Annotated in this window: 39 protein-coding genes; 38 read left to right on the top strand and 1 reads right to left on the bottom strand. The window is 41.1% G+C overall.

Annotation, left to right across the window (positions count from 1 at the left end; genetic code table 11):
- Positions 1-267 precede the first annotated feature (267 nt).
- Positions 268-1,536, bottom strand: coding sequence for an ATP-binding protein (locus BP07_RS08225; RefSeq protein ID WP_042688055.1), 1,269 nt, complete (start codon positions 1,534-1,536; stop codon positions 268-270).
- A 340-nt stretch (positions 1,537-1,876) separates the two neighbouring features.
- On the opposite strand from BP07_RS08225, the gene cas6 reads away from it, so the two are divergent.
- The 38 genes from cas6 (at position 1,877) to BP07_RS08040 (ending at position 40,290) form a co-directional block, all read left to right on the top strand.
- Entirely contained in the window at positions 1,877-2,599 is a 723-nt protein-coding gene (cas6, locus tag BP07_RS08220; protein ID WP_042688052.1) for a CRISPR-associated endoribonuclease Cas6, read from the top strand.
- On the top strand, positions 2,596-2,955 hold the full coding sequence (locus BP07_RS08215; RefSeq protein WP_052353381.1) for a HEPN domain-containing protein: 360 nt from the start codon (positions 2,596-2,598) through the stop codon (positions 2,953-2,955). The genes cas6 and BP07_RS08215 overlap by 4 nt, the downstream gene beginning before the upstream one ends.
- The gene (locus BP07_RS08210) at positions 2,934-3,254 is read left to right on the top strand and encodes a nucleotidyltransferase family protein (protein WP_052353380.1); all 321 of its coding nucleotides are present in this window, start codon (positions 2,934-2,936) and stop codon (positions 3,252-3,254) included. The genes BP07_RS08215 and BP07_RS08210 overlap by 22 nt, the downstream gene beginning before the upstream one ends.
- A gap of 7 nt (positions 3,255-3,261) precedes the next feature.
- Complete coding sequence (locus tag BP07_RS09170; RefSeq protein ID WP_084174198.1) at positions 3,262-3,387, top strand: CRISPR-associated endoribonuclease Cas6; 126 nt, start codon at positions 3,262-3,264, stop codon at positions 3,385-3,387.
- The gene (locus tag BP07_RS08205) at positions 3,384-5,666 is read left to right on the top strand and encodes a CRISPR-associated helicase/endonuclease Cas3 (RefSeq protein ID WP_042688049.1); all 2,283 of its coding nucleotides are present in this window, start codon (positions 3,384-3,386) and stop codon (positions 5,664-5,666) included. The genes BP07_RS09170 and BP07_RS08205 overlap by 4 nt, the downstream gene beginning before the upstream one ends.
- Complete coding sequence (locus BP07_RS08200) at positions 5,644-6,696, top strand: hypothetical protein (protein ID WP_042688046.1); 1,053 nt, start codon at positions 5,644-5,646, stop codon at positions 6,694-6,696. Before BP07_RS08205 ends, BP07_RS08200 begins: the two co-directional genes overlap by 23 nt.
- The gene (locus BP07_RS08195) at positions 6,683-7,039 is read left to right on the top strand and encodes a hypothetical protein (RefSeq protein WP_042688044.1); all 357 of its coding nucleotides are present in this window, start codon (positions 6,683-6,685) and stop codon (positions 7,037-7,039) included. Before BP07_RS08200 ends, BP07_RS08195 begins: the two co-directional genes overlap by 14 nt.
- On the top strand, positions 7,040-7,993 hold the full coding sequence (locus tag BP07_RS08190; protein ID WP_042688042.1) for a DevR family CRISPR-associated autoregulator: 954 nt from the start codon (positions 7,040-7,042) through the stop codon (positions 7,991-7,993).
- 10 nt (positions 7,994-8,003) lie between these two features.
- Positions 8,004-8,717 carry a CRISPR-associated protein Cas5 gene (gene cas5 / locus BP07_RS08185; protein ID WP_042688039.1) on the top strand — a complete coding sequence of 238 codons (714 nt, stop codon included), beginning with the start codon at positions 8,004-8,006 and terminating at the stop codon, positions 8,715-8,717.
- A gap of 266 nt (positions 8,718-8,983) precedes the next feature.
- Positions 8,984-10,531, top strand: coding sequence for a hypothetical protein (locus tag BP07_RS08180; RefSeq protein ID WP_052353379.1), 1,548 nt, complete (start codon positions 8,984-8,986; stop codon positions 10,529-10,531).
- The gene (cas7i, locus tag BP07_RS08175; RefSeq protein WP_042688036.1) at positions 10,528-11,475 is read left to right on the top strand and encodes a type I-B CRISPR-associated protein Cas7/Cst2/DevR; all 948 of its coding nucleotides are present in this window, start codon (positions 10,528-10,530) and stop codon (positions 11,473-11,475) included. Before BP07_RS08180 ends, cas7i begins: the two co-directional genes overlap by 4 nt.
- 10 nt (positions 11,476-11,485) lie before the next feature.
- Complete coding sequence (gene cas5, locus BP07_RS08170; protein WP_042688070.1) at positions 11,486-12,133, top strand: CRISPR-associated protein Cas5; 648 nt, start codon at positions 11,486-11,488, stop codon at positions 12,131-12,133.
- Positions 12,134-13,390: a type III-B CRISPR module RAMP protein Cmr1 gene (gene cmr1, locus BP07_RS08165; protein ID WP_042688034.1), complete on the top strand. Its 1,257-nt coding sequence runs from the start codon at positions 12,134-12,136 to the stop codon at positions 13,388-13,390. It begins immediately after the preceding gene.
- Complete coding sequence (gene cas10 / locus BP07_RS08160) at positions 13,387-16,281, top strand: type III-B CRISPR-associated protein Cas10/Cmr2 (protein WP_042688031.1); 2,895 nt, start codon at positions 13,387-13,389, stop codon at positions 16,279-16,281. The genes cmr1 and cas10 overlap by 4 nt, the downstream gene beginning before the upstream one ends.
- Positions 16,271-17,419, top strand: a complete 1,149-nt coding sequence (cmr3, locus tag BP07_RS08155; protein ID WP_042688030.1) for a type III-B CRISPR module-associated protein Cmr3 — start codon at positions 16,271-16,273, stop codon at positions 17,417-17,419. Before cas10 ends, cmr3 begins: the two co-directional genes overlap by 11 nt.
- Entirely contained in the window at positions 17,416-18,705 is a 1,290-nt protein-coding gene (gene csx1, locus BP07_RS08150; RefSeq protein WP_084174196.1) for a CRISPR-associated CARF protein Csx1, read from the top strand. Before cmr3 ends, csx1 begins: the two co-directional genes overlap by 4 nt.
- A gap of 2 nt (positions 18,706-18,707) precedes the next feature.
- Entirely contained in the window at positions 18,708-19,004 is a 297-nt protein-coding gene (gene crn3, locus BP07_RS08145; protein WP_042688024.1) for a CRISPR-associated ring nuclease Crn3/Csx3, read from the top strand.
- Positions 19,005-19,073: 69 nt separating this feature from the next.
- Positions 19,074-20,090 carry a type III-B CRISPR module RAMP protein Cmr4 gene (gene cmr4, locus BP07_RS08140; protein ID WP_042688021.1) on the top strand — a complete coding sequence of 339 codons (1,017 nt, stop codon included), beginning with the start codon at positions 19,074-19,076 and terminating at the stop codon, positions 20,088-20,090.
- Positions 20,087-20,479, top strand: coding sequence for a type III-B CRISPR module-associated protein Cmr5 (cmr5, locus tag BP07_RS08135; RefSeq protein ID WP_042688018.1), 393 nt, complete (start codon positions 20,087-20,089; stop codon positions 20,477-20,479). The genes cmr4 and cmr5 overlap by 4 nt, the downstream gene beginning before the upstream one ends.
- Positions 20,469-21,458 carry a type III-B CRISPR module RAMP protein Cmr6 gene (cmr6, locus tag BP07_RS08130; RefSeq protein WP_084174199.1) on the top strand — a complete coding sequence of 330 codons (990 nt, stop codon included), beginning with the start codon at positions 20,469-20,471 and terminating at the stop codon, positions 21,456-21,458. Before cmr5 ends, cmr6 begins: the two co-directional genes overlap by 11 nt.
- A complete protein-coding gene (locus tag BP07_RS08125) occupies positions 21,451-23,805 on the top strand; it encodes a CRISPR-associated helicase/endonuclease Cas3 (protein WP_052353376.1) in 2,355 nt (784 codons plus the stop codon). Before cmr6 ends, BP07_RS08125 begins: the two co-directional genes overlap by 8 nt.
- 132 nt (positions 23,806-23,937) lie before the next feature.
- Positions 23,938-24,495, top strand: coding sequence for a small multi-drug export protein (locus tag BP07_RS08120; protein ID WP_169736266.1), 558 nt, complete (start codon positions 23,938-23,940; stop codon positions 24,493-24,495).
- A gap of 426 nt (positions 24,496-24,921) precedes the next feature.
- Positions 24,922-25,899, top strand: coding sequence for a hypothetical protein (locus tag BP07_RS08115; RefSeq protein ID WP_042688014.1), 978 nt, complete (start codon positions 24,922-24,924; stop codon positions 25,897-25,899).
- A 195-nt stretch (positions 25,900-26,094) separates the two neighbouring features.
- Positions 26,095-26,253 carry a hypothetical protein gene (locus tag BP07_RS08915; RefSeq protein ID WP_157203165.1) on the top strand — a complete coding sequence of 53 codons (159 nt, stop codon included), beginning with the start codon at positions 26,095-26,097 and terminating at the stop codon, positions 26,251-26,253.
- Between the two features lie 8 nt (positions 26,254-26,261).
- Positions 26,262-26,501, top strand: coding sequence for a DUF3796 domain-containing protein (locus BP07_RS08110; protein WP_042688012.1), 240 nt, complete (start codon positions 26,262-26,264; stop codon positions 26,499-26,501).
- Between the two features lie 2 nt (positions 26,502-26,503).
- Positions 26,504-27,025, top strand: a complete 522-nt coding sequence (locus BP07_RS08105) for a hypothetical protein (RefSeq protein WP_042688009.1) — start codon at positions 26,504-26,506, stop codon at positions 27,023-27,025.
- A gap of 4 nt (positions 27,026-27,029) precedes the next feature.
- A complete protein-coding gene (locus BP07_RS08100; protein ID WP_042688006.1) occupies positions 27,030-27,404 on the top strand; it encodes a hypothetical protein in 375 nt (124 codons plus the stop codon).
- Positions 27,405-27,624: 220 nt separating this feature from the next.
- A complete protein-coding gene (locus tag BP07_RS08095; RefSeq protein ID WP_245597091.1) occupies positions 27,625-27,939 on the top strand; it encodes a nucleotidyltransferase family protein in 315 nt (104 codons plus the stop codon).
- A complete protein-coding gene (locus tag BP07_RS08090; protein ID WP_084174195.1) occupies positions 27,932-28,450 on the top strand; it encodes a HepT-like ribonuclease domain-containing protein in 519 nt (172 codons plus the stop codon). Before BP07_RS08095 ends, BP07_RS08090 begins: the two co-directional genes overlap by 8 nt.
- Complete coding sequence (locus tag BP07_RS08085) at positions 28,447-29,916, top strand: HNH endonuclease (RefSeq protein ID WP_042688003.1); 1,470 nt, start codon at positions 28,447-28,449, stop codon at positions 29,914-29,916. Before BP07_RS08090 ends, BP07_RS08085 begins: the two co-directional genes overlap by 4 nt.
- Positions 29,917-30,129: 213 nt before the next feature.
- A complete protein-coding gene (locus BP07_RS08080; RefSeq protein WP_042688001.1) occupies positions 30,130-30,372 on the top strand; it encodes a DUF3796 domain-containing protein in 243 nt (80 codons plus the stop codon).
- A 5-nt stretch (positions 30,373-30,377) separates the two neighbouring features.
- Positions 30,378-30,752: a hypothetical protein gene (locus BP07_RS08075; RefSeq protein ID WP_042687999.1), complete on the top strand. Its 375-nt coding sequence runs from the start codon at positions 30,378-30,380 to the stop codon at positions 30,750-30,752.
- 170 nt (positions 30,753-30,922) lie between these two features.
- On the top strand, positions 30,923-32,011 hold the full coding sequence (locus BP07_RS08070; RefSeq protein ID WP_042687997.1) for a hypothetical protein: 1,089 nt from the start codon (positions 30,923-30,925) through the stop codon (positions 32,009-32,011).
- A gap of 145 nt (positions 32,012-32,156) precedes the next feature.
- A complete protein-coding gene (locus BP07_RS08065; protein ID WP_042687995.1) occupies positions 32,157-34,223 on the top strand; it encodes a phytoene desaturase family protein in 2,067 nt (688 codons plus the stop codon).
- A gap of 951 nt (positions 34,224-35,174) precedes the next feature.
- Positions 35,175-37,367 (top strand): DEAD/DEAH box helicase, encoded by a 2,193-nt coding sequence (locus BP07_RS08055; RefSeq protein ID WP_052353374.1) that lies wholly within the window; start codon positions 35,175-35,177, stop codon positions 37,365-37,367.
- Positions 37,368-38,138: 771 nt separating this feature from the next.
- Positions 38,139-38,465 carry a nucleotidyltransferase domain-containing protein gene (locus BP07_RS08050; protein ID WP_042687994.1) on the top strand — a complete coding sequence of 109 codons (327 nt, stop codon included), beginning with the start codon at positions 38,139-38,141 and terminating at the stop codon, positions 38,463-38,465.
- The gene (locus tag BP07_RS08045; protein ID WP_042687993.1) at positions 38,462-38,848 is read left to right on the top strand and encodes a HEPN domain-containing protein; all 387 of its coding nucleotides are present in this window, start codon (positions 38,462-38,464) and stop codon (positions 38,846-38,848) included. Before BP07_RS08050 ends, BP07_RS08045 begins: the two co-directional genes overlap by 4 nt.
- Before the next feature lie 290 nt (positions 38,849-39,138).
- A complete protein-coding gene (locus BP07_RS08040) occupies positions 39,139-40,290 on the top strand; it encodes a formate--phosphoribosylaminoimidazolecarboxamide ligase family protein (RefSeq protein WP_042687992.1) in 1,152 nt (383 codons plus the stop codon).
- Positions 40,291-40,377 lie beyond the last annotated feature (87 nt).

Raw genomic sequence — 40,377 nt, 5'->3', positions numbered from 1 at the left:
AACCTTTCAATCCCACTTTGGTCTTATTTCAACCAAAAGCAGGCTATCCACACCTCCACATCGTTATCTTCTTTCAATCCCACTTTGGTCTTATTTCAACCACGCCCTATTTTCCCTTATTTCTCTATTTAATCTTTTCCCACACCTCCTTTCAGACCCCCTCTGTCGTCGATCCCCAATAATGTGGATGCTTATAAATATCGACTGCATTGCCTACGGAGTGGGCAACACACAGAAAAATAGCAAAGAGGATTTAACCAAGCAAACTCATACTTCCTCCGTCAACCACTTCCACAGCTGCAGTATTTTTATCTCCTTTCCATTTATTTCCAGAACTTCATCCCGATCCCACGTTATCACCACAAGATTCTTACATCCTAATTCCTTGGATGCCTTTAATAGACTGTTTATCTCCCTTTTCTCATTTTCCGGTGTTAACTCGTAGGTTACCTGAACAAGCTGCTTTACTCGATTTCCCTCCTTTACAACAAAATCCACCTCCCTCTGATGATAATCTCTCCAGTAGAATACGTCCATTAAAGGATTCAGATTTCTTTTTCTAAGCAGTTCCAGAAAAACCACATTTTCCATCAATTTTCCTTTGTCTTCGGAAGACCTGGCAATTTTTGTTAAGCCGGTATCACACAGATAGACTTTCTTTGGGTATGACTCTCTTAAATGTGGTTTTTCGGAATATTTCCTCAAAAAGAAGAAGAAGGCCGTATCCTCAAGTTTTGATAGGTAGTCATACACGGTATTTTTCGAAACCCTCACACCCATGCTTTTAAGCCTGTTAAAGATGGAGTTCACCGATATCTCTTTTGAAAAATTTCGGATTGTGGAGGTATGTAAAAATCTGGCAAGTTCGATGTTCTTTATCTGATGCCTCTCAATGAAATCCCTGAACAGAATTAAATCGGCGTATTCCCTCAAAATTTTTATTTTCTCCTCGTTCAGAACAACGTCTGGAAACCCGCCGAATTCCATGTATTCCAGCAAATAATTCCTTATTTTTGCGGACTCATCTCTGCTCACGTATTTTTCCATCATCAGTCCTTTTGACTTTAGAAACTCCTTGAAGCTGAAGGGGAGGAGAAGATAGGATAGTGTTCTCCCCCTCAGCTGCGTTGCAATTTCCTTGCTGAGAAGTTTTGAGGACGAACCCGTCAAAAACAACCTGTATTTTTTCAGATCATGAAGCTCTCTTATGATAATTTCCCAGTTTTTCATATTCTGTATCTCATCCAGAAACAGGTATTTCGGCTCTTTTCCATAAATTTCGATAAAAATTCTTATTATATCTCTCAAATCGGTGTATTCTATTCCATAAAGTCTGGAATCCTCAAAATTTAGATAAATATGATCTCCTATCTTTCTGGAAAGCTGAAACAGGTAATAGGTTTTTCCTGCCCTCCTCGGACCGATTATGGATATGACAAATTGAGATTCTAATGGTACGGATAGTTGCCTTTCTATGAGTTCGGGTTCGAAGCTCTCATATTCCTTGAGGTAGTCCACCACGTCATCTCTCTTCATGTATGCCTATTATAGGGAAGGTTCTAAAAGTATTTTTCCCTCTCAGAGGGAAAGTATATGGCTTCTTTCAATTCTACCTTAGTCTGATTTTAACAGGTGCGGGCGGGAAGCCCCTTCCGTTAGAGGGGTAGTTCACCTCCTTTCAGACCCCCTATGTCGTCGATCCCCAATGTTGCTTACTTCGTAAGCAAACTGTTGATTAATCAACACCCTTCATGCTGTTAATCGCCTGAGGTGGTGTTTATGCTAATGTGGACAGGTCCTCCCAGCATATCAAAAAATTTAGGTATTGATCATAATACCAAAAAGTTTTTTAATTATTGCATCCCCATTATTCTTAATGAGATTAAGAATTGATCTCATTTGCACTTCTAATCCTGTCATCGATATGAACAGCTCGTATCATCTCGCTTCTCTCTTTTACCGTGCCCTTCAGCGCTCCAATCCACATCTCTCGCTTGAATTACACTCAACTCCTGGATTCAAATTCTTCACGTTCAGTAAGCTGATGGTGGAGAACAGGGAGTTTGTTATTGAAGGAGACCGGATGCATCTGAAGAACAGGAATACCCATGTCTTCTTCTCATCTCCACGAAATGAAATCGCCGCGGCTGTTGTGAGCGGTTTGCTGGAGAAACCAGAGATCAGCATTGGTGGCGCGGAATTCGTGCTCTCAGGTATAAAGGTAATGCGTGAAAAGGAGATCGGGGAGAGGGAGAAGTTCGTAACGCTCTCGCCCGTGAGCGTTACAACGGTCGTTGAGGAGGGGGGGAAGAAAAAGATCTGGGACCTGTTCCCGGATGAGCCGAGGTTCTATGAGAACGTGCGGAAGAATCTGGTGAGGAAGTTCAGGTCCCTTCATGGAAGAGATCCCGAGGACGAAGAGCTCGAGATCAGGGTGCTGAACGCCAAGCCGAAGATGATTCGCATAAAGGACACCTACCACAGAGCAACCGAGATGGTGTTTGAAGCCAGTGGGAGCAGGGAGCTTCTGGAGATGGGGTACAAGGCCGGGTTTGGTGAGCGCAACAGCATGGGGTTCGGGATGGTGAAGGCTCTGTGAAAGACCCTGTCGAGATCTGGTTCAAGCTCGCACGGCGGGATTTGCAGGGTGCCAAGAAAAATTATGAGATAGGAGAGCCCCACATTGCAGCATTTTTAGCTCAGCAATCAGCTGAAAAAGCACTGAAAGCTTTGTTAATCAGCCAAACTGGAAATTTTCCAAAAATACACGATTTAACTCGGCTTGCCAGAATGGTAAATGCTCCAGAAGACATTGTGGAGCTCTGTGCTAAAATAACTCCAGCATATACAGCAACAAGATACCCGGATGTAATGGTGGAATTTAATAAGGGAGAAGTAGAAGAATTAATAGAAGACGCAGAGATGGTGATCAAATGGGTGGAACAGTCGATCTGACAGAGATTGAAAACTTTTTGGAGAAAATCAGTAAAAGATACGGAATTAAGAAAGCAATAATATTCGGATCAGCTGCGAGGGGAGAGTTTAAAGAAGACAGTGATATCGATTTAATTATTGTAAGCGGCGAATTTAAGGGAAAGAGTGCATTGAAGCGCCCAGTTCAGCTTTATCTCGAATGGGATTTGAACTATCCTGTTGACTTCATCTGCTATACAACAGAAGAATTTGAGAATCTGAAGAATAGGCCGAGTATAGTAAGGGAGGCTTTGAGAGAGGGGGTTGTGGTTGAGTTTTGAGGAGGATATGCTATCAGAATGTGTTGAAATGGGTTTTGAGACGAAGGAGAGCAGGGAGCTTCTGGAGATGGGATACAAGGCCGGGTTTGGTGAGCGCAACAGCATGGGGTTCGGGATGGTGAAGGTGGTTTGATAACAGAGGGGTTTCGTAAATTAACTGCTGTTAACCCATACGAATATCAAAAAATAGCTATGGAAAATTTGGTAGAAGGTAAATCACTTATTGTTAGAGCACCTACTGGTTCTGGAAAAACGGAAATTGCTTTAATTCCTTTTATTTATGGTGTCAACGATTTTCTACCTTCTCAGCTAATTTATTCTCTTCCAACGAGAACTTTGGTCGAAAGTATTGGTGAGAGAGCAACAAAATACGCTTCATCCAAAAAGCTTAGAACGGCTATTCATCACGGTAAAAAAGCGACGAGTAGTCTTTTTGAAGAGGATATAATCGTTACAACAATCGACCAGACTGCTGGAGCGTACTTGAGCGTTCCGTTAAGTATGCCCAAGAGATGGGGAAACATGTTCGTTGGTGGTGTTGCATCGGCCTTGGCAGTTTTTGATGAGGTACACACCCTTGACCCAGAAAAAGGCCTTCAGACGACTGCAGCAATAGCCATGCAATCTGCGAAACTTGGTTTCCCCTCAATTATAATGTCCGCCACCCTGCCAGATGTTTTTATTGAGCGTGTTAGGGAGAGGGTGGAGAGAGACGGAGGCAAAGTAGAAGTTGTAGATGTTAAGGATGAGTCAGAGATTAAATCAAGGAGAAATCGGAAAGTTGAGCTTATAAACAGAACTGATGAAGAGTTAGCGGCTGACATTGTTCTAAAAGAGGTCGAGAGCAACAGAAAACTTGTTGTGGTTGTTAACACCGTTGAACGGGCACAAAAGCTATATCTGGAACTAAAAGACAGAACAGAAGTTCCAGTACTTCTCTTACATTCCAGATATCTCGAAAAAGACCGAGCAGAAAAAGAGAAGTTTCTCGAGGAAATTTTTGGCAAGAGTAGTAGAGGCGAATGTATATTTATTTCCACACAGGTCGTGGAGGTTGGTATGGATATCTCTTCTCCAAAGATTTTGTCAGAAGCTGCTCCAGTTGATGCACTGATACAAAGGGCAGGAAGATGTGCGAGATGGGGTGGCAACGGTGAGCTTCATGTGTTTGGGCTTAGTGAAGGTTCCGGAAATCCATACGCTCCATATTCAAAAGAGCTTGTTGAGAGCACTATAACAGAGGTTAATAGTAGAGGGAAGAGCTTTGTTCTGGACTGGCAGACTGAAGTTGAACTCGTTAACCAAGTTCTTTCAAGTCATTTTGAATTTTTCATGGATTCAACATTCTTTTATCAAAGGCTTGGGGAACTTGCAAGAGCCGTTTATGAGGGTAGTAAAGCGAAAGTTGAGCAAAATGTTAGAGAAGTTTTCTCATGCGATGTTACATTGCACGAAAATCCCGAATCCTTGGAAGCTGAGAAAATCTTGGCACTGCCAAAGATACGTGTTGATGCACGTGTTTTGAGTGGCAAAATCGAGAAACTTGCGGAAATGGGGATTAAGGTATATAAATTGGAGGAGAATCCGGTAATTGGGGATTACGAAGAGAAGTACACACCAAGTCTTGTCAGAAGTAATGAAGATGTGACTCCGTTTGAGCTTTACGTTTTGAGTGGTGCCTACTACTCTCCGGATGTAGGACTTGTATTCGATAAACCTGTTCCGGGGGCTGTCAACTCTTTTGAACCCGATAAACAGAAATTTGAGGATGTTAAAAGCCACACAGAATATAAACTTGAAAGAGAAACTTGGGTTGAACATGCAAAGAATACTTTGTGGATGCTCGAATATTATCTGATTCCACGCTATCGCTATGTTATCAAAAATTTCGCTAACTACTTCGGGTATGGATATAATGAGCTCGTCAATCTTATCAGGTGCATAACTGCACTACATGATCTTGGTAAGCTGAATGTATATTGGCAGAAAAAAGTTGGCTGGGGTGAGAGAGTGCCCTTAGCTCATTCAGATGAGACCAATGTCAAAGGTCTGCCACCACACGCTACAGTTTCAGCAAGAGCCTTGCAACCTTATTTAGAAAGTTTATTCGATGATGAGGACGTGTTCAAAGCATTCTATTTGACTATTGCCCATCACCACGCACCGTGGGCGAGAGAATACAAAGGATACAGTCTAATTCCACACTTCGACAAATTCATCGATGAAGTTTGGAGTGTTCCAAAAGAGTTTATCAAAGCCCATGATTCAGCTAATAGGCTTGATTTTACGTACTTAGATGTAGTTGATGAGAATGAAGCTTACAGACTTTATGGCTTGCTTTCTAAATTGGTAAGAATCTCAGACAGACTTGCTACTGGAGGTGTAAGTTATGAATCGATATTTTCTGCCTAAAACTGGCTGGGAGTTTTTTGATGTATCAAGGGCATACGGAGTGGCGATTATTGTGCATGCACTGAGCGGGGACGCAATCGTAAGTGACATGGGTGGGTTTTATTTGATAGAATCGAAAAGAGAGTTGGATTTTGGGAGAATCGACCAGATTCATCGATTTTTAGGTGATGACCAAGCTTGGAACTGGACGTTCCTAACGATTGGAAGTGGACAAAGAGAAAAGACAAAAAAGAAAGTTGTAGAGTTCTTAAGAAATATAGAAAATATCCGAAATATATTGGATGGTCTAAAAGAGATGAAATCACCAGTTTCTATAGGAAGCGGAAAGGAGACTCTCTACCAGCCAATGGAGCTGGCAGCAACGAAGGGAATTAGGGATGAAATTCTGCTAAAAAAGCAGTATTCTGAGGGGTCGTCTGTAAAAGTATCGATAGATGATTTTAGTATGTCAGTACTGGGGCACGTCAATGCAACCATACGAAAGTTCTCAAACATGGGCATGGTTTTTGCTGTTCCAAGCCCCACTAGAACGAGAATACTCCACCTAGTTGATGAAATTAAAAAGAGAATCGACGATTCTGTAAAAGGATTACATAGGGCAGGATGGTTCCCATCAATAGCTCAAATAGCCATAAATTTAGTTTTAGAGGAGATCAGAGTTGAAGAAGGAGGCAAGTTTGCTCCAAAGTTTGGCTCTTTGATATATGGCGTGATGGTAAAAACCGGAAATCAGTGGAAACCGTTAACGGGAGGTATTTTTCCTCTTGATTTTCTACACCAGACAGCAGAATCCAATGAAGCAAAGAACGTGCTGAATAAATGGAAAAATATTTTTGAATGGACTGCCTTCAGAAAAGGATATGAAGATTTGCCAACTACTTTGGCCGAATTCATAGCAAATCCAAATTTGTCCAATTATGAAAGATACATCAGACTTCATCTAAGAAATGAGCTTGATAACGATCGCATAAGCTTCGGAAGTTACGAAGAGGGAATTTTAAAGGAGGTGATAAACTTTGTCGGAGTTTAAACTTGGAGATATTTTTGGATGTGAGGCTGTAAAGAATTTTGGATCAGCATTGAGGAAAGCACTGAGGATTGGCGAAGATTACGCGTCTCTTGTGGAATTAGAATACGTTGAGACAAAGGAACAGTTTGAAGAAGTTATTAAGAAGTTTTTGAGGAGATATGAGAGTACGGCAAGGAAAGGCTATAGGGGAAAGGAACTTAGTCGTCTTAGTGAGAAAGATTTAGAAGAACTTATGAGTCTGGTCGATAAATACGATGTAAAGCCAGTTAGAGCGGCACTTATCAGTTACGCTCTTGTTAAAAGCGAGAGAGAAGAGTCTCCTGAGTCTGAGGAGGTGGTTTAAGTGAACGAAATATATGAAATTGCTATTTTGGGTAGGGCTACATGGCAGCTACACAGCCTGAACAATGAAGGAACCGTTGGAAACGTCACAGAGCCGAGAAGTGTTAGAATAATCGACCCGAACACGAAGAAAGCAGTAACAACCGACGGAATTTCTGGAGAGATGCTAAAGCACATTCATACGGGGATCATGTGGGTCTTAGATGATAAAAGCAACTTATGCGATGCCTGCAAGGTGCTAAACCCAGAAAAATTCAATTTTGCGATAAAAACAAAAAAAGTTACGGCCAATGACGTTGAAGACGCGTTAGCGCAGGCTTTAGGGACATGCGATATATGTGACGTTCAGGGCTTCCTTCTTGAAAGGCCTACGGCTTCAAGGAAGTCAACAGTAGAATTCGGCTGGGCTCTTGGAGTACCTGAAGTCTATAGAGATATCCACACCCATGCAAGACATGCTCTTGGTGAGAAGGGTAGAGGTGATAGGGGTCAAGAAAACGAAGAAAAGGCCGAAGGTGTTTCAACACAGATGGTTTACCACCGTCCAACCCGTTCCGGTGTATATGCAGTAATCTCAGTATTCCAGTCTTGGAGAATTGGATTAAATGAAGCAAGACAGAGCAAATACACCTATGATGCGGACGATAGCGCGAGGGAAAGAAGATACAAGCTTGCATTAAAGGCGTACCAGCTTCTATTTTCCCGTCCAGAAGGAGCAATGACAACCACACGATTACCACATGTTGAAGATTTCAGTGGGGTAATAGTTTACTCGACAGAGCCAATGCCTGTACCTGTGATTTCACCGCTCAAGGATAGCTATGCCAATGAAATAAAGACCATATCAGAAAGCATAAACGATTCATTAAAAGTTGTGGAATTTGATAGTATCGCAGACTTCGCGACGAAGATGGGACAGTTGACTGACAATAAGCCGTATAAAATGGAGTTTTAGGTGAACAGAGATGCAGTGGGTAAAATTAACACTACACTTTCCATCATTTTTCTCGTACCGCATACCAGATTACTCTTCACAGTACGCTTTGAGTGTCCCGTTACCATCTCCGTCGGCGATAAAGCTTGCAGTGGTAGCAACGGCCATAAGAGCTACTGGTAATGTTGCTGAAGGTGAGCGTGTTTTTTATGCTGTGCGGGATGCTGATGTACGAATTGTCCCGCCCAAGCAAATTGCAATTAACTCGTTTTTGATTAAGCGATTAAAAAAGAAGGGGATTAAGACTAAAGCAGATAAAGAAAAATATGAGCAAGGCTCGTTACCCGCGTTTGAATCCACGTTCGGAATTAGAGAGTATGTCTTTTTCCCAAATGACGTAAACCTGTTTGTTGGTTGTGACAATGTAGATACTATAATCAAATATTTTGGTATGCTGAGATATCTTGGCTCAGGCGACTCGATGCTTTACGTCAAGCGCATGGAGCAAACAGAAGAGCCGACAGAAGATGCAATTAAAGCATTATCCGATAAAGAATTTGTGGAAGCTATTTCCAAAGAATCCTATGTGATTTATCCAGTAAAAGACATAAGTAAAAAGGCAATATTTGAACAAATAAACCCATATTCAGGCAAATCGGGCAGAAACATCTTCGAAAGAAAGTACTACCTCATCAAAGCCAAAATCAAAAAGGGCAAAAACTGGAAACTCCTCGAAATTTGTTAGTCCCACCTTCAAACAAAGAACTATAGGCGAGCCTAAGAAGTCTTAAATAGTTTATCCTTCTAACATTCGGGTGGAAAAATACGACCAGCCTGGCACCGCTCTACGGATGGAGCGGAGCGCTGGAATGAGGGGGTAGAGTGACTGCATGTTCTACTCAAACTCAAAAGCTCATGAAGAGCACATAGGGTTGCTGGATAAAGAGAGCACTACGGCGCTCAGCTCGTATCACTCGTCATCTTTGATTCCTACTTAGGTGTGGTGATGGTATGCGCAGTGCAGAAGCTTCTGTGAAAGTGTGCTCGGATTTTGAGATCACCGTTTACAAGGACCCTTGGATGGATAATGGTCTGGAGAACTTCTTCAGAATAACAGGGGATTTGGACTCCTGTGATGCAGAGCTGACAGCCACTTCTGTGAAGATTGAAATAAAGAATAAAGAAGAGTTTATCAAGGAATTGACAAGAAAGATTCTTGAAAAAAGGCAAAACTTGCTTGTGATTGAGAAAAATGATAAAACTAACGAAATTAAAGAGATCAGGAAAGACCATCTAATACTGCAAGAGGAAAAGAAGATTGGTGGAAAGGTTGCCTTTAAGGAGGACTTATATAAGCCAGAAAAGACGGCTGGAATGCTATCGAGAATATTTGACACGAAAGAAGGGAAGTTCAGGTGCATTTTATGCAGTCGCTCTTTCGACAGAGCCATTAAGAAACTTCAGCAGGCAAATTATCCTTTCGTCACTAAAATAGCAAGTTTGAGCGGTGTGAGGAGTTATAAGGATGGGAAGGCGCTATCTCTCAAAGAGTACTACGATAATCTTTGCCCGCTTTGCTATCTGATCGGGGTTCTGGAATGGACTGATGAAGCCCTGATTTACAGAACTTTTCCGGGAGACAAATCGTTTTTGTTCCTTCCCCATTTTGTCAGTTTGAGAGAGTTACATGATTTTAAGAAGTCCTGCATGTACTCGGGCATCCTGAACGAGACGGCCAGATATTCAAACATACGCGTTAACCCGAGTTCTGACGAGGTTGAAAACACTCCCGGAGAGTACTCCACACTGCTCTGCTTTTACGAGAAGTTCATTGAGAATGCAACAGAGGACATAATTGCAAATGACTGGGTTGTGCTTCACATTCCGTTTGGTGCCGTGAAAAATATAAAAGTGGATTCAATAAACGTTGAAAGAGGGATTCTGGGGATTATTAGAGATATATATGAAAATGGAGAAAAGTGCAATTTCATTTATAAAGAAATATTCAGCAAGATGTATTTCCACTCAGAAAACAAAAAGGGTGGAGACTGGGATACCACAAGGGAAATTCAGGAGAGTTTATCCAGATTCTTTCTGCTCGATGATTTCAGAGATTTCACGAGTAGCTTGCTGCCTCGAAAAGGTGGCTACGTCCTCTTCTCCTCTGAAACCAGGAGGGCTTTGGAGGAGCTGATATTTGTATGGAGGTGGAGAAGAATGGGCATTCCCAAGGAGAGGCTCGATGCCATAAAAAGTGTTGGGAACATTATCGCGAAGGCGTCCCGGAACAACGCCTCCCTGCTCTACAAGATGGACAGGGTCAGAACGGTGGACGAATTCTGGAGCGTTCTGAGGGAGATAGCAAGGAAGCTCCCCGGCATGGAGGAAAAAGACCTGAAAATGATCAGACCCACTGCCCTGGACGAGCTGATTCAGCTTGTGAAGGGCGTCGTCGAGAACAACAAAGAGGGATGGAGGGAGGTCAGGGATTTGCTGATCGTTTACTCTTCCATGTATTATGCGATAGACAGAATGTCCAAGGGAGGTGGCAGTCAATGAAGTGCGTGAGTGTTGTGTGGTTGTCTCAGACCGATTTAACCAACCTGAACTCTGGAGAGGGTGAGGCGAACTTTATTGATATCAAGAAGTACAAAAGGAACGGTACGGAGTATCCGTACGTTTCCGGACAGGCGATGAGGTACTATCTCAAAGAGGCCATCCGGAGAAGTCTTGGGGACGAGTACATGTGCGTGCCCAATGACAAGGGTGAAACCTGTGGAGACATCCAGAAGTGCATTGGATGCGATCTGTTTGGGTTCATGACAACGATAAAGAAGGGGGTAACTCTGCCAGGCCATCCAGAGGGGCACCCGGGTGGGGCGATTACACGGGTTTCACCTGTTAAGGTCTCCCCAGCAGTGGGTTTACTGCCATTTGAGGACAATGCCGTCGTGGATTTTCTCACCAGAAGGCACAGAATGTCTGAAGGGGAGATGAGTGGTGACATCGTCAACGTTGAGGTCGGTCTCAACCTGTACAAGTGCGGAATGGCTGTAGATGTCGCACGGGTCGGTGGCGAGGAGAGGGTTGACGAGAAGGAAAGGACGGTCAGGATAGAGCACTATCTGGATGGAGAGGAAAGAAAGAAAAGGGTTTCTAAGGTTCTTGAGGCCATCAGGTACCTCTCGGACTATTCAAAGCAGGCAAGGTTGCTTACGGACTTCACGCCAGATTTGATTCTGATTGCCTTCCAGAACGTGTATTCTCACAGGCTGCAGAAAGCATTCTCTGTAAATAATGGGGCTGTGGATCTGCAGAGGCTGGAGGCCGTGATCAAAGACGTTGAGGAATACAGTCCAAAGATGATCGCGGGAATTTTGCCGGGCGTTATTGAAAACGATGACGATGTGAGGGCAAAGCTGGAGGAGCTTGGTGTCGAGGTCAGGAGCACAAATGAGGCCATAACAGGGGCGTTGGAGTACCTGAATGAACAAACGCTGTAACGGTGTTAACATGCTCGGGCTGAAGCTCAGGGTCGATTGCCCGTATTTTACCACGTTCAGGGAGCCAACGTCCACCTCCCTTATTTTGAGCTACCACATTCCACCCTACACCACAATCAGGGGCATGATTTCAAACGCCCTTGGACTGCCCAGAGATGACTTGAGAGTTCAGGAATGGTTTAAAATCGGAATGAAACCGCTGAACTTTGAAAAGTGCAGGGAGATGGCGAAGGTTCTGAAGTTGAAGGGGACTGGCAGGAGCTATCAGAGAACCTTTCCCTCTTCGCCCATGTTCAGGGAGTTTCTGGTGGAGCCGAGCTACGAGATATTTCTGGTCGGAGAGGATGAGAGAATTAAAGAAGTACATTCAGCTCTTTTGAGCCCAGAAAGACCGCTGTATCTCGGTGGTTCGGACGATCTGGTGGATGTGGAAGTTTTTGAGCCGGTGGAGGTGGAGGAGGTGGAGGCAGAAGAGGTTTGGAGCGTTGTTGAGGGAGTTCATGAGGGGTGTGTTGTGGAGAAGGTGCCTTACAGGTTTGTGAGGGCTGGAAGGACGTTTGGTGTGGAGTACAGGACGGTGTCGATTCCTATTGCTTATCCTGCTAAGGGGAAAATCAAAGCAGTTGAATTCGAAAATCGATATGTTGTGGTGTTGTAAATGTACAAAGCTGAATTTGATGTTGAGGCTATAACGCCGATATTTATGAGGGGGGCGAACCCGAGGGGAGCGGAGATTAGAGCATCCTCGATTAAGGGGTTGATGAGGTGGTGGTTCAGGGCTTTGGCTGGAAACTATTTTGGAGATGATATTGAGAATTTGAGATTAGCTGAAGGAAGAATACTTGGCTCTGCTGGGAGCGGTGGGACTGGTAAGAGCAGAATAATCATAGAAGCCGAACGAGTTGAAGGCAAGTCTACTTATGAAACTAAAAACAAATATGAACCATATTTCTGGTTTTCTCAAGTTGGAAGAAATTCAAAAATTGGAAGAAATTCAAAGCCGGCTATACTTCCGGGTGAGAGATTTCACATTACTATCAAAAGCTATGAGGGGACTGCACTTAAAGCGTCGCTCCTGTCTTTATGGATGGCACTTCACTTGGGAGGATTTGGATCGAGATCGAGAAAGTTTGCGGGATCTCTCTTTCCGGTGGCAGAACCAGACATGGATGTTGAAGTTGGTATTAGATTTGTTCCTCCCCTTGAAATCTCTATCGACAATTTGAAGGAATACTATTCCGAAACTTTCAATGCTTTAATTAGGGAGACTACGGAAATTATGGGTAAGTTGGACTTTAAAAGGGGTGTCGTCAAAGACATTAGATATCCCATATTCTCCCAAGAAACTTCGTGGGTGTTCATAGGAACTCCAGCCAATGGTCTAAGCGACGCGATTGAGGAGGTTGGAAAATGGTATCTCGGAGATTTGGATCGTAGAGGAAAGTTTAACGGTGGATTCAGATTCAGGCATGCGGATAGAAAGATAGCTCATAGAATATACCGTAAATATTTAAATGGCGAAACTCACATTAGGAATATTCCAGCCAACGACGAAAGACGTCCGTATGTTGGACTTCCAATTCAGTTCTATAAAAAATTTGATAGCGAGTTTGTTAAATTCACGGTCGATCACTGGAATGCCAACAGACGTGCGTCGAGTTTGATAATGACTGTAAACAAAGTTGACAATAAGTGCTATCCTGTTATAACGGTGTTCAAATATCTCTTTATGCCAGATTACAGAGGCCCGGTTAAATATTCTGGAGGGGTTTATAGAGGGAAAACTAGAGTCGCTTCAGCCAATGGTAAGTTATTCATCCTCAGAAAAGGTGAGGATTCAAAAATAGCATACGACCGGTTCTACGACAAACTCATAGAGGATTTAAGGTCATCCTTCGTGGAGGTGTTTCCATGACTTCCAAAATGCGGGTAGAAAAAACGATAGCGTTCTTACACGACCCGCCAGATAAGGTTTTGAAGATAATAAAGCACGAGGATAGAGCAAAAGATTTGCTAAAAAATATAAGTTTAAATTGGAATAAGATAGAGGCAGACATAATTTCATCATCTCTTCAAAGGTTAGTGTTTCAAGCTAAAGGAAAAATACCCTCGGTTGATTTTTACGGAAAATCAAGTGGGAATTATATTCACGTAGGTTATCCCGTTTTTAAGCATCCTGTAACAGCATGCAAAAAGAGGTATGAGTGTCTAAGTCGTTTTTGCGATCACATTAGGGGTGTATATAGTTACTCAAAACTTGACGAATTCGTTGAAGACGTTTTAGACGTTGAGAAAAACGTCTTGAAAAGTTTTTGGGAAAACAATCCAAAAGGAGATTACTTCAGAATCTGGAACTACTATGTACAGTGCCTTAAAAATGAAATTGCAAATATGCTGAGAAAAAAGTGGCTAGAAGTCATCGAAGTTGTTTTTAGAGATAACACGAATAAAATCGTTGATATTTTAGCAGAAGAACTTATGAATCTACCTGCAGAAACAAGATGTCCCGATCACAGCATCTGGGATCATCTCGATGCTACTTCAGCCATTCACGGTGCTTTAATTAAAGGCAAACCCGCCCTGTTGATGTTCAAAATCAGTCCCGTCCAAGATTTCATAAAGAATGCAAGGAAAGAAAAAGATTTGTGGGCAGGTAGTCACCTTTTGAGCTTTTTGACCTTTAAAGCTATAGAGGTAGTAGTTGATGAATTCGGACCCGATGCGATAATCTTTCCCCACCTGAGAGGTCAGCCGTTTTTTGATAAAGAGTATGGAAAATACTTCGGTGGATTTATCGGTCAAGGACAAAAGGAAAATCTCAAAATAGCAAATATTCCGAACAAGTTTTTGGCTATAATCGGATGTGCGGACGATTACGAAGAAGCTCTTGAGACGATAAAGCTTAAAATCGAAAACAAAATCCATGAGATATTAAATAATATACTTAACGATGCTTTGGAAATTCTTGAAATAAAAGAAAGTTTTGAGGATACAATTAGAAACTACTTTAAAGTAACTGTTGAAATCGTCCCAGCTAATATTAACAAGCTCTGTAATATTTTAGAAGAACTACCGGAGAGTGTTAAAGACAAATACAAGAAATGGATTAATCTCATGGAACATTCAGCTTACGATTTTGGTAAACCTTTTGATCTATATTCATTGATGTTTGAACTGATAGATGGGCTTGTTGCCATTTCATCAAGGAAGTTCGAAAAACGTGAGGGTGAAAGTAAATACAAATGTACGATGTGTGGTGAACTTGAAATTGTTGGAACCGAGAAAACGTGGAAACGGATTAAGAATAAATTTAGAGAATTTAGAGAAACCGGTATTTTCAAAGAAAACGAGGAGCTATGTCCAATTTGTTTGATAAAGAGGTATTACCCTCTTTGGATTAAGAGTAAATTGGACATCGATGCGGGATTTGAGTCGGTTTCTGAGGTTGCTTTGAGAAAGAATGATTGGTTGTCGAAAGTTGAAAATTTTGAAAATTCTGAACACTACAGAGAGCTAATTAATGCTCTCAAAGGTAATGAAAAACTCAAAAAACTCGTTAAAAATAGGGATGGGTTTGATGAACTTATTGACTCAGAGTTGTTGTATATAGAAAATTGGAATTTGAAATATCTTAAAGATAACTTCTACGTTGAAGTTTCAGAAGCTGAACTTGAGGAGCCGAAAAAGATCGTCGAAAAAATATACGACCAGCACGAGAAACCGGAAAAATACTACGCCATCCTGATAATGGACGGCGACAATATGGGTAAAATGCTCGTCGGCGACGAAATGAAACCCGTTAAGGATTACTTACATCCAGCAGTTTTGGAGTATCTGCTCCAAGATGCAAAAGAAAAGGTCGAAAAAACCAAGAGGTTGATTACCCCAGCAACCCACGCAGCGATAAGCCGTGCTTTAGCTTACTTCTCAGTCAATAAAGTTTCAGAAATCGTCAAAAACCGTAGAGGTGAACTCATTTACGCCGGAGGAGACGACGTTTTAGCTTTGTTGCCGATAGATTCCGCTTTGCGTTGTGCTTACGACATCCAAGGAGAGTTTGGAAAGGATTGGGACGGCTGGGAATTACTACCCTCCAAAACCATGAGTGCTGGCATACTGATAGTGCATTACAAACATCCCCTATACGATGCCCTTGATAAAGCCCGTATGCTGGAGAAGAAAGCCAAGAATTTCGGTAGAGATGCCGTTGCCGTTGGACATCTCACGAGAAGGGGGAGTTACAGCGAAGCAGTCTTTAACTGGGATATAGTTCCGGAACTCGATTATCTCGTGTGGCTGATAAGGAACTCGAAAGAAAACGAGAAGCCGAACGTATCTCGTAGAATAATTTATCACGTGGTTGAAGAGATCAATAAAGTTCCGAACGATGAGGGAGCTATAACGAGCTTTTTGAAATACGGGCTATTGAGACACTACGACGGCGACAGCAAGGAAGAAATCGTCGGGAACTTGCTCGAAAGGATAATGAATATTGCGAGAAAGCTTAGAGTCGAAGTTCGGCTGGTTGGCGTTGACACAAGGGAGTACGGATTATGTGACGAAGATAAGAAAGTTCTGGAAGAGAAACTGAATGCCAGCATTCAAAAGCTCGTGAAGAATTGTGAATTGTCTCTTGGAAAGCTGTACGACGTTGCAAGGATAGACGGGGTTGAAGACTGTAAATTCTACGAAAAGCTTTACGGTTTAATTCTGAAAAAGCAAGTCAGATCTCTGTTCATACTTTTGAAGATTCTGGTTGATTGTGATGCCGAACTGGGTGGTGGTAAATGTGAGAATGCTGATTAAACCGAACGATGTTCTGCTTTTCAGGGAATCAAAAAATTTCACTGCTGGGGAAGCTCATGTGGCGAGGTCGCAGTTACCTTTGCCTCAAACTATAGCCGGAGCGATAAGAAGCAAGATTTTGGTGAATAGTGAGTTTTCTGGAGAAGCTTTGAAGCTTGCAGGTCTTGAAAGGCGAGATAATGGCAGATACAAATCAGTTGATCCCGAATTCGAGATAATTGGGCAGTTCTTTTGTAAACGTAAATCTAACAAAGTTCGCGAATACTTTAAAGCACCAATGGACATTGTAAAATCAAAGGGTGTAGATGGTTGTTTTTACGTGAGACCTATTAACGTTTTGAGTAATTACGTTTTTGGAGGTAGGGATATACATTTCGAGAGCGTTAACGGGTACATCGAGGGCAACAACTTAGTTAAGTACTTGAAAGGTGAGCTTGGCGAGAAAGAGCTTGAGGGGGCTGTTGTAAATGAGAACGAGCTTTTGAAGAGGGAAAGCAGGGTTGGAATAAAGCTCGACAACTCGAAAACGACGGAGGAAGGATACTTTTACAAGGTAGAATTTTTGAGATTTGAAAAGGACGCTGGCGTATCTGTGTGGTTCGGTAAAGATGCGGATATTGTTAAGAAGCATTTGGATAACGGAAATCGACTTTTAAAGCTCGGCGGAGAGAACAGGTTCGTCACATTTGAGTTTGATGACGGGGACCCCATTGAGGATTACAGGGATAGCTGGAAAGACATTAGAAAAAGAATTAATGAGAGTGGTAGATTCAAGCTATATGTAGCGACGCCGATTTTGAATTGTATCAGGCGGGACGAGGGAGGAAAGAAGTGTGAGTGTTATTCATGGAATATAGCGAAGGCTAAAATCACTTTGAATGGCGATAATCATTCAGGCAGGAGTTTGAAGGAAATGATTGAAATAGATGGAGTTTATCCGCTCATAGGAAAGCCCATAGCAATCAGCGGGTGGGATTATGCGTTAAACAGACCAAAGGGCAACCGCTACGCAATTCCACCGAGTAGTGTTTATTTTGTGGAATTCAATGGAGAATTTAAGCTGAATGAGCCGTATCTGAAGCTTGGAGAACTCACAAAGTTGGGTTACGGCTTGTGTTTTATGGGGGTTTGGGAATGAAGAAAGTTTTGGTGGTACCGTGGGGTAATCCATTCGGGTGGAATGAAGCAACATACGTTTATGGAAGTGTCGAAAAACGAAGCTTTAGCACATTACCTGTTTTGAGAGAAGCAATAAAACCCGACAAAATAATCGTAGTAGTTCTCGATACATTAGCTAACATAGTTAGTAGGGCTGGTGAACCTCCCATCTCCCAATGTGATTTTTCAAGCTACGACGAGATTAGAGAGGACGTTAAAGAACGTGTAAGGTATTTTGTTGAAGAAAAACTTGAGGAGAAGTTCGATGGAATTGAACTCGTAATTGCTGCCGGTGTGGGAGTTTTCGGGAATATACGGGTTGAAGGTGATATGCTCGACTACTACCATTACACAACCTACGAACTCGCTAAGCGTCTTCCGGATGAAGATATGACTGTTTATCTTGACCTGACTCACGGCATTAACTTCATGCCCGTCCTGACGTACAGAGCGTTATCGAGTCTCTTGGGCTTGGCTTCGTATCTTAAAGATGTGCAGTTTAAAGTATTAAATTCCGAGCCATATCCTTTAGGAGTTCCACAAGAAGAAATCCGCAAACTCAGGCTAAACGTGAGGGTTGTTGAGGATCGAGAGGTAAAACCAAAACCCATCCTGAGTCTTCTGGAGGATGAAAACTTCAACCGCTGGAATGCGTTCATAAGCTCAGTTGCCAACGGTTTTCCGCTTGTTTTTGCGACATTGTGTCCCAAGATGGTTGAAATCGAAAAAGAAATCGAAAGCAGGCTGAAATCCTTTTACCGTGATATAACCGTTGATGGTCGATCCGTGATAAGAAGTTCGACACTCGACTCAAATTTCAAAACTCTTTCAAAGTTGTATTATTTGCTAAGAGTACTCAACACAGAATTTAGGAATTTACCGAAGAAGGAAGTTACGCTCAACGAATTGAAAACAATATCAGAAACTTTGTTCAACAAACTGCCGAGGATTGGCGTAATAGTCGAAGAGCAGATAAAGGACTTAGAGAACAGGCTTACCACCAGCGGAAAACCGAAGAGCTCCCTACGTGGAAAGGGTTGGAAGCCTTTGGCTGAATACTTATCCTCAAGCGGTATCAGTAGTAGCGATACAACCGACGAAAATAAGGTAGTTAGAAACTTCATAGCTCACTCTGGATTTGAATACAATGTCACGATGGTTGAGGAAAATTTTGGAACTATCACGTTCAAATATAAATCTAAGGATGAGCAGGTAATACCCTATTCTATCAAATCTCTGCAATTCAGACTAAAGAGGGGTGATTGAGAGTGGGGTTCGTAATAAAAGAGTTAGCAGATTTCACTTTACTCCACTTTGAACTTGAAGAACCGTTAAAGCCATCCGATTTAAAAGACATTGAAATCCCAAAGATCGACACTCGAAAGGGTGTCATTCTGTCGGGTCGAGGTCCGATATGGCTCCACTGCTTTTTGGCTCATAAGTTCCATCATACACCATTTGTAGCGATTTATGACCCAAGACTTGGTGCGGTGGTGGTGCAATCTCACACCGCTCTGGAAGAAGGTGAGGTTTTAGACATCGTTGTTGAGGAGGTACTGGAATGAAAGTCATTGTTGATGTTCCCCAAGGATTAGTGGGGAGGAGATTGGGATGCTCATTTGGGAGGTGGAATAATGTTTGAAAAAGCTTTGGTTTTGGGCTTGTACAGCATAACGCCCGTGCACGCCGGGAGTGGAGCGGAGCTTAGCGTTATAGATTTGCCGATACAAAGGGAAAGGCACACGCAGTTTCCGGTGGTATGGGGGCAGAGTTTGAAGGGTGTTTTGAGGAGAGCGTATCATTCGGTCGAATTGGCTGAGATAAACGAAAGAAGAGAAAAAAACGGGGAAGGAAGTCTTGACGATACTATAAAAGAACTTGAGGAAAAAGTTAAAACTGTGAATGGCAAAGAAAAAGAGGAAGGAGAATCTAAATTAAGGGAACTTAGAGAGCTTATACGAAATCCACCAAAGACAAAAATTATTTTCGGACCAATAACTGAAAAAGCGTCGGACCATGCCGGAGCTATAAGCGTCGGCGATGCCAAGATTTTGCTGTTTCCGGTTAGGAGCTTGAAGGGCGTCTTTGCCTACGTAACCTGCCCGTTGGTTTTGGAGAGATTTAAGAGAGATTTGGAGATTGCAGGAATGAAAAATGATTTTGAAATACCGTCGGTAAATTATGATGAAGTAATAATATCGACGAATTCTTCCTTAGTGGATGGCGATAAAGTTGTTCTCGAGGATGTTATACTTAAAGATAGAAGGGAAGACATCGGTAACTTGGCTAATCAGGTATCCGTGCTATCATCAGTAAACGTGGACGAAAACAGAATAGCTATAATAAATAATGATTTATTCAGAGATCTCGTAAAGACTGCTACCGAAATCGTTGCAAGAGTTAAAATCGACTCTATGAAAGGAACTGTGCAAAGTGGCGCTTTGTGGTATGAAGAGTATTTACCGAGTGATTGCTTGCTTTATTCGGTGATTGCCATTGGAAAACCGAAAAAAGAGGTAAATGGGCTTAAAACTTCAGATGACGTTAAAGAGGAGTTACCGAATTTTAACAATAAGTTCGTTCAAATCGGTGGCAATGAAACCGTAGGCAAGGGTTTTGTTAAGATTAAAATTTGGGAGGGTAGTGAATGAGAACCCTTGAGCAGATAAGGGCAGAGTTCGCCTACAAAAAGATCAACGAAGTTAAAGGTAAACCGTTTGAATCCGAATACGCAAGATATGTGAAGAATGCATCGGCTATGATACTCATAAATGGTCTTGGCAACACTCTGGCTTTTTATCTATCTAAATCTAAGAAAAAAGATGATGAATCCGAAGAAGAAAATGCATATAGCACACTTTACAAACATATCAATGAATGGCTCAATGAAAGGTGTTTTTGCAGTGGTGATGCAATAGAATGGATAATAGAGACAGACTCAACAAAAGTCTTTCAAGTAACTCAAGACGTTTTAGCTTTACTTAACTGGATGAAGAAGTTTGCAAAGGCTACGCTCAAGGAGGATGAAGATGGGAGATAGAATCGTGTTTTATCTTCCAAAAGATTTGCGGGGTATAATCAAGGAAACATTTGTTAAAGGGAAGTGCAACAATGTTTTTGATAACTTGAGTCTTGTAATTACGAAATATTGTCCTTTTTCGGAGAAGGATGGTAAACGTGAGAAACCAAAGTACGATAAATTTGGTTATGAGATCAAATTACCCGAAAATGCTTTGAATAAATATAATGTTTTTTGCAAGTGTCAAATAGACTTGTGGAATTCGTTGAGCGCTGAAATTCTTAAATTAACAACAAAATCCCGCTTAGTCGTTGGCTTGGGGGATGAAAGCGTTTACGAAACGAGCATTCGTTTACACCGCAACTACGGCGTCCCCTACATTCCGGGATCGGCTTTGAAGGGCGTTACAAAGCATTATGCAATTTTGGAGTTAACTGAGAAGCTAAAAGACATCAAAGAATTTAAAGATGTGGATTTCTTTAATCTTGCAAAAAAAGTTCAGGATGCACTGGAAAACCCTGCAAAAGACGAAAATAGTGAGGAGGATGTAAAGAAAGCAATAAAAGAGAAACTTGGGGGTGTATCAGAAAGAACGCCTGATGCCGTGTTTTGGGAGATGCAGATTTTGAGAAAGATGTTTGGAACTCAAAATCAGGAAGGATCGATCATCTTTTTCGACGCATTCCCAAATCCGAAAAGTATCAAAGACAAGCCCATATTGGAACTTGACATTATGAGCCCACACTATCAGCCCTATTATCGGGAAGGTAAGGAACCGGGAGATTGGTACGATCCAAAACCAATCTTCTTCCTTGCGGTGCCAAGAGGTATTGAATTCCACTTTGCCCTTGCTTACAGGGAAATGAGCCGGGAACAACTTGAAAAAGCTCAGAACCAAAAATTGCTTGAGAATGCAAGGGCTCTCCTGTGTGAGGCTTTGAAGGAACACGGAGTTGGAGCTAAAACAGCTTTAGGCTATGGTCGGATGATTGATGAATGAAACCTTAGCTAAACTTGAGCTCAAAAACGGAGAAAAGTACTTCCAGACACTCAAAGGTCACACAACAGACGCACTTAAGATACTCAGAGCATACGTACAGCGGAACTCCGACGTGATCTCGCAGTTCTGTGAAAGATGGGATATAAATAAAGAAAAATTTCTAAAAAACCTATTTTTGGCTGTATATCTTCACGACATTGGCAAACTGACGAAAGAATTTCAGGAAAATATAAGACATAACAGAAGATCACAAAAATATCCGCACGCCTATTACGGATTCTTTTTGCTTCACGAGTCCTTTACGGAGACGGTTATCGACATCCCCATGGAGCTTGCCGCGATTCTTGGACATCACTCGCAGCTCTACGACCAGTTATATAGCGACCACAATCAGTTTGAGAAACCCAGTTTTCTGGAAAAAGAAATCATGGAGTTCGTAGATAATGCCGTGAATGTGTACGAAGAGCTAAGATTCAACGAATTTTTTGGATTTGATGGGTTTACTGGAACGATTCCAGAATTCAGGTGGAAGAAAATCAACGGTGTTAGGAATAAGTTTATCAGGAAAATAAAGGTGTATTTAGACGAAAACGGGAACTGGGAGCGAACGAAATCGATATTCTCCTATTTCTTCGCAATCCTCCAGACATGCGATGATTATGCAAGTGCACACTTTTCAAGATTCGTAGAGAGTTATGGCGGCGAAGAAAGGCTATTCGACGGCGTCCTTGAAAATCCCGATGAATACGTCCCGGTGCTGAGGATTGATAATCTCACCAAGACAGTTCTTGGGGATAAAGACCCGTACGAATTTCAGAAGGATCTGCTTGATGCACCGAAATTCGTGACGCTCTTTGCTCCATGCGGAAGGGGCAAAACTGAAGCAGCCTTATTGTGGGCTTTAAACACCCTGAAAAAACACGGGAGAAACAAAATCGTTTTTGCAATGCCCACACAGGCGACGAGCAACGCAATGTATGACAGACTCAAAGCAATTTTCGGTGAGGAAAACGTCGGGCTGTACCACGGAAGAAGCTTCATCAAGCTCAGGGACGACTCAAAAAAAGAAGAGGAAGGTTTTGAGGATGAAAAGGATGTAGATGAAATAAGAAGTGAGACCTTTAAAGGAAACGTCTTTTTCAAGCCAATAACGATCACGACAGTCGATCACGTGATTTACTCGTTCGTTAAGGGATTCAGTCAGGCGGATTTCGCTCTGGGAAATCTGCAGAATGCAGTGATCATTTTTGATGAAGTGCACTACTACGAAAAATTAACTCTGGAACACCTCTTGACTCTGTTTAAGCGGCTGATAAAAATGGACATTCCTCATTTGCTCATGTCCGGAACTCTGCCAGATTTCATGCTTAAAGAGCTGGATAACTGCTATGAGCACATTACCGATAAAGAAGGTCTTGAATTCAGACCATTCAAGTTAGAATTTCATGAGAAATCCGTATTTGATGATGAGGTTATAAATGAGATCGTGAGGGGTTATAAAAAGGGACTGAGTCAATTTGCCATTTTAAACACCGTTGAAAGGGCAAAACAACTTTACTTGAGACTGAAAGAGGAGTTAAAAGATGAAGCAAATATAATGCTCTACCATTCTCAATTTACCTACAGCGATAGAGTGAAAAAAGAAAACGAAATTTACAGCAGAATCAAAAACAAACCATTCATTCTGGTCGCAACGCAGGTAATTGAGGTCTCACTGGACATTTCGTGTGATGTCATGTATTCCGAGCTTGCCCCACCGGATGCCCTCGGGCAGAGAGCGGGAAGGCTGAACAGGAAAGGTGAAACGTGGAGCAATGGGATTGAACATGCCTTGAAGATATACATGCCAGAGAAACATTTTCCCTACGAGGAAGATTTATTCGAGAAGGTACAATCGGCTGTGGGAGACTATCAGGGGCCGATGAGTTATAAAGAGGTTAAAGAGTTCTGTGATAAGGTTTACGCAGATTACGCACCTGAGGTCCCGAGTGATCTGTTGTCTCTTTTCAAAAGATGTACGGTCTTTGGTTATAACTGGAGGGACATCACTTTTGATGGCGAGGAAGGGCGAAGGTTCAGAGTTAGAGACGACAGAATCCAGCACGTTGACGTTATACCAGAGTGTATTTACGAAGAAGAAGGGGATAGTGGACTCAAGGTGCAGAACATGGCAAAAATACCGTTATCCTATCTGATGAGAGATAGAAGAGAGGGGCTGGGGAGATTTTATCCTGTAGAGGTCCAGAAAGGTAGAAGAACAAAGACATACCGGATTTGTCGTCATCCCTACAGCTACGAAATTGGATTTGACTACGGTGCGGAAATCGATGATATGTGCATAATATAGGAGCTCTTCGAAAGAAGGGATTATCCATCAAATCACAAAAATGGCAAATGTTGATTACTCCGTAATCAACAGTTGCTTACGAAGTAAGCAACTAACTGGAAATGTTGCTTATACGAAATGATCGGTGAGAGAATGGAGATAAAAAGAGGGGATGTGCAGGTCGCCATCCTGAAGCTATTTTTGCCGTTCGTCTTCGGGGGTCTTCTCCTTGCCATAGAGGATTTCGTCTCGGGAGAAAGATGGCCCCAGGTTTACTCCCTCATGGCACTGTACTTCGTTCCGCCGTTTGGAAAGGAATCAGTCATCCCCCTCGCCATCGCCCTCGGGCTACATCCGCTGCACATCGCCCTCACGCTGGCCTCGATGGACGCCATTACATCGTTATTTGTGCTGTGGAACTTTCCCCTTTTCTCCAGGCTTCCCCTCATGAGGGGTGTGATAAGGAAGGTGGAGGACTGGAGTGAACAGTTCTTTGGACGCCATTCCTGGGCGAGAAAGCTCACGTACCTATCTCTGTTTTTGTTCGTACTCGTGCCTGCCCAGGGATCTGGCGGCGTCTCGGCCGCCATTCTCGGGTACATCCTCTCCCTCGATAGCAGGCGGGTTTGGGTGGTTATAGTGCTGGCGTCCCTCCTGAGCTGCCTGCTGCTCGCCTACTTGACGAATGGAATCCTTTCAATCCTGTCTTAGTTTGATTTCAACGCTTCCTTTGGCTTGGCGTGGTATCTCAGAAAAAGAGCTTTCAATTCTATCTTAGTTTGATTTCAATCATCACTTTTCCCCCATTTTCCTGTTTATCCCTTTTTTCTCTCTTTTTAGACACTTATGAGACTCTGGACTTTTCTTAATCAGGTCTAACTACTGTTTTCTAAGATTAAATTCGAGATACATTCAGGAGCTACTGGGGCGTAAAAGCGATAAAACGACAGGGATTTATACTCATATTTGAGTAAGATTAAAAGTACTCTGGATTTGATTGAAGGGGGTGATAAGCATTCAGAATGGGTATATATGCAACAGATATACTGCCAAATTGGAGGGATATACGCAATGCGTATATGAACGAGTTAGCAGAAATTCGGGGGCTCGCTTATAATCTAAATTGGAGGTGTGAACATGAATGAAGAAAAACTTAAAGCAGATTTGGAGGAATTTGAGAGAAAAAATAAAGGTAACATTGAAAAAGCTTGGAAAAAACACAAGGAATTTCTGAGGCAGTATCCATTTCGTGAACAACCAGAGAATATTGATTTGTTAACTTCAGATAAGATCTATAATTCAGGTGATAAAAATACTTTTCTCTACTGGATCGAATTTGGACTGAAAGAATTAGGTCATATTAGAGTTGGAAGGGCACTTTACGCAGAAAATGCAAGAAATAATCCCGAAATTTTTAAAGAGCTTCTAAGAAAAGTTGTGGATGAAACTCTATCCATTTCTCAGAAAATTGATCTACATTGGGAAGACATTAAGGGGTGGGGAGGAGATAAAATAATAGCCAAAAAGGTGGTCTTCTGCTATTATCCAGAACAAGTTTTACCCATATTTAAAACTGAAGATTTAGAACATTTCCTGAAAAATCTTAATATGGATTTCAAAAAAGAAGCACATAGTTTGTTTGGGAAATCATATGATGCATTGTCTATAGGTCAAAAGTTTGAATTGCTAAATAATTTACTTATCTCATTTAAAAATAAATCTCCAGAATTTAAGAAATTGGATAATCTTCTTTTCGCCAGATTTCTATATGAACAATTTCCTCCAGAAAGACTTCCCCAAATTATGAGAGAAACAAAGCCCCTACATTCTTTGGGAATATTATTTGAGCCTGAATATGAACAGGAGGTGGTTTATTTATTTGCTGTTTTTCATCGGGAACTTGGATTTCCATATATAATAAAAATCAGAAATGAATTTCCAGATGCTTGGGTAATGGATAAAAATAGGTTTGAAGTTAGAGCAAGTGATTTTGTTCAACACAAACATGACAAAAAAGGATGTGACTTCATTGTATGCTGGGAAAATGATTTGGAAAATAATGAAGATTTACCACCAACAATTGCTCTAAAAGATTTTGTGGAGGAATTAAAATGACGTTCGCCCCCGAACTCTTCGGCACTTCGTGCCTCACCCTCGCTACGCTCAGGTCTGCTAACAGGTGGATATGTGGCTCGCTATCGTCGCCCAAATTTGCTATCGCAAACTTCACATATCCCCGAAACGTTAAGTGAAATCGGGCTCCGCGGTGGATTGAAAAATTTATAAAGATTAAAAAGAGATAAATTGAATATGAAAAAGAAAAAACATGCAATCATAGGAGGACTTGCAGGAGGAATCGCAGGGGGTTTAGCAGGTAGTTTTGGTTTAGGAATTTTAACTGCTGTGCTGCTTGGTGTTGTATCGTTTATCATTACAGAAGGTGTGGTGTCTCTCATTCAAAAAATGTAGGGAGTAAGATGAAAAAAGGAAAGCAATTAAGAAATAAGCTCTGGATGAATGGATTTTTAGGGTTCTTGGGATTCCTTGGCTTTCAAGCGTTTAGCTTGCATAATCCGTGGTGGTTGTTTTTCTTCTGCTTTTTTGGATTCTTTGCTCATTTCAAGCATCTAAAAGAAGAACTCAAATATCTGGGTTTGTTTGGTGTGATTGGGCTAATTGTGGCGATATTCGAGGTTATGGGAGTAATGGAGGTGTGAAAATGAAAGCAATAGTAAAAGAAGAGCTGATGAGGAGTATTGGGGTATTTTTCTTTGCTCTGATTTTCACCTCCTTTTTATTGGTGAAGTTCAATCTTCCAGCCAGTTTCTTTACTGTTATAGGAATTCCCCTACTCATTACTGCTGTAACGTTTGCCTTTCAGGTTAAAAGAAGGAGCGGCAGAACTTACGAGAAGCCAAACATGAAGGATGTTGCATTACATGCTGTCATTATCGGCATCGTCTTTGCTATCTACGGGGTATTCTATACAGCTTTAACCATGAACTGGAGAGGATTCATTTACCTAACCCTTCTCCCAATCTTCCTATTATGGTACAGAAGAGTTGAGGGAAAAGCCAGTCCAAGAAAAGTTGCGAAGTATTCAGCTCAGGGTGCAACAATCTTCATCTTTCTCGGACTGGCTGGAGCAAGCCTAAAGGGGTTAAATGAATTTGCTTACGCTTGGCTTTTATGCTGGTTTGGTTTGTTGCTGGCATCGATGGTTTATTATTTTAAGAGGTGAAAGAATGGTAAAGCAGGTTGACTTGAAATACGGGATAGCATTCGGATTTGCGGGTTTTATTATAGCCCTGGCAGGCATGTTCTATGCAACGGGCATGCTCGATTTGAGATTTCCCGCTGTGATAGGAGCTGGATTTTTCGGTGGAGGAGTTCTTGGTTCACTGGTGAGACGGTTAAATAAAAAAGGAGAAGAAAGAAAAGCAGGTTTCATTTTTCTTTGTATTGTCTTAATCGCTGGCATTCCATCAATTGCTGAGTATACATATGATATTCTAACAGGAAACTGGAAAATATGGAAGCTTATTTCTATATTCGCTTTTGCATACCTGATAAGCTATGAGGTTTTCTGTGTAATAAAATCAGAAGAAGTGAAAAAATGATGCCACCGCTCCGCCCGACTCTTCGCAACTTCGTTGCTCGCCTTTTAGGTCACTTAACAGCGGGTATGCGGTTCGCACCTTCGGTGCTCACCCAAATGCTCGGTAGAGCCCTCGCACTTCGCATACCCGCCGGGCGTTGTCCGAAATTCGGCTCGGCGGCTTATGAAAAAGTTTAAGTTTAAAAACCGATATATAGAAACATAGGTGGTAAAAAATGGTCATGATGAACAATATGGATAGGGAAGACATTATTGAGCTGTTAAAGAAAAATAAAAACGAACTTAAAAAGTTCGGAGTAAAAAAAATGGGAATATTTGGGTCATTTAGTAGAGATGAGGGAAGGGAGGATAGTGATGTTGATATTTTTGTGGAATTTGAAAAAGGAAAGGCAACATTTAAGAATTTTGCTGGACTAATAGACTATTTGGAGAACTTATTTGGGAGGCCCATAGATATTTTGACACCGGCAGGTATAGAATCTATAAGAATAAAAGATGTAAAGGAGCATATAAAAAGAGAGATTGTGTATGTCTAAAAGAGGAGATAAAGAATATTTAAAAGATATTCTTATTGCGTGCGAAAATATTATTGAATATAGCGTTGGTTATGATTTCAATATGTTTATGAGTGATAGAAAAACCCAAGATGCTATACTCAGGAATATTGAAATTATAGGCGAAGCCGTAAAAAACATCTCTGATGAAATAAAGAAAAAATATCCTAAAGTTGAGTGGCGAGAAATTGCTAGAACTAGAGATAAACTTATCCATTCTTATTTTGGTGTAGATCTTGATGTGGTGTGGGATATAATTACCTTAGACATTCCGAGATTACAACAACAAATCGAAGAAATAATAAAAAAGAAGGGTGGGACAATGAATAGCAGCGTGCGGAGCTCTTTGGAAGTCTTCGGCTTCCTAGCCCTCGGTACGTTCGGGTCTGCTAACAAGCGGGTATCTGGCTCCGGCACTTCGTGCCTACACCAAAATGCCTTCGCAAGATTTATAACTGTGCAATCCATTTACAATTTGATGAGCAAAAAATGACGCATCGTGAACCAACAGAAGAAGAAAAGAGGACAATAATAGCTCAACATACTCGGGATGGAAAAGTAAGGTGCTACGTAAATGACCATCCCATCGAGGATGAGGGAGATATAGAATTTCATCATATTAAACCATTTTCTGAAGAAGGGAAGACGGAAATATCAAATTTGGCACCGGTTTGTAAAGAACATCACAGAAGAATACGCACATTATCAATTACCGAATTTAGAACTAGATTAGAAATGGAGGAATTTTTTAAATCACCAGAACCAAGGAAATTAGACGATGTATTAAAGAAAAAAATTGGTGATGGAAACTTTGGAAAAAACCTGACTTATGAAATATTAGATAAGGGCATAAAGTTATTCTTACAAGATAGATCAGAACCAATGGTTCTTTCACTTTATACATGCCCATCTACAGGCTATAAGTATTTCTATGTAACTTTGCCTGTGATGTATATTCAAAACGATACCGAGTTACAACCAAGACCTATAGAGATGAGGAGATTATGGGAATTATATAGACATCTGCTTACCCATACACAACTTTCTCCAGCTATTTGTCGTTTAAAGGACAATAAAATTTTATTGTTTGATGGACAACATAAATCTGCAGCTCAAATTTGGTGTGGCAGAAAGGAAATTGAATGTAAAGTTTATATCGAGCCAGACGTGAGAATACTTAAAGAAACAAACCTTGCTGCCCATGATAAATTAAGACAAATGCAATTCTTTACCTCGGTTCTAATAAGTAAGTGGGCAGATTTGTTCAAAGAGGAATGGGGGGAATATCTTGAGACTAAAGGAATAAAGTCAGAAAAAGGATTTGTTGAATTCCTAGAAAGGAAGGGGAAAAAGAAATCAGAGGCCCTTAATATGATTCGAAGTAATATATACGATTCCGTTTTGGACGATAAAGATAACAGAATTGTAGATTACATAGCAGAAAGAAACCGTACAAGAAAAAATCCATTGACTATTCACAGCTTAAAACAGACGATTTTTAAGCATTTTATTACCGATGCACCTTTGGATATGGATATAGAGCAATCTGACGAGCTTCGAGAATATGAAAGAAAAAATGTTATCAAATTACTAAATATTTTAGCAGAAGAAACCTTAGATGGAAAGTGGGATCCTACAAGAAATGATAGTAGTCATAAAGTAGCAGAGCGTATATACGCTGCTGGTTCATTAAAGGCTTGGACTCGCATGTTACGAGACGTTACCGCAGCAGTTTTAAGATTATATGATGAAGATGAAAGAGGAAAAATATTCTTAAGGAAAATCTCAGAGGATGATTGGAATCTTATCAGAGGACGAATAACACGGCTTTTTGAACATAAATTGTGGACTGATCCGTCTCCGGAAATTGATAGCAATTTAAGAGTTAATAATGAGAAACATGTAAAAGAATTTTTTGAAAGTAGAGGATTAAAGGTAGATTGGATTTTAGGAGGTTAAAAGAGGTGTCAAATAAAAATACCGCCTCGCAAACGCTTCGCCCCTATCGTGGCTCGCCCCTAACGGGGTCGCCTAACAAGTGGGTATCTGGCTCCGGCTATCGCCTTCGCTCAAATCGCATTCGGCGACTTCAGATACCCGCCAAACGTTAAGTGAAATCGGGCTCCGTGGTGGGTTGAAAAGAAATAATTTAAAATTTGGAGGTGATATATTATGAACATGAAAAAAAAGGAAACAAAAAACAAACTTTGGATGAATGGATTTTTAGGATTCTTGGGTTTTCTTGGCTTTCAAGCGTTTAGCACGCACAATCCTTGGCAATTGTTTTTCTTGTGTTTCTTTGCTTTCTTTGCTCATTTCAAATATCTCAAAGAAGAATTCAAATATTTGGGTTTGCTTGGCATAATTGGGTTAATCGTGGCAATACTTGGAGTTATAGGAATAATAGAGGTGTGAAAAACATGATAAAATCGATCGATCTCAAATACGGAATATTGCTTGGAGTTGTAGGCTTTACTCTAACTCTTTTTGGCATGTACTATGCAACAGGAATGCTTGATCCAAGATTTCCTGCTGTTATAGGAGTTGGACTTTTTGGTGGAGGATTTCTTGGTTCATTGTTAAGAAGGTTGCATAAGGAAGGAGAAGAAAGAAAAGCGAGCTTTATTTTTCTTACTGTTTTGTTAATTGTAGGCCTTCCTTTAATTACCGAACATACTCGGGACATTCTAACAGGAAACTGGAAAATATGGAAATTTGTCTCTATATTCGCTTTTATATATCTAATAGGCTATGCAATTTTACGTGTAATGAAATCAAAAGGTGTAAAAACATGAAGCCACCGCTCCGCCCGACTCTTCGCAACTTCGTTGCTCGCCCTATCAGGGTCACTTAACAGGTGGATATGTGGCTCTTACAGAGCCCAAATTTGCCATCGCAAACTTCACATATCCCCAGAACGTTAGGCGAAATCGGTAAATACTTTTGATTATATTTAATGATGAGTATGTCCAAAAAAAGTACTAAACTATTTGCCCAAAAAATCCTAGAAAGACTTCGGGAATTCATTGTTTCAGAAAATTTGAACATAGATAGGCTGCCAAAATGGGTTAAATCAGCTAATGTCAAACTAGCAAGATTAAATAATAGCATTATCTTTTTATTTGAAGAATCTTTTTCAGATGAGGATGAATTCATTGATTGTGGAGAAGTAAAATCTGATATTCAGTTTCTTTTGGATCTCCCTGAATTCATTCCTAAAGCTGCATGTTTTAGAGCACCTGAGAAACCTAATGGTGGATTAATTATTCTTCATGGGGAATACGGTGAAGATAAAAAAGTTATTTTTAAGGTCGTATCTGATCGCTCAGCATTATTTAATGTTGGGTATGTTAATTACCACAACCCCCTTGCGATTATTAACATCTTCATTCAACTAATTTCCTCGGATGAAGTATTAGCAACACGTTTTGTACCTTTTGCTATTTTTGTTCATGCAAACGATTTTTCTAATTTTGAAAGTTTTTGGAATAAATGCACTCCGCACATACAAGATTCATTAAAGCTTATCCACGATTCAGAAGCAGGGGATTTTTATCAATTCCAAACAGAACGTAAAAAAGTATTTCAGATAAGTAAAGAAAAATCAGTTATAGTTTTAGGGAAATATAGCAATCACGAAATGAATGAACTTCTTCAAGTTCGTGACCATTTAAGAGCAAAAGGTTACGATGCACATCTGATTATAGAGTTACCAGAATACCCTATGATGTCTAATGAGGAAAAAGTAAGGCTGTGGACAATGGCATCGAGATTTTGTGTTATGATTGACCGAAAAGCGGCGGGCCATATAGCTGAATATCAGTATCTTAAAAATCAGCGAACAATTTTAGCTTTATTAAGGCCAAAAGGAAAAGGGTCAACGTATATGATTGGTGATGAACATTTTACCGACTTTCAATATATTAATCTATTTGAGTTTGAAAAGTCGCCTCTAGAAATTATAGATATTGCTATAGATTGGGCAGAAAAATTAGTAAGAAAGCGTATGAAGAACTATGAGGCAGCCTATCCTTGGAGAAGGAAAAGGAAATAGAGTGGTGACTTCGCCTAACAGAGCGTATCTGGCTACAGTGATCGCATCTTCGCCAAAATTCCCCTTCGGAAAACTCCAGATACGCTTGGGACGTTATACGCAATTAGTTTATGACTCCAAGGAAATTTAAAGAAGGTGTAGAAAAATGGAAGGAAATATGGAAAACAATAGAAAAATACCCGGTATGCTCTATATACTTGTTTCTTTTGTTCCATGGATTGTTTACTGGGTTCTGTGCGGTATGGGGAACAGGTTGGGCGTAGTCATCCCTCTCGCAATCTCTTTACTTCTCGTAATCCCTCAAATTCATAAACGGGATTTTAATCTGATGGATCTCACATCTCTTCTCTATTTCAGCACAGCCACAGCAGTTACGTTCATTTTCAACCTGAACGTATTTGTTGAGAAAAGCGGTTTTCTCGGTTACTTTACTTTGTTTCTAATGGCATTATTTTCTCTAATCATCAAACAACCCTACACCCTTCAGGTTTCGAAAAGGGATTATCCAGAGATTTACTGGAAGGAGAAATCATTTCTGGCCATCAACAACATAATTACTGGAGTCTGGGCAGTAATCTTCATAGCAAACGCAACCATATTTTATCTCGATATGCCCTCTACCATAATCCTTTCAAACACTTTAATTGCTCTTGGTATAGCGTTTTCAATTGTTTTTCCCTTGAAAGCACCCGCTTACTTTGCTTCAAAGGAATTCAAGAAATATGATTGGAGCGTTGAGGTAACTCAAAAGCCAAAAGGAGAAAACGAGTATGATGTGATTATCGTAGGCTCTGGCATTGCTGGCTTAAGCTGCGGTGCTTTACTCTCAAAGAGAGGATACAAGGTTTTAGTTTTGGAGCAACATTATCAGGTTGGAGGCTACTGCTCATCCTTTAAAAGGATGGGTTTCGTTTTCAATACTGGCGTCTCAGATGTAAGCGGTTTATGGGAGAAAGGTCCTGTCGCCTATCTTCTCAGAGAGCTTGGGCTAAAAAGAGAAGATTTGTTTGTTAGAAATACAATAAGGTACATCTTCAAGGGCGGGGGAGTTGAAGCTCAAAACCTGGAGGAATTCATGAGAAAGCTTTCAGATATGTTTCCAGAAGAAAAGGAGAACATTTACGCATTCTTTGATGAAGCTAAAAAAGCATATGAGGAGTGCTACAAAGATCTGGTTTATGGCATTCCCTTGCCAGCTGAACTAATCGTTAAGGTTTTTGGAGATAAAAAGCTCTTGGATTATCCTAAGGAGCATCCACACTTCTACGACTGGATGAACAAAACATTCAGGCAAAAGCTCGATGAATACTTCAAAAATGAGGAGTTAAAGACTTTACTCTGTGCCTTGTTAGGCTATACAGGAACAGAAGCAGATAAAACTCCCGCAAGCAACGCGCTTACTGCTGTAGTTTCATACTACATCCATGGGGGGTACTTTCCAAGAGGGGGAGCTCAAAGATTTGCAAACAGCTTGAAGGAGGTTATTGAGAGCCACGGTGGTAAAGTCTTGCTTAGGCATAAGGTAGATAAGATACTGATCGGGAACGGAAAAGTTGAGGGTGTAAAGGTTGGAAACAAAGTTTTCAGAGCCCCGATTGTTGTGGCAAATGCAAACGCAAAAACCACTTTCTTAGAACTCGTTGGAGAGAATCATTTGGATGCGAGATTCGTTGAATACTTAAAAACCCTGAAGATGTCTCCTTCCTGCTTTGCGGTGTTCTTAGGGGTTGATGCAGACCTAACCGAATATCCAACGATTGTCGTAGATTTGGATGATGGATATTATGTTGTGATAAACTCGAATGCCGACCCAAGTTTGGCACCGAAAGGCAAGGCAAGCGTTACAATATTAATGGGCGCCAATTATTATGATTTTCCAGAAAGGGAAACAAAAGAGTATTTAGAAAAGAAGAGAGAGTTTGCTGAGATGCTAATCAAGAAGGTTGAGAAACTTATTCCAAATTTGAGTCAGCATATAATTGTTCAGGATGCGGCAACACCTAAAACATTCGAGAGATACACCTCTATGCCGGAAGGGGCAATCTATGCATTTGATCAATCGATTGACACCAGAAGACCTTACTTTAAAACTCCAGTAAGGGGCTTGTATCTGGCAAGTGCTTCAACTTTCCCGGGTGGTGGAATAGAAGCAGTAGTAATATCAGGAATGATCTGTGCAGACGATATATGTAACTGGGAGATTAAGCAATGAACGAACTCTCCACTGTCGCTCTTATCCTTACGGGTGCGTATAACAGGTGCGTATGCGGTTCGCACCTTCGGTGCTCACCCAAATTGCTCTGCTATCGCTCCGCAACTTCGTATGTCTGCAAAACGTTAAACGAAATCATGAAAATCTAAGGGGGTTAAAATATGCCAGCTTTCCACCGTACTACAGCTGATATTATAAGAAGTGCTGAAGAAACACTGAAGACAGCAGAACAAGGCTTGGAGGACATAATTAAAGGACCACCGGAAAGAAAGCTATCAGGCCTAAGAAATTTGATCGTTTTTGGTCGTGCCATTACTAATATTCTCCAAAATCTTCGTTCCATAGAACCAGATTTTGACGCTTGGTACGAGAGATACAGGAAAGAAATAACACAGCGTATGTGGCTTCGTGCCTTTGGCACTCCGCCCCAATTCCCCTTTGAGGAACTTCAGATACGCTCGGAACGTTAAGTGAAATGATTTCCATCGCCTCGAAAAGATTTAAAATTAAGGAAGTTAATTTTTTCTATTTAGAGACAAAATTAAAAGATTCGGGGTTAAAAGGAAGTCTGCTTGGATTATAAACTTACACCTATATTTGTGTATGGGGAGAAATGTAAAGACAGATTGTTCTTCTGAAGCGTTTGGAGTCCTATCTTCTTTTAAAGGAAGAGCTAAAATGATTTCGGTGTTATCTATATCTATTTCTTTCTTAATTTGTTCTTTAAGATAATTTTTTAAATCCGAAGGAATTAAGAAAAGATCTAATTTCAGCTTAAGTGTTATTGGATGCTTTACCCAAAAAATGTAAGGGAAGTAGGACTAAATAAGTGCACTTGCTTAAATTATCGAGGAACTAATACAAAGAGAACTTCCATAGCATGAAAGAAGTGTATACATGCCACTATCGATGTGGGGGAGAAGGTGTTGTTATGAATGCTATGGTGTTGTTATGAATGCTATACTCAATGAGTTTAATACCACGCTTATTGAGAAGTTTGATTTTTCACTTAGACCTTATCAGGAGTACGTGATTAGGAACATTGCTGATTCTATTGTACAGGGGAATAGGTTTGTTGTTGTTTCCATGCCCACTGGAAGCGGTAAAACATTAATTGAAATATTCACAGCATATTACAACCTTAAAACTACCAATTCACGCGTTTTGGTGCTTGAGCCGACCAGATTCTTATGTGACCAAATGTATTCTAAATTATGGAGCAAACTTTTTGATAATATCATTGGAAAGGAATATGAGGGAAATTGTCACAGTTTTTTAGATGCAAATAAAAAAATCGTCATATCAACCCCTCAAACAGCATTAAAATGTGCATCCACCATAAAGGGGGAGTTTAATGCTGTAATTATAGATGAGATCCACCATGCATTTGGAGGAAAGTATTATAGTGAACTGTTAGTAGAGTTGAATCCCAACTTTGTATTTGGTTTTACAGCATTACTCCCTAGTAAAAAAAGATATTCGTTAGATTTTAGAGTGCAATCACTATTAGGTGAGCCTACAATTTTAAATTATGATTTTAAAAAGTTGTCTGAAATAGACTCCTCATTCCAACCACCAAAAGCCATTGCAGACTTGTTTGATGCTGAAATGGACGAAATTGAAGAAAACGTGTATGAGAAACTATTTTGTGGTACTATTGATGGTGACCCAAGAACAATTAAATTTCTCGAAAATACGTTAGTCCGTTATGGTAAAAGGGCCTTTTGTGAAAGTCTAAAAAGAGCAATAGCAAAAAATAAGATTTCAGATGACCCAGAATTCACAAGGTTATGTAATTCTAACAAACCCTCCCATAAAGCCCGGATATTAAGTGAGATACTCTCTGTATATGATGTCAAAAACAATGATGAATTAAAACCTGTTATAGTGTTTACATCACGTAAGGCTACAGCTTATGAGTTTAAGGAAGTAATAGTGAGTTCTATTGGGTTATCGTCTCATAAAGTTGAAGTATTAACAAGTGACATGAGTAAAGAGGAGAGATTGGATTTAATGAGGAGGGCTAGGGAGGGGCATATTGATGTCATCATTTCCACACTTGTTGGTGAGGAGGGTGTTGACATTCCCGAGGCGGGATTGCTTATAATGAGTGATACCCCAAGAAGTCCTTTGAGATTTTATCAACGTTTGGGTCGCCTCATTAGGCTGGCAAGTCCAAGGAAAGTAAAATATCTGGTAATTTCCCTAACTCCAAAAACGAGGGAGTATGGGGACCTGGATGAAGCATTATGGAATTTGTATGGTGAGGGTGTGGATGTGAGTTATATTATATACAATTTAGATGAGAAGGGCCCAGAATCAAGAATATTGGACATACTCGACAAATTTTCAAATATTTACAATGATGTTGCTATCCCATTTACCCTCATAACCCAAGGGAGAGAACTAAGTAATCCAATAAACTATCTTTTGAATCTCGCCAAAAATGATAAAAGATTTTTGGAGGCTCTTAAAAATATGGGTTTTAATGTGGAATCTGATGAAGAACTTAGTAGGATATTTTTTATAACACTCACATTCCCGTTTTGGTTGAGATGTCATGATGATATTAAAAATACCTTAAACCAAATAGATAAAATCATAAGCAGGAGTAGTTTTAGTAAAGTATTGGACAAATCAATAAAAGAAAACCATGTATTCTATATTTATGATGTAGAAAAACTATCCGATTTTATAGCTGAAGAATTGAAAAGATTGTATGATTATTGTAAATCAGAAGGAGAAAACTACTGTGAAAATGTGTTTTTTAGGTTAGACAGAAAGTCAATATTGAGGTTGTTTATGAGGATATTTCCTTTTAAACAATTTGAGGGTGTTAAAAAGAGGATTAACGACCAAGTAGATACATTTGAAGAAACTCTTAAAAATTTCAAAGAAACCAACAATCTCCGCATATACGTAGATTATGGTAGGTATAATGACAGGAATAAATCACTTTTCCCTAAAATTATCATATCTGTAAGTGTTGGGGTATGGATACGTTTAGAGGTCCAGATAAACCATTACAACATAAGTAATGAAAACAAAGATACATATGAGAAAATTTTAGAGTTAATAGAACTTAACCTGCTTGCAATAGGATACAGAGGTGTAGAGAAATTCCTTGAACTTTATGAGGAATAACTGAGACTGGTTAGGACAAGCCAATGAATAGTCCCAGAGACTTGATTCTAAAATAGTGTCCATCGTATCTCAGAGGAGCGAATATAACAAGTCACAAGTTTTTGAGACATTAAGAATTTTGTAAGTGTTGATGAGTTTGGCTATCCGCTAGGATACAGAACATCTATGTAGGGTATTGTACATGGAACTGTTAATTGAAGGAAGTTATAAATATTTACTCTTAAAAATGGGCAAGATTATAGAGTAGTAGTGATTGTATGGGATATTGTCAGAAATAAAATTCCTGAATTGAGAGGAAAAAATCACGGAAATCCTTGTGAAATCAGAAATGGGAGAGAAAAGAGGATAACAGATAGTATGGACACTTGTTGATAATTTCTGAACAAACATTATTACCGTATGGAAGGCAGCCGGACATATTGGCGTTGGACAGTACTGGCGGGCCATTACATATGCTGCCAATTTTTCAGCATCTTGAAAGAGTTGCTTACGAAGTAAGCAACTGTTGATTACGGAGTAATCAACATTTAGGAATTCCTGATCTAGTCCTAAAGAAAAAAATTGAAGAATTTGTTGAAGAGGATATAGAGAAAATTAACCAGAAACAGATAGTAATGCCACCAGGCCGAACTCTCTGCTTCGCTTCGATGCTATCGCACTCGGACAACAGTTGGATATGCGGCCCGCTGTCGCTCACCCAAACCACGGGCTTCGTATATCCCCACTTAGGCGACATGCAGAAAAACAGATATAGGTGTTTTAAGATAATAAATGGTGGAAACCATGAAAATAAAAGAGGTGCTTGAAGAGTTTAAAAAAGAAATTGAAAAGTTATACGGTGACAAATTAAAGGAAATTATGCTCTATGGGTCATATGCGAGAGGTGATGCTACAGAAGACTCTGACATAGATTTGCTCATCGTTCTCGAGGGAAAAGTAACCCATGGAAAAGAAATTGACAGGATGATAGATATAATAACAGAAATAAACCTGAAATATGGTGTGCTAATATCAGTTTATCCGGTTTCAGAGGAGGATTATAAAAAGGTTAATAGTCCGCTACTCATAAATGTGCGAAGAGAAGGCATATCAACATGAAAGAGATAGAATCTCTGATAGAGAGAGCGGAGAAATATCTGAGGAGTGCTGAAATACTCATCAAAGAAGGTGATTATGAATCTTCGGTTTCAAGAACCTACTATGCGATGTTTTATTGTACACAAGCCATGCTACTTACAAAGAATCTATCATTTTCATCCCATAAAGGTGTGATCTCAGCTTTTGGAGAGCATTTTATAAAAACAGGTATTTTCCCAAAAGATATGGGCAGAGAGCTGAATAGAGCATTTGAAAAACGACAGCTAAGTGATTACGAATACACATTTGTTATCTCCAAGAATGAAGCTGAAGAAATGCTTAAGAATGGAAGAAAGTTTGTAAATGAGATAGCCCGTTATCTAAGGAAGAAAAAGATAATATGAGGACTGCACGTCGCCCAAGAGCGGGTATACGGTTCTACCGCTCACCCAAACCCTCACGGGCTTCGCATATCCGCCAGCCGTTGTCCGAAATCGCCCGAAGCTCAATAGGGGCTTCGCCCGCTCTCCGCTCGCTAACGCTCGTTTCGGTGCTATCACACTCGAGACAACAGGCGATATGCGGCCAGCTATCGCTCACCCATTTGTAAGGATTTGCCTTCGGGTGCATTGAGTTCATCTTGAGAAACAGAGCCCTCGAGAGATTTATATTCTCTTGGTGTGTAAGGACGGCCATGATAGCGAGGGAGCAGATATTTGAGGTGCTCGAGTCGTATGACCTCGAGAAGGCGAGGATAGGTGTGCTCGGGTCACATTCCGCACTGGATACGTGCGATGGCGCGATCGAAGAGGGGTTCTCCACCTATGTGGTGTGCCAGAAGGGGAGGGAGAGAACGTACGCGCATTACTTCAGGTCCAAGTGGGTGAATGGCAGACGCGTGAGGGGATGTGTGGACGAGGTTGAGGTCTATGAGAGGTTTGCCCACGTTCTCTTGCCCGAGAGTCAAAAGAAGATGCGCGAGAAAAACGTGCTGTTCGTGCCCAACCGGTCCTTCACCTCCTACTGTGGCATCGACGCCGTGGAGAACGATTTTCTGGTCCCCCTCGTGGGTAGCAGAAATCTTCTGAGGAGTGAAGAGAGGGGTGAGGAGAGAAGCTACTACTGGTTGCTCGAGAGGGCGGGACTACCCCACCCGGAGCGAATAGAGCCCGAGGAGATCGATGGGCTTGTGATGGTCAAGCTTCCACATGCCAAAAAGCGCCTTGAGAGGGGTTTCTTCACCGCCGCCTCGTATGAGGAGTACAGGAGGAAGTCGGAAGAGCTTTTGAGGGCAGGTGTGATAACTGCGGAGGATCTGGAGAGGGCCAGAGTGGAGCGATACATCATAGGTCCGGTGTTCAACTTTGACTTTTTCTACTCCCCGCTCGAGAGGGACGTTTCTCCGATTGAGCTGCTGGGCATCGACTGGAGGTTCGAGACGAGCCTCGATGGACACGTGCGTCTTCCGGCTCCCCAGCAGATGACCCTTCCGCCCCATCAGAGTACTCCAGAGTACACTGTATGTGGGCACAACTCGGCCACGCTTCGCGAGTCGCTGCTCGAGAGGGCGTTTGACCTCGCAGAGCGGTACGTGCAGGCAACGCAGCGCTACTATCCCCCCGGCATCATAGGGCCGTTCTGTCTGCAGACCTGTGTGGACAAGGACCTCAACTTCTACATATACGATGTGGCTCCGAGAATCGGCGGGGGCACCAATGTGCACATGTCTGTGGGACATCCATATGGCAACTGCCTTTACAGGTGTCCGATGAGCACCGGCAGGAGGCTCGCGAGGGAGATAAGGCTGGCAATCGAGACCGATAGTGTGAAAGAGATCGTGACGTGATGAGATGTCGGGAGGAGGGAGGTAGGAGGTACGCTGTAGCGGGATGTTCGATATGGATGCTCGCCCTCCATCAAATTATGGAGAGAG

It is taken from the genome of Methermicoccus shengliensis DSM 18856 (assembly GCF_000711905.1).
In the GTDB taxonomy this organism is placed as follows: domain Archaea; phylum Halobacteriota; class Methanosarcinia; order DSM-18856; family Methermicoccaceae; genus Methermicoccus; species Methermicoccus shengliensis.
This window is presented reverse-complemented; position numbering and strand designations above follow the sequence as displayed.

Coding starts and splice junctions, on each gene's coding strand:
- cas7i (WP_042688036.1), top strand. CDS start 10,528: ATGAAGTGCGTGAGTGTTGTGTGGTTGTCTCAGACCGATTTAACCAAC.
- BP07_RS08200 (WP_042688046.1), top strand. CDS start 5,644: ATGAATCGATATTTTCTGCCTAAAACTGGCTGGGAGTTTTTTGATGTA.
- BP07_RS08095 (WP_245597091.1), top strand. CDS start 27,625: ATGATGAACAATATGGATAGGGAAGACATTATTGAGCTGTTAAAGAAA.
- cmr3 (WP_042688030.1), top strand. CDS start 16,271: ATGCTGATTAAACCGAACGATGTTCTGCTTTTCAGGGAATCAAAAAAT.
- BP07_RS08120 (WP_169736266.1), top strand. CDS start 23,938: ATGGAGATAAAAAGAGGGGATGTGCAGGTCGCCATCCTGAAGCTATTT.
- BP07_RS08075 (WP_042687999.1), top strand. CDS start 30,378: ATGATAAAATCGATCGATCTCAAATACGGAATATTGCTTGGAGTTGTA.
- BP07_RS08225 (WP_042688055.1), bottom strand. CDS start 1,536: ATGAAGAGAGATGACGTGGTGGACTACCTCAAGGAATATGAGAGCTTC.
- BP07_RS08115 (WP_042688014.1), top strand. CDS start 24,922: ATGAATGAAGAAAAACTTAAAGCAGATTTGGAGGAATTTGAGAGAAAA.
- BP07_RS08210 (WP_052353380.1), top strand. CDS start 2,934: ATGGGTGGAACAGTCGATCTGACAGAGATTGAAAACTTTTTGGAGAAA.
- cas5 (WP_042688070.1), top strand. CDS start 11,486: ATGCTCGGGCTGAAGCTCAGGGTCGATTGCCCGTATTTTACCACGTTC.
- BP07_RS08045 (WP_042687993.1), top strand. CDS start 38,462: ATGAAAGAGATAGAATCTCTGATAGAGAGAGCGGAGAAATATCTGAGG.
- csx1 (WP_084174196.1), top strand. CDS start 17,416: ATGAAGAAAGTTTTGGTGGTACCGTGGGGTAATCCATTCGGGTGGAAT.
- BP07_RS08110 (WP_042688012.1), top strand. CDS start 26,262: ATGAAAAAAGGAAAGCAATTAAGAAATAAGCTCTGGATGAATGGATTT.
- cmr1 (WP_042688034.1), top strand. CDS start 12,134: ATGTACAAAGCTGAATTTGATGTTGAGGCTATAACGCCGATATTTATG.
- cmr5 (WP_042688018.1), top strand. CDS start 20,087: ATGAGAACCCTTGAGCAGATAAGGGCAGAGTTCGCCTACAAAAAGATC.
- BP07_RS08105 (WP_042688009.1), top strand. CDS start 26,504: ATGAAAGCAATAGTAAAAGAAGAGCTGATGAGGAGTATTGGGGTATTT.
- BP07_RS08050 (WP_042687994.1), top strand. CDS start 38,139: ATGGTGGAAACCATGAAAATAAAAGAGGTGCTTGAAGAGTTTAAAAAA.
- cmr6 (WP_084174199.1), top strand. CDS start 20,469: ATGGGAGATAGAATCGTGTTTTATCTTCCAAAAGATTTGCGGGGTATA.
- cmr4 (WP_042688021.1), top strand. CDS start 19,074: ATGTTTGAAAAAGCTTTGGTTTTGGGCTTGTACAGCATAACGCCCGTG.
- BP07_RS08915 (WP_157203165.1), top strand. CDS start 26,095: ATGAAAAAGAAAAAACATGCAATCATAGGAGGACTTGCAGGAGGAATC.
- BP07_RS08070 (WP_042687997.1), top strand. CDS start 30,923: ATGTCCAAAAAAAGTACTAAACTATTTGCCCAAAAAATCCTAGAAAGA.
- cas6 (WP_042688052.1), top strand. CDS start 1,877: ATGAGATTAAGAATTGATCTCATTTGCACTTCTAATCCTGTCATCGAT.
- BP07_RS08085 (WP_042688003.1), top strand. CDS start 28,447: ATGACGCATCGTGAACCAACAGAAGAAGAAAAGAGGACAATAATAGCT.
- cas5 (WP_042688039.1), top strand. CDS start 8,004: ATGCAGTGGGTAAAATTAACACTACACTTTCCATCATTTTTCTCGTAC.
- BP07_RS08180 (WP_052353379.1), top strand. CDS start 8,984: ATGCGCAGTGCAGAAGCTTCTGTGAAAGTGTGCTCGGATTTTGAGATC.
- BP07_RS08065 (WP_042687995.1), top strand. CDS start 32,157: ATGGAAGGAAATATGGAAAACAATAGAAAAATACCCGGTATGCTCTAT.
- BP07_RS08055 (WP_052353374.1), top strand. CDS start 35,175: ATGAATGCTATACTCAATGAGTTTAATACCACGCTTATTGAGAAGTTT.
- BP07_RS08100 (WP_042688006.1), top strand. CDS start 27,030: ATGGTAAAGCAGGTTGACTTGAAATACGGGATAGCATTCGGATTTGCG.
- BP07_RS08040 (WP_042687992.1), top strand. CDS start 39,139: ATGATAGCGAGGGAGCAGATATTTGAGGTGCTCGAGTCGTATGACCTC.
- BP07_RS08125 (WP_052353376.1), top strand. CDS start 21,451: ATGAATGAAACCTTAGCTAAACTTGAGCTCAAAAACGGAGAAAAGTAC.
- BP07_RS08080 (WP_042688001.1), top strand. CDS start 30,130: ATGAACATGAAAAAAAAGGAAACAAAAAACAAACTTTGGATGAATGGA.
- BP07_RS08090 (WP_084174195.1), top strand. CDS start 27,932: ATGTCTAAAAGAGGAGATAAAGAATATTTAAAAGATATTCTTATTGCG.
- cas10 (WP_042688031.1), top strand. CDS start 13,387: ATGACTTCCAAAATGCGGGTAGAAAAAACGATAGCGTTCTTACACGAC.
- BP07_RS09170 (WP_084174198.1), top strand. CDS start 3,262: ATGCTATCAGAATGTGTTGAAATGGGTTTTGAGACGAAGGAGAGCAGG.